Source organism: Pseudomonas sp. GM79 (assembly GCF_000282495.1).
Taxonomy (GTDB): Bacteria; Pseudomonadota; Gammaproteobacteria; order Pseudomonadales; family Pseudomonadaceae; genus Aquipseudomonas.
Genome location: NZ_AKJE01000076.1, coordinates 230687 through 274135, shown reverse-complemented (window position 1 = coordinate 274135; position 43449 = coordinate 230687). Strand labels below are relative to the sequence as shown.

Here is a 43449-nt window from a genome sequence, read left to right as displayed (position 1 = left end):
GGCTTGCTCGCGAAGGCGATGTGTCAGGCAACATCAATGTTGACTGTGCCGCCGTCTTCGCGAGCAAGCCCGCTCCCACATGGATTGCGCTTAACTGACTGGCATTTGCTGATATAGCCGGTTTTTTTATGCTCGCTGAAAACGTCTGGATTACTCGCTCAATAGCGGTAACTGGATGCTGAACGTCGAGCCTTGCCCCACCACGCTACGACAGGAAATCCTCCCGCCATGACGATCCACCACTGCCTTGACCATGGACAAACCCAGTCCCAGGCCCTCACTGTCGTGAGCCGAGGTAAAACGCCGATACTGACTGAACAACTCAGGAAGTTCATCGACAGCAATCCCTCGACCCTGATCGGCGATCTCGCACAGTAGCCAACCCTCGGCACAACTCACCCGCACTGAGATCCGCGAGCCCGCCGGACTGTACTTGATGGCGTTTTCCAACAGGTTGAACAGAGCCCGTGTCAGTAGCGATTGATCGGCCAGGACCAGCGCTTCAGCGTCTTCGTCGAGGTCATGCAGCAACTGAATGTTCTTCAGATGAGCGATGCTCGAGGCCTGGTCGAAGGTATCGAGCAACAACATCGCGAACATGCTCGGCTGAAACTGATAGGCCTCGGACTCGGCTTTTGCCAACTGCACAAAAGCCTCGGTCAGGTTCAGCGCCTTGCGCACTTGTAACTCGATCTGACTGAACACTTGAGTGTCGCCGGACACCTGATGCCGCTGAACATCGAGCAAGGCGAGTATTGCCGAATGGGGAGCCCTGAGGTCATGGGACAAAAAGCGCAGCAACACGGCTCGTTGTTCTTCGGCATCGCGCTCGACGCTCAAGTCAGTGAGGCTTAGTAGCCAGCCAATCACGGAGTCACCCTCGGCCGGCAACAGCGGCGCCAGGTCCAGACGCAGGCTGCGTGCCTGGGTGTCGCGAAACTCCAGCGGCTCCAGGGTCGACAACGCAGATGGCATTCCGTTAGACGGCACCGGGTAACCCAAGTCGCTCAGTTGCTCGAGCATGTCCTCGCCCACCAGGCCATGACAAAACACTTCTCGAGCCTTGCGGTTGGCTAGCAGAATGCGCCCTTGCGGATCGCTGATCAGCGTCGCCACCGGCAGGTATTCAAGTCCATCGGCGATGAAACGTCGGGTGTCGCGGGTCCGGCTCATGGCCTGCTCCAGCGCGACGATTTGCCCTTGCAGCACATCGCCGGCCGGGGCCTGGGTCCGACGACGTTCGGGAAAGACTTTTGGCTCGCCATCCAGGCGCGCCAGTTCCCAGCCGAAATAGGCGAGCACCGCGTTCAGCCTTCGCCAATTCCAGATCAGGTAGCCCAGCATCATCCCTAGCAGGCTCGCCGCCGGTGACCACCACCAGCCAAGCCGCAACAGTACACCCGAGCCCAGCAGAGCGGCCGCCATTGCACCCAAAGTCAGCCATAAGGCGCGACGCGGACGCACCAGCAACAGGCCCAGCAACTCACCGACAATCATCACCGACAGCAACGCCGCCAAGCGCTCATCGAGCACCACGATGTTGCGCTGTTGCAGCAGCCCATTGAGGATATTCGCCTGGATCTCGATGCCCGGTGTGGTGCCGATGCTGGCCGATTGCGGTGTCACGTAGCGGTCGCCCAGGCCTGGAGCGGTCGAGCCGATCAGGATCAAGCGATTGCGCAACAACTCGGGCGGGACTTCGCCGCGCAATACGCTGACGTAGGGCACACTGGGAAAGCCCGCATCGGAATGGATGAAAGGAATCCGTATTTCATGGGCTCGCTGCCAGCCTTGCGCCGATGGCAGGGCCGGGGTACCAGGCATCGGTACATTTCCCTTGTCGGTAAGGGATTCTTCGTACAGCAGCCAAGCCAGTTGCGGGCGTGCTTTTTGCGCCGGGCCTTCGCTTAAATACACGCTGCGCACGATCCCGTCAGCGTCCGCTTCGGCATTGATGTGCCCGACGCCTTTAGCGCAATGGCTCAGCGCAGCCACCGGTTCAATTTCCCCCAAGGGTTGTCCATAACGTGCGACGCCTTCGCGCAGCAACGGCACAAAAACATTCCCGGCCCGACAGGTCGCCTGGGCCAAAAGTTGATCGTTGGCGGGATGGCTATCGGGCTCGCTGAAAATAACGTCGAATAGAACGCCTTTAACATTCGCGGCGCTGAGCCGATCCAGCAGTTGCGCGTGCATGGCCCGCGACCACGGCCATTGGCCAAGCTGCTGCAAGCTATAGTCATCGATCGTGACGATGAGTATTCGCGGGTCTACCGGCAGCGGACTCAGCCGGCGCAGGTTGTCATACAGCAAATTGCTCAGAGCCAGCCCCTGATTCATGGACAGCATCGCCGTCAGCGGCAACAGGATCAGACAGACCCACAGCCACTCGCGCACCATCCGCTGAAACAACCGCTGAGCCTGGGTCGGCTCGCGGTCATCCTTCCTTGGCCGTCTCTTCATCGGTCGTCGGCCAGGGCGCTATTGGACACGCGAGGTCCTGGGGTAATAGAAAATGTCATACACCCCGGTCTCTCCCTCTAACCCCTGAGCGTCATAGGCCGACAGGCGAACATGGTAGAAAAACGCTTTCAGCCCGCTGAATTTGACCTCTGGCGTGTTGGAAAACTGCTCTTGCTTGATGTCCAGAAAGGCTGCGTCGGTAGCCACTTGCGCCCAATAACGCGTGGCCCCTTCGATGGGTTTCATGATCAATTGCCAGACAGGCACATTCCCCGTCTGACCGGCCTGCCCCAACAAACGTGGGGCAGGTAACAAGTCGATTGGCGTCAGCGTGCCTTGTTTCTGAATACGCAAACCCTGGCGGGCCATGACCTGGACCTCGTCTTCAGGGCTCTGAGTCCGTTTGGCAGCCGACCGGGCAGGGCGGGAGCCCGACGTTTCCTCATCACGGTTGACCGCCACGTGTCCGTTCAGAACCTCCAGCAGCGCCTCGCCACCGTCATCGTTGCGCACCCGAAAGTGCGTGCCTCGTACGCCTAGTACACCGACCGGCGTGACGATCTGAAAGCGATCATGGTCGCTGGTACGTTTGATCACATACGACTCAACCTGGCCCTGCTCAAGAATAACCTGAGGGATCGAATGTTCTTCATTGAGATGCAGGGTGATATGGGAACTGGAGGGCAACACCACCCGCGATCCATCACCCAGGGACAGGCTGACAAACGCTGAGGGCGAGGTTTTGACCCCTTCCTGCTCGTCGATCGACATACCTTCCTGCAGTGGCGTCTGCTTGCCTTTGGCATCCAGCTTCCAGGCTTCGCCGGTCAGATGCTCAACAGTCGCCGGCAGCGGTTGACCACGGCATTGTTGGTTTTGATCGATATAAGACAGACGTTTTGCCGAGGCGACAGCTGCTGATGCACTCTGGCCGAACAATCCCGTCAGGCCAGCCATCAGTAAAAGACAGACGCCAGAACGGCGTGGGAGCAATAAGGTCATGGGGTTCATGGATTGGCTTTTTATGCTCTGATGAAAATCACGCCGGATAACGCACACAAGTATTTGACGCACGATACCTGAGCGGACGCTCTGGCAGATAGCCATGGGAGCAAAGGATATTGGAGATGACACATCCCTGTGTCGGAACCGAGCAGGCACTCCGTGTGTTTCCCCTGAGCAGGGTACCGCCGAAAACCGGCAATCGACGGGCCTGCAAAGTGACTTGGCGCTCCCTGCGCCGGAGCACATCCCAATGCCCCTGTGCCGCTCAGCGACAACGAATTTACCGGCATAAATGACCTTCGCAGCAATTCGCCACAATTGTTCAGATTCGATCAATCAGCCTAAACTCCCGTAGGAAGTTTCACTTTGCACTTACGAGATGAAGGAAACACTCGGCATGCGTGTCGCAATACTGGATGACGAGCCCGCTGAACTGCGCCGGGTTGAACAGACACTGCGACAGATCCCCGTAGCGGGAGAGCAGGTGTGGACGTTGCATAGCTTCGAGCGGGGAGAGGACTTGCTACGGCAACTTCGGCGGGAGACCTTCGATCTGCTGATCCTCGACTGGCAACTGCCCGATATCAGCGGCCTGGCGTTGTTGCGCTGGACCCGTGAACACATGGACGTGCCACCGGCCGCGATCATGCTCACCAGTCGCGATACCGAAAGCGATATCGTCCAGGCGTTGAACGCCGGGGCCGACGATTACGTGAGCAAACCGTTTCGTCCCAACGAACTGATGGCTCGAGTCAGCGCGGTGCTTCGTCGGCATGGGCTGCAACGCGCGGCAGCCACCGAAATACTGACCTTCAATGACCTTGAATTCGACGACGCCGAACTCACCGTCACCCGCGCCGCCACCCCCATCAACCTGACCGAACGGGAATACCGACTCGCTCGCTGCCTGTTCGCCAATCTGGGCCGACCTTTGTCCCGCGAATACTTGTATGAGCGCTTTTGGACCCATGAAGAAATAGTCTCCTCCCGCCCGCTGGATACTCATATTTATCGCCTGCGCAACAAGCTGGGCCTGACAGCCAATCGCGGTTGGCAACTGCTGACGATTTACGGGTATGGGTATCGGCTCGAGAGCGTGGCCACTGCTAGCGAATGACGACCTTTCGACGATCAATAAAAAAGGCCAACGCTAAGCGTTGGCCTTTTTTATTTAGCGGTCCTGCCGGATCAGAAGTCCAGGTTGGAAACCGCCAAGGCGTTACTTTCGATGAAGTCACGGCGAGGTTCGACCGCATCACCCATCAGGGTGTTGAAGATCTGGTCCGCGCCAATGGCGTCCTCGATGGTCACTTTGAGCATCCGGCGCTGGCTCGGGTCCATGGTGGTTTCCCACAGCTGATCCGGGTTCATTTCGCCCAGACCTTTGTAGCGCTGGATGGTATGACGCTTGGTGCTTTCAGCCATCAGCCATTCAAGGGCTTCCTTGAACTCGGTGACCGGCTTCTTGCGCTCGCCGCGCTGGATATACGCGCCGTCGTCCAGCAAGGTGCTCAATTGAGCGCCCAACGACACAACAGTCTTGTAATCGTTGCTGCCGAAGAAATCGCGGTTGAAGGTGATGTAGTTCGACAGGCCGTGGGAGATCAGCTCGACCTCTGGCAGCCAGACGTTACGTTCACGGTCTTCACGCAGGCTGGCTTTGTAAACCAGGCCGGATTTCTCGACGGTGCGCAGGCGAACTTCGAACTGAGCCATCCAATCCTGCATCGCTGCGTGATCGGACAGTTGCTCCATGCTCACCGCTGGCAGGTAGATGAAGTGCTCGGTCAGTTCCTGCGGGTACAGGCGCGACAAACGCTTGAGGGTCTTCATCACCAGACGGAAGTCATTCACCAGACGCTCAAGCGCTTCACCGGAGATACCGGGGGCTTCTTCGTTCAGGTGCAGGCTCGCGTCTTCCAGGGCCGACTGCGTCATGTACTCTTCCATGGCGTCGTCGTCTTTGATGTATTGCTCTTGCTTGCCTTTCTTGACCTTGTACAGCGGCGGCTGAGCGATGTAGATGTAACCGCGCTCGATCAACTCCGGCAACTGACGGAAGAAGAAGGTCAGCAACAGGGTACGGATGTGCGAACCGTCGACGTCAGCATCGGTCATGATGATGATGTTGTGATAACGCAGCTTGTCGATGTTGTACTCGTCGCGGCCAATGCCGCAGCCCAACGCGGTGATCAAGGTGCCCACTTCTTGCGAAGAGATCATCTTGTCGAAGCGTGCCTTCTCTACGTTCAGGATCTTGCCCTTGAGCGGCAGGATGGCCTGGGTGCGACGGTTGCGTCCCTGCTTGGCGGAGCCACCAGCAGAGTCACCTTCCACGAGGTACAGTTCGGAAAGGGCAGGGTCTTTTTCCTGGCAGTCAGCCAGTTTGCCCGGCAGGCCGGCGATGTCCAGCGCGCCTTTGCGGCGGGTCATCTCACGGGCCTTGCGCGCTGCTTCACGCGCACGCGCCGCGTCGATCATCTTGCCGACGACCAGCTTGGCTTCGTTCGGGTTCTCCAGCAGGAAGTCAGAGAAGTACTTGCCCATTTCCTGTTCAACCGCGGTCTTCACTTCGGAAGACACCAGCTTGTCTTTGGTCTGGGAGCTGAACTTGGGATCCGGCACTTTTACCGAAATGATCGCTGTCAGGCCTTCGCGGGCATCGTCACCGGTGGTGGCAACTTTGTGCTTCTTCGCCAGACCTTCAGCTTCGATGTAGGTGTTCAGGTTACGCGTCAGTGCGGAACGGAAACCCACCAGGTGAGTACCGCCATCGCGCTGTGGAATGTTGTTGGTGAAGCACAACAGGTTCTCGTTGAAGCTGTCGTTCCACTGCAGGGCGATTTCCACGCCGATGCCGTCTTCACGCTGGATGTTGAAGTGGAACACCTGGTTGACCGCAGTCTTGTTGGTGTTCAGGTATTCAACGAACGCACGCAGACCACCTTCATACTTGAACAACTCTTCCTTGCCGCTGCGCTCATCCTTGAGGACGATGCCGACACCGGAGTTGAGGAAGGACAGTTCGCGAATCCGCTTGGCCAGGATGTCCCAGCTGAAGTGGATGTTCTTGAAGGTTTCAGCCGAAGGCTTGAAGTGGATCTGGGTGCCAGTGGTTTCGCTTTCGCCAACGATTTTCATCGGCTCTTGCGGAACACCGTGGACATAAGTCTGTTCCCAGATTTTTCCGCTGCGGCGAACGGTCAGGATCAGTTCTTTGGACAGTGCGTTCACCACCGACACACCTACACCGTGCAGACCGCCGGATACCTTGTAGGAGTTGTCGTCGAACTTACCGCCGGCGTGCAGCACGGTCATGATGACCTCGGCCGCCGAGACGCCTTCTTCTTTGTGCACGTCTACCGGGATGCCACGACCGTTGTCGCGAACGGTGATGGACTCGTCTGGGTGGATGATAATGCTGATGTCGTCGCAATGGCCGGCCAAAGCTTCGTCGATCGAGTTATCGACCACCTCGAACACCATGTGGTGCAGACCACTGCCATCGTCAGTGTCACCAATGTACATACCGGGACGTTTGCGTACGGCATCCAGGCCTTTCAGCACTTTAATGCTCGTTGAGTCGTACGTATTTTCTTCGCTCAATGCCTTCACTCCCGATGGTCGTGGGTCTGGGTGATACGGCCCTGTTCCACGTGGAACAGAGCGACTGGCGTTTCCGTCTGCCAGCCTTCCCTCAATAATTCGTGATCTACACAGGTGATAAAGACCTGGCAGCGTAAGTCTTCCAGCAAGCGGCAAAGCGCGCGACGGTGATGCTCGTCCAGTTCGGACGGCAGGTCATCCACCAGATAAATACACTGGCCGCGACGGGCCTGGCTAACCAAGTGCCCTTGGGCGATCCGCAATGCACAGACCACCAACTTCTGCTGGCCACGAGACAAGATGTCCGCGGCGTTATGTGCGCCCAATCTAAGACGCAAATCAGCGCGTTGTGGTCCGGCTTGGGTATGACCCATTTGCTGATCCCGTTGAAGGGATCCGGCGAGCACTGCACTCAACTCACGGTCTTTGTCCCAGCCTCGGTAATAGCTGAGCGTTAAGCCCTCAAGCTCAACCAGTTCGCTCAAGGTCTGTTCAAAGACTGGTTTCAAGGCTTTGATGTAAGCGCGGCGGTATTCATCTATTTCAGCGCTGGCCTGGCACAGTTCCCTGTCCCAAACCGCTTGCGAAACGGCGTCAAGTGTACCATGTCGCAGCCAAGAGTTTCTCTGGCGCAAGGCCTTCTGCAAGCGCTGCCACGTGGACATGAATCGGGGTTCCACGTGGAACACACCCCAGTCGAGAAACTGTCGGCGAATCTTCGGCGCACCTTCCAGCAGGCGGAAGCTGTCCGGGTTGATCAACTGTAATGGCAGGATCTCTGCCAGTTGCGCAGCACTTCGCGCGTTCTGCCCATCGATGCGGATCTGGAACTCACCCTGCCGGTCACGAGATATCCCCAACGCGCTGTGTCCACCCTCGGCCAGTTCGACCTGGCCAAACACAGTACACGCCAATTGCTCGTATTGAATGACGGGTAATAGACGGCTGCTACGAAACGAACGGGCAAGCCCCAGCAGATGAATGGCTTCCAGAACACTGGTTTTGCCGCTGCCGTTGGCGCCGTAAAGAATGTTGATTCGGGGGGAAGGGGAGAAGGTCACCGGGTGCAGATTGCGCACCGCGGTGACCGAGACGCGACTTAAGGACATCTAGGTTCTGCTGAGCATGTTTACAGACGCATCGGCATGACAACGTAAGCCGAGTCGTCGTTGTCGGACTCTTGTACCAGCGCACTGCTGTTGGAGTCGGACAGGATCAAGCGAACCTGCTCGGTGGTCATCACGCCCAGTACGTCAAGCAGATAGCTCACGTTGAAGCCGATTTCCAGAGAGCCGCCGTTGTACTCAACGCCCACTTCTTCTTCCGCTTCTTCCTGCTCCGGGTTGTTCGCCTGGATCTTCAGCTGACCATTGGCCAGTTGCAGACGGATGCCACGGTACTTCTCGTTGGACAGAATCGCGGTACGGCTAAACGCTTCACGCAAGGCTTGGCGATCGCCGAGTACCAGCTTGTCGCCGCCTTTAGGCAGAACACGCTCGTAGTCAGGGAATTTACCGTCGACCAGTTTCGAGGTGAAGGTGAACTCGCCGGTGGTGGCGCGGATGTGGTGCTGGCCCAGCACGATGCTGACATTGCCGTCCGGTTCGGTCAGCAGACGCGCCAGTTCCAGAATACCTTTGCGTGGCACGATCACCTGATGACGATCCGGCTGACCGATATCGGCCTGCATCGAACACATGGCCAGACGGTGACCGTCGGTGGCCACGGCGCGGATGATCCCGGCCGAGACTTCCAGCAGCATGCCGTTGAGGTAGTAACGTACGTCCTGCTGCGCCATCGCGAAGCTGGTGCGTTCAATCAGACGACGCAGTTTGCTTTGCTCAAGGCTGCAGGTCAGCGAGCCTGGGCCTTCTTCCACCGTCGGGAAGTCATTGGCCGGCAGGGTCGATAGAGTGAAACGGCTACGGCCGGCCTTCACCACGAGCTTCTGCTCATCGACCTTGATGTCGATCAGCGCATCGTTGGGCAAGCTCTTGCAGATGTCCATCAGCTTGCGCGCAGGCACAGTGATGGAACCCGGGTCCGCAGGTTCTTCGAGTTGTACACGACCGACCAGCTCGACTTCCAGGTCGGTACCGGTCAGCGACAGTTGCTGGCCTTCGACAACCAGCAGCACGTTGGAGAGCACCGGCAAGGTCTGTCGGCGCTCGACGACGCCTGCGACCAGTTGCAGGGGTTTCAACAGGGCTTCGCGTTGAATGGTGAAATGCATGGTCTAGTCCCTTGCCTTAATAAGCTGCGCTGGTGTTCATCAAGTAGTCAGTGTACGCAGCAGGTTCTTATAGTCCTCGCGGATGTCCGCGTCGGATTCCTTAAGCTCGTTGATCTTGCGGCAGGCGTGCAAAACAGTCGTGTGGTCACGGCCGCCAAACACATCGCCGATTTCCGGCAGGCTGTGGTTGGTCAGTTCCTTGGACAACGCCATGGCGACCTGACGCGGACGTGCTACCGAGCGTGAACGACGCTTGGACAGCAAGTCGGAGATCTTGATCTTGTAATACTCGGCGACGGTGCGCTGAATGTTATCCACAGACACCAGTTTGTCTTGCAGCGCCAACAAGTCTTTCAGGGATTCGCGAATCAGCTCGATGGTGATGTCGCGGCCCATGAAGTGTGAATGGGCGATCACGCGTTTGAGCGCGCCTTCCAGTTCACGGACGTTGGAGCGAATACGCTGGGCAATGAAGAACGCCGCGTCGTGTGGCAGATCGACTTTGGCCTGGTCGGCCTTTTTCATCAGGATCGCCACGCGGGTTTCCAGCTCCGGCGGCTCGACGGCAACCGTCAGGCCCCAGCCGAAACGTGACTTCAGGCGCTCTTCAAGGCCTTCGATTTCTTTCGGATAGCGGTCACTGGTAAGAATGACCTGCTGGCCACCTTCAAGCAGGGCGTTGAAGGTGTGGAAAAACTCTTCCTGAGAGCGTTCCTTGCGGGCGAAGAACTGAATGTCATCGATCAGCAACGCATCCACCGAGCGGTAGAAGCGCTTGAACTCGTTGATCGCATTCAGCTGCAAGGCCTTGACCATGTCCGCAACGAAACGCTCGGAATGCAGGTACACAACCTTGGCATTCGGATTCTTCTTTAACAGGTGGTTACCCACCGCGTGCATCAAGTGGGTTTTACCCAAGCCGACGCCGCCATAAAGGAAGAGCGGGTTGTAGCCGTGCTTGGGGTTGTCCGCCACCTGCCAGGCCGCAGCCCGGGCCAGTTGGTTGGACTTGCCTTCGACGAAGTTCTCGAAGGTAAAGGTGCGGTTCAGGTAACTGGTGTGCTTGAGTGCGCCTTCGACCTGCACCGTACGCTGTTCGGAGCGAACCGGGGCTTGTTGCGAGCTGGCACCGGCCATTGGATCGAAGCTGTCGCGGGACGGCTCTTCACTGACCTCGGCTACTTTTTGTGTCGCACGTTTGGTCGAGGCTGCTGCCGGGGCTGGCGCCGGAGCGCTGACAGGCGCTTGAGCGGCCTGAGCCTGGGACGCCGCAGCGGCCAACGGGGCATTGGGTGCCGCACGCGGTGCCGAACTGCGTTTGCTGCCTATTAATAAGGAAAGCGCCGGCGCCAGGCCATTGCCATGCTCATCCAGCAGTTCAAGGACGCGGCCCAGGTACTTTTCATTGACCCAGTCGAGAACAAAACGATTCGGCGCGTAGACACGCAGCTCGTCGCCTTCGGCTTCGACCTGTAGTGGACGGATCCAAGTGTTGAATTGTTGGGCAGGCAGCTCATCGCGCAAAAGCTCAACGCACTGCTGCCAAAGTTCCACTGACACGGATATCCCCTAAGTTGAAAGCCGGTGAGGCAAAAACAAGGGGTCATTGTAGCGACCAGACGTCCACTTATCCACATGCAGGTTGCGCACAGGGCATGATTTATCAATGCGTTAACCCTGGAAAAGAAGACCAACGGTATGTGCATAAGCTCTGTGGATAACCGCCCATGAGGGCACTGGACAAGTGGGGGCGAAACTCGGTGGATAACCTGCCTGTGGATAACCAGCCGTTCCACACACAGCTTATCCGACAGCGCAGCACAGGCTGACCACCGTTTTCCACCGTGGTTGTCATTCTCTGTACATCACGGTTTAGAGGGCCTGAAGGTAGTTATCCACAGATTAACGTGGCCCTAGCTTTTATAAGCTTTACAGAAAAGCTTTAAATAATTCCCTTCTTTATTTCTATATCTAGCGAACGACTGTCGGCGAGCAAATCGTCTGGAGATCTATTTATAAGGAAACGCTGGTTGGAAATTGACCTAGAGGCTTGCTTTCTCTAGAATCCCCGGTCTCTTAAAACGGGGGCCATTCCGGCCCGTTGTGGACGAACCAGGTAACACGACAATGAAACGTACTTTCCAACCAAGCACTATCAAACGCGCTCGTACCCACGGTTTCCGTGCTCGCATGGCTACCAAGAACGGTCGTGCCGTTCTGTCGCGTCGTCGCGCCAAAGGTCGTGCGCGTCTGGCAGTTTGATAAGCCGGCACTGGAGGTGAGTCAGGACTTCAGTCGGGAAAAGCGTCTGCTTACTCCCCGGCATTTCAAGGCAGTCTTTGACTCCCCTACCGGCAAGGTTCCGGGGAAAAATCTCCTGCTCCTTGCGCGCAATAACGATCTTGATCACCCCCGTCTCGGGCTGGTTATCGGGAAAAAGAGCGTAAAGCTCTCCGTCGAGCGCAATCGCCTCAAACGTCTGATGCGCGAATCGTTTCGCCTGAACCAGGATTTACTGGTCGGTTGGGACATTGTTATCGTCGCGCGCAAAGGTTTGGGTGACGTAGAAAGCCCCGAATTGATTCAGCATTTCGACAAACTCTGGAAACGTCTGGCACGCAGCAAGCCGGTACCAGCAGTCAAAACCGAAACTGTAGGGGTAGACAGTACCGATGCGTAAACTGGCACTCGTTCCGATCCAGTTTTATCGCTATGCCATCAGTCCCCTGATGGCCAGTCACTGTCGTTTCTACCCCAGTTGTTCCTGCTACGCGTATGAAGCCATAGAAAATCATGGCCTTCTGCGCGGTGGCTGGCTGACCTTTCGTCGTTTAGGTCGCTGTCATCCGTGGAATCCCGGTGGTTATGACCCGGTTCCATCTATCCCTACCTCCCGTTCTTCTTCGATGGCCGAGTAATCATGGATATCAAACGCACGATCCTGATCGTCGCCCTGGCAATCGTGTCCTACGTTATGGTCCTTAAATGGAACCAGGACTATGGCCAGGCTGCCCTGCCGACTCAGAATGTTGCTTCCAGTACTACCGCACCGGGCCTACCGGATACGGCGACTGGCAATAATGCTTCTGTCAGTGACGACATTCCACGCGCCGCAAGCGATACCAGTGCAACTGCACCTGCTGAAACACCAGTAGCTGCAAGCAAAGACCTCATCCAGATCAAAACGGATGTGCTCAACCTGGCAATCGACCCACAAGGTGGCGATGTTGCCCAGTTGACGTTGCCGCTGTATCCACGTCGCCAGGATCATCCGGAAATTCCATTCCAGCTGTTTGATAACGGCAACGAGCGGACTTATCTGGCTCAGAGTGGCCTGATCGGCACCAACGGTCCGGACGCAAGTCCTGCCGGTCGTCCGGTTTACTCCTCCGAGAAGAAGATTTATCAACTGGCTGACGGTCAAGACCAATTGGTCGCAGACCTGAAGTTCAGCAAGGACGGTGTCAACTACATCAAGCGTTTCACGCTGAAACGTGGCCTGTATGACGTAACCGTTTCCTACCTGATCGACAACCAGAGCGCTCAGCCCTGGTCCGGTGCAATGTTCGCGCAATTGAAGCGTGATGCCAGCTCCGACCCTTCTTCCAGCACCGCCACCGGCACCGCGACTTACCTGGGCGCCGCCCTGTGGACAAGTAACGAGCCGTACAAGAAAGTGTCGATGAGCGACATGGACAAGGCTCAGCTGAAAGAAACTGTCACTGGTGGTTGGGTTGCCTGGTTGCAGCACTACTTCGTGACTGCGTGGATTCCGGTCAAGGGCGAAAACAACATCGTCCAGACCCGTAAAGACAGCAAAGGCAACTACATCATCGGCTACACCGCCCCGGCAATAACTGTCGCACCAGGTGCGAAAGCTGAAACCAGCGCCGTTCTGTACGCCGGTCCGAAAAGCCAGGCTGTGCTGAAAGAGTTGTCCCCAGGTCTGGAACTGACTGTCGACTACGGCATTCTGTGGTTCATTGCCCAGCCAATCTTCTGGCTGCTGCAACATATCCACGCGCTGGTCGGTAACTGGGGCTGGTCGATCATCTTCCTGACCATGCTGATCAAGGGGATCTTCTTCCCGCTGTCGGCTGCTAGCTACAAATCCATGGCGCGCATGCGTGCAGTGGCACCGAAACTGGCCGCGCTGAAGGAGCAACATGGCGACGACCGGCAGAAAATGTCGCAAGCCATGATGGAGCTGTACAAGAAAGAGAAGATCAATCCGCTGGGTGGCTGCTTGCCAATCCTCGTGCAGATGCCGGTTTTCCTTTCGCTGTACTGGGTTCTGCTGGAAAGCGTGGAAATGCGCCAGGCGCCGTTCATGCTGTGGATTACTGACCTGTCGATCAAGGATCCGTTCTTCATTCTGCCGATCATCATGGGTGCAACCATGTTCATCCAGCAGCAGTTGAACCCGACTCCTCCGGATCCGATGCAGGCGAAGGTCATGAAAATGATGCCAATCATCTTCACCTTCTTCTTCCTGTGGTTCCCGGCGGGTCTGGTACTGTACTGGGTAGTGAACAACGTATTGTCGATTGCCCAACAGTGGTACATCACGCGTAAGATCGAAGCGGCTACCAAAAAAGCCGAGGCGTAACTTACTCTGTGGATAACCACTCAAAACGCCCCCTAGTGGGGCGTTTTGCTATCTGTCACTTTTGTCTGGATACCGGTTTATGAGCGTTCCTCGTGAAACCATCGCTGCCGTCGCCACCGCTCAAGGTCGCGGCGGGGTGGGCATCGTCCGTATTTCCGGGCCGCTGGCGAGTCTGGCGGCCAAAGCCATCAGCGGCCGTGAATTGAAACCGCGGTTTGCCCATTACGGCCCGTTCCTCAGTGCAAACGAAGAGGTGCTGGACGAAGGCATCGCGCTTTATTTCCCGGGACCGAACTCGTTCACCGGCGAAGATGTGCTTGAGCTGCAGGGCCACGGCGGGCCGATCGTTCTGGATATGCTGCTCAAACGTTGTCTGGAACTGGGCTGTCGTCTGGCCCGGCCGGGGGAATTCAGCGAGCGCGCCTTCCTCAACGACAAGCTCGATCTGGCTCAGGCCGAAGCCATTGCCGACTTGATCGAGGCAAGTTCTGCACAGGCAGCACGAAACGCCCTGCGTTCGTTGCAGGGTGCGTTTTCCCAGCGTGTGCATAACCTCACTGAGCAACTGATAGGCCTGCGTATTTACGTCGAAGCAGCCATCGACTTCCCCGAAGAAGAAATCGACTTCCTCGCCGACGGTCATGTCCTGAGCATGCTCGACAAAGTGCGCGACGAATTATCCACAGTACTGCGTGAAGCCGGGCAAGGGGCCTTGCTTCGCGACGGTATGACCGTGGTCATCGCCGGCCGGCCGAATGCCGGCAAATCCAGCCTTCTGAATGCCTTGGCCGGACGTGAAGCTGCGATCGTGACCGAGATCGCCGGTACTACCCGGGACATTCTTCGCGAACATATCCACATCGATGGCATGCCGTTGCACGTGGTTGACACTGCCGGCCTGCGCGATACCGATGATCAGGTGGAGAAAATTGGCGTCGAACGGGCATTGAAAGCCATCGGCGAGGCAGATCGGGTATTGCTGGTGGTCGATGCCACAGCTCCCGAGGCCCTTGATCCCTTTGCCTTGTGGCCTGAATTCCTCGAAACCCGCCCGGATCCGGCGAAAGTTACGCTGATCCGCAACAAGGCTGACCTGACGGGGGAAGCGATTGCCCTGGAAGTCAGCAACGATGGCCACGTTACGATCAGCCTCAGTGCGAGGTCTGCCGGTGAAGGCCTGGAGTTGCTGCGTGAGCACCTCAAGGCCTGCATGGGTTACGAGCAGACGTCCGAAAGCAGCTTCAGTGCTCGCAGACGTCACCTGGAGGCACTGCGTCATGCGAGCGCATCCCTCGAGCATGGCCGTGCGCAACTGACATTAGCGGGGGCCGGTGAGTTGCTGGCCGAAGATTTGCGGCAGGCGCAGCAGTCTTTGGGCGAAATCACCGGAGCATTCAGCTCTGATGATCTGCTGGGAAGGATCTTTTCCAGCTTCTGTATCGGTAAATAAGTCCCTTCAGCCGTTCACAGACAGGCCATTCGGGCCTGTCTTTTCTCTCCTTTCCTGAAATTTTTCCCCAGTGCCGAGCAGATTCTTCGCTTGAGCGGATTCCCCTTGCCCGGGATTTGCTCATTCGGCGGCTTTTCTGTGGATTAAGCTCTGTGAATAAGTGCCGCTAAGGGCAGTTGATAACAGGGCCTGAAAACTGAAGATAATCACCTCTGTGGATAACCATCCCTTTAATCCACAGGCTTACACCGGTTATCCAAGGGCCTCCTTGGTACATGACCACAGGGTTTTGAATCTCTGTACACATTGAAAATAAAGGGCTGTACCAATCTATCCACAGAAAGGTGGCTCAGTAGAAATAAACATAAAAACAAAGATTTAATAAATTTCTCTCTTTTTAATTTCTATAACCCCGACTTCTCCACAGCTGGTTAAATTTTGTGCAAAGGGTTCTTTAGGAAGGGCGAAGTCCCTATACTTGCCGACCAGGTCCAAAAACCTGAGCTCAAACTATTTCCGGATTACCTGACTGAAGCAGGCACGAGGTGCGTGGTGGATTTCCCTTCCCGTTTTGAAGTGATCGTCATCGGCGGCGGTCATGCCGGTACCGAGGCAGCACTGGCGTCAGCACGTATGGGGGCAAAAACCCTGTTGCTGACGCATAACGTGGAAACCCTCGGTGCCATGAGTTGCAACCCAGCCATTGGCGGTATCGGCAAAAGCCATCTGGTTAAAGAAATCGATGCCCTGGGTGGCGCGATGGCCATGGCTACCGATAAAGGTGGTATTCAGTTTCGCGTATTGAACAGCCGCAAAGGCCCAGCCGTGCGTGCAACCCGCGCTCAGGCAGATCGGGTTCTGTACAAGGCCGCTGTCCGCGAAGCTTTGGAAAACCAGCCGAACCTGTGGATATTTCAACAAGCTGCTGACGACCTGATCGTCGAGCAGGAACAAGTGCGCGGTGTTGTCACCCAAATGGGTCTGCGTTTCTTCGCAGATTCCGTGGTGTTGACCACCGGTACCTTCCTCGGTGGACTTATCCACATCGGCATGCAGAATTATTCCGGCGGCCGCGCCGGTGATCCGCCGTCGATTGCCCTCGCTCATCGTCTGCGTGAACTGCCATTGCGTGTCGGTCGCCTGAAAACCGGTACACCGCCGCGTATCGACGGTCGCACTGTGGATTTCTCGGTGATGACCGAGCAGGCAGGGGATACGCCGATTCCGGTGATGTCGTTCATGGGCTCCAAAGAGCAACATCCGAAACAGGTCAGTTGCTGGATTACCCACACCAACGCCCGTACCCACGAAATCATTGCTGCGAACCTTGATCGTTCGCCGATGTATTCCGATGCGGGGTTGATCGAAGGCATCGGTCCGCGTTATTGCCCATCGATCGAAGACAAGATCCACCGTTTTGCCGACAAGGAAAGCCACCAGGTCTTCATCGAGCCGGAAGGTTTGACCACCCACGAGCTGTACCCGAACGGGATATCCACTTCCCTGCCGTTCGACGTGCAACTGCAGATCGTGCAATCGATCCGCGGCATGGAAAACGCGCACATCGTTCGCCCGGGCTACGCCATCGAGTACGACTACTTCGACCCGCGTGACCTGAAGTACAGCCTGGAAACCAAAGTGATCGGCGGTCTGTTCTTCGCCGGGCAAATCAACGGCACCACCGGTTACGAAGAAGCCGGCGCCCAAGGTTTGCTGGCCGGAGCCAACGCCGCACTGCGTGCGCAGGGCAAAGACGCCTGGTGCCCGCGTCGCGACGAGGCGTACATCGGCGTTTTGGTCGACGACCTGATTACCCTGGGTACCCAGGAACCGTATCGGATGTTCACATCCCGCGCCGAATACCGTTTGATCCTGCGCGAAGATAACGCCGACCTGCGTTTGACCGAGAAAGGTCGCGAATTGGGTCTGGTGGATGACGTGCGTTGGGCGGCGTTCTGCAAGAAGCGCGAAAGCATCGATCTGGAAGAGCAACGCCTGAAAAGTACCTGGGTTCGCCCGGGCACCGAGCAGGGCGATGCGATTTCCGAGAAGTTCGGTACGCCGCTGACCCACGAATACAATTTGCTCAACCTGCTGAGCCGTCCGGAAATCGACTACGCTGGTCTGATCGCCGTGACCGGTGGGGGGGCAGAAGATCCACAGGTCGCCGAACAGGTCGAAATCAAGACCAAATACGCCGGTTACATCGATCGTCAACAGGATGAAATCGCGCGCCTGCGGGCTAGCGAAGACACCAAACTGCCTGTGGATATCGATTACACGAACATCTCCGGTCTGTCGAAAGAGATCCAGAGCAAGCTCGGCGCGACCCGTCCAGAGACCCTGGGCCAGGCGTCGCGTATTCCGGGCGTGACCCCGGCAGCGATTTCGCTGTTGATGATTCATTTGAAAAAACGCGGCGCGGGCCGTCAGTTGGAGCAAAGCGCTTGAGTTCGTTGGTCACCTCGCAACACGCCGAAGAGTTATCCACAGGTGCTCGCCAGCTCGGTGTCAACCTGACGGACGCCCAGCATGCACAGCTGCTGGGTTATCTGGCCCTGTTGATAAAATGGAACAAGGCCTACAACCTCACGGCCGTGCGTGATCCGGACGAAATGGTTTCACGGCATTTGCTCGACAGCCTGAGCGTTATGTCCTTCATCGAAAACGGCCGTTGGCTGGATGTGGGCAGTGGCGGCGGCATGCCAGGGATTCCCCTGGCGATCCTGTTTCCCGAGTCGCAAGTGACCTGCCTGGACAGCAACGGCAAGAAAACCCGCTTCCTGACCCAGGTCAAACTCGAACTCAAACTGGATAACCTGCAAGTTATCCACAGTCGCGTCGAAGCCTTCCAGCCTGAACTGCCATTCAACGGGATCATTTCCCGTGCGTTCAGCAGCATGGAGAACTTCAGCAACTGGACTCGCCATTTGGGCGACGCCGAAACACGTTGGCTGGCAATGAAGGGCGTTCATCCCGCCGATGAGCTGGTAGCATTGCCGGCAGACTTCCACCTCGATAGCGAACACGCCCTGGCCGTACCCGGTTGCCAAGGCCAACGCCATCTGCTGATACTGCGCCGCACGGCATGATTGGGAACACAAGCAAGAATGGCTAAGGTATTCGCGATAGCGAACCAGAAGGGTGGTGTGGGCAAGACCACCACCTGTATCAACCTCGCAGCTTCCCTGGTCGCTACCAAGCGTCGGGTGCTGTTGATCGATCTCGATCCACAGGGCAACGCCACCATGGGTAGCGGTGTGGATAAACACGGCCTGGAAAACTCGGTCTACGACCTGCTGATCGGCGAATGCGATCTGGCCCAGGCCATGCATTATTCCGAGCACGGTGGTTACCAGTTGCTGCCGGCCAACCGCGACCTGACCGCGGCCGAAGTGGTTCTGCTGGAAATGCAGATGAAGGAAAGCCGCCTACGCAGTGCGTTGGCGCCGATCCGTGAAAACTACGATTACATTTTGATCGACTGCCCGCCGTCGCTGTCGATGTTGACGCTCAATGCGCTGGTTGCCGCCGACGGGGTGATTATCCCCATGCAGTGCGAGTATTTCGCGCTCGAAGGGTTGAGCGACCTTGTGGATAACATCAAGCGCATCGCCGAACTGCTGAACCCTAACCTGAAAGTCGAAGGCCTGTTGCGGACCATGTACGACCCGCGCCTGAGCCTGATGAACGACGTATCGGCGCAGCTCAAGGAACACTTCGGCGATCAGCTCTACGACACCGTCATTCCACGCAACATCCGCCTGGCCGAAGCGCCAAGCTATGGCATGCCGGCGCTGGCGTACGACAAGTCATCGCGGGGCGCGATTGCCTATCTGGCATTGGCGGGCGAGATGGTTCGCCGTCAGCGCAAAAACTCACGCATCGCCGCTGCTCAGGCAACTTAAGGAATCCCCATGGCCGTCAAGAAACGAGGTCTCGGACGTGGACTGGATGCACTGCTGAGTGGTCCGACTGTCAGCTCGCTGGAAGAGCAAGCGGTACAAGCCGACCAGCGTGAGTTGCAGCACCTGCCCCTGGACCTGATCCAGCGTGGCAAGTACCAGCCGCGTCGGGACATGGATCCTCAAGCGCTGGAAGAGCTGGCGCAGTCGATCAGGGCCCAGGGCGTGATGCAGCCGATCGTGGTTCGCCCGATCGGCAGCGGGCGCTTCGAAATCATCGCCGGCGAACGCCGCTGGCGTGCCAGCCAGCAGGCTGGCCAGGAAACCATCCCGGCGATGGTTCGCGATGTGCCGGATGAAACCGCCATCGCCATGGCGCTGATCGAGAACATCCAGCGTGAAGACCTCAATCCGATTGAAGAAGCGGTGGCCTTGCAGCGTTTGCAGCAGGAATTCCAGCTGACTCAGCAACAAGTGGCCGAGGCTGTGGGTAAGTCCCGCGTCACCGTCGCCAATCTGTTGCGCCTGATTTCGCTGCCGGAAGTCATCAAAACCATGCTGTCTCACGGCGACCTGGAAATGGGTCATGCCCGTGCCTTGCTCGGTTTGCCGGAAATTCAACAAGTTGAAGGGGCGCGACATGTTGTCGCACGGGGGCTGACTGTGCGCCAGACTGAAGCACTGGTTCGCCAGTGGTTGAGTGGCAAATCGGAGCCTGTGGAACCAGCAAAACCGGACCCGGATATCGCCCGGCTCGAGCAGCGTCTGGCCGAGCGCCTAGGCTCTGCGGTGCAGATCCGCCACGGAAAGAAGGGTAAGGGGCAGCTAGTGATCGGCTACAACTCTCTTGATGAACTTCAAGGTGTGCTCGCACACATCCGCTGAAACAATTCCTCATGTAGCGTGAAGTCGGAAATCACTACCTGACAGTTGAATAGGGGCAGAACCGCCCCTATACTCTGCGCGCATTTTGTCGGCACAAATTATGCCAAGTTATTGAATTCTGGCAGCCGACCATTGGGGAGCAAAAGAGATGGAAAACCGCACGCCAGACCGCTTGCCGTTCCATCGCCTGGCAGTTTTTCCGGTGTTAATGGCTCAATTTGTCGTTTTGCTGATTGCCGCTTTGGCGCTCTGGCAATGGCATGGAGTCGTTGCCGGGTACTCGGGGCTCTGCGGAGGCCTGATAGCCTTGCTTCCCAATATTTATTTCGCTCACAGGGCATTTCGGTTTTCCGGCGCCCGAGCAGCTCAAGCCATCGTCCGGTCTTTTTATGCCGGCGAGGCGGGCAAACTGATTTTGACGGCAGTGCTGTTTGCATTGACGTTCGCAGGTGTGAAGCCATTGGCGCCGTTAGCAGTATTCGGCGTCTTCGTGCTGACCCAACTGGTTAGCTGGTTCGCTCCCCTGCTAATGAGAACAAGACTTTCGAGACCTTAGGGCGTTTGAGGCAACCATGGCAGAGACAACCGCTTCGGGCTATATCCAGCACCACTTGCAGAACCTGACCTTCGGTCAGCATCCAACTGGCGGGTGGGGTTTTGCCCACACCGCAGCAGAAGCCAAAGAAATGGGCTTCTGGGCTTTCCACGTCGATACTCTCGGCTGGTCGGTCGCGTTGGGTCTGATTTTCGTTCTTCTTTTCCGCATGGCGGCAAAGAAGGCGACTTCCGGTCAACCTGGCGGCCTGCAGAACTTCGTTGAGGTTCTGATCGAGTTCGTTGACGGCAGCGTGAAAGATACCTTTCACGGCCGTAATCCATTGATCGCACCATTGGCGCTGACGATTTTTGTCTGGGTGTTCATGATGAACGCCGTCGATTTGGTACCGGTCGACTGGATTCCGAAGCTGGCTGCCATCATGACCGGCGACCCGCACCTGGTCTTCCGTGCCGTTCCTACCACTGACCCGAACGCGACCCTGGGTATGTCCCTGTCGGTGTTCGCGTTGATCATTTTCTACAGCATCAAGGTCAAGGGCATCGGCGGCTTCATCGGCGAACTGACCCTGCACCCGTTCGGCAGCAAGAACATCTTCGTTCAAGCCCTGCTGATTCCGGTGAACTTCCTGCTGGAGTTCGTGACGCTGGTGGCCAAGCCAATCTCTCTGGCACTGCGTCTGTTCGGCAACATGTACGCCGGCGAGCTGGTCTTCATTCTGATTGCTGTGATGTTCGGCAGCGGTCTGCTCTGGCTTAGCGGCCTGGGCGTAGTTCTGCAGTGGGCGTGGGCTGTGTTCCACATCCTGATCATCACCCTGCAGGCGTTTATCTTCATGATGCTGACCATCGTCTACCTGTCGATGGCGCACGAAGAGAACCATTAAGACCAGTCTCGACTAGTCTGATGTCCCACCCGGTAAAACGGGTGGGTGCCCGAACAGGGCTATGAAACGATTTGTTTTACCGCTTTAAAATCTAAAAAACCTAAACCATACGACGTAAAAGTCGGGAGGAAAGATGGAAACTGTAGTTGGTCTAACCGCTATCGCTGTTGCACTGTTGATCGGCCTGGGCGCACTGGGTACCGCAATTGGTTTCGGCCTGTTGGGCGGCAAGTTCCTGGAAGGCGCAGCGCGTCAGCCAGAAATGGTTCCAATGCTGCAAGTTAAAATGTTCATCGTTGCCGGTCTGCTCGACGCCGTAACCATGATCGGTGTTGGTATCGCTCTGTTCTTCACCTTCGCGAACCCATTCGTTGGTCAACTCGCTGGCTAATCACTCGAACCTTCGAGTTGATTGGTGTGATGTGCAACGAACGAGCGAGGTGTTGGCGTGAACATTAATGCAACCCTGATTGGCCAATCCGTTGCGTTCTTCATTTTTGTACTGTTTTGCATGAAGTTCGTGTGGCCTCCGGTCATCGCGGCTTTGCACGAACGTCAGAAGAAGATCGCGGATGGACTGGACGCTGCCAGCCGAGCAGCTCGCGACCTGGAGTTGGCCCATGAGAAAGTGGGTCAGCAACTGCGCGAAGCGAAAGCTCAGGCAGCTGAAATCATTGAGCAAGCCAAGAAACGCGGTAATCAGATCGTTGACGAGGCTGTTGAAAAAGCCCGTCTCGACGCTGACCGTGTGAAGGTTCAGGCTCAGGCCGAGATCGAGCAGGAACTGAACAGTGTCAAAGACGCGCTGCGTGCCCAACTGGGTGCACTGGCTGTCGGCGGCGCCGAGAAGATCCTGGGTGCCACAATCGATCAAAACGCGCACGCGGAGCTGGTAAACAAACTGGCTGCTGAAATTTAAGCGAGGGCGATCATGGCAGAATTGACCACGTTGGCCCGACCTTACGCTAAGGCAGCCTTCGAGCACGCCCAGGCCCACCAGCAACTGGCCTCTTGGTCAGCCATGCTCGGCCTGGCTGCAGCAGTGTCGCAAGACGACACCATGCAGCGCGTGCTCAAGGCCCCGCGACTGACGAGCGCAAACAAGGCCGCCACGTTTATTGACGTGTGCGGCGACAAGTTTGATGCCAAGGCACAGAACTTCATTAACGTCGTTGCCGAAAACGACCGTCTCCCGCTTTTGCCGGAGATATCCGCTCTGTTCGACCTGTACAAGGCTGAACAAGAGAAGTCGGTAGACGTTGAAGTGACCAGTGCTTTTGCATTGAACCAAGAACAGCAAGACAAACTCGCCAAGGTTCTCAGTGCACGACTCAACCGGGAAGTGCGCCTGCAAGTCGAGGAAGACAAATCCCTGATTGGGGGCATTGTCATCCGCGCCGGCGACCTGGTTATCGATGGCTCGGTTCGCGGCAAACTCGCGAACCTTGCCGAAGCATTGAAATCTTGAGTTTGAAGGGGCAGCAGAGCAATGCAGCAACTCAATCCTTCCGAAATAAGTGAAATTATCAAGGGCCGCATCGACAAGCTCGATGTGACCTCTCAAGCCCGTAACGAAGGCACTGTCGTCAGCGTATCTGACGGTATCGTGCGGATTCACGGTCTGGCCGACGTCATGTACGGCGAGATGATCGAGTTTCCGGGCGGCGTCTTCGGTATGGCTCTCAACCTTGAGCAAGACTCTGTAGGTGCCGTTGTATTGGGCTCCTACCAGTCTCTGGCTGAAGGCATGAGCGCCAAGTGCACCGGCCGCATCCTCGAAGTTCCGGTTGGTAAGGAACTGCTGGGTCGCGTAGTCGACGCACTGGGTAACCCAGTTGACGGCAAAGGTCCGCTGAACAACACCGAGACCGATGCGGTCGAGAAAGTTGCTCCAGGCGTGATCTGGCGTAAGTCGGTAGACCAGCCTGTACAGACTGGCTACAAGGCTGTCGATGCCATGATCCCTGTCGGCCGTGGCCAGCGTGAGCTGATCATCGGTGACCGTCAGATCGGTAAAACCGCTCTGGCGATCGACGCGATCATCAACCAGAAAGACAGCGGCATTTTCTGCGTCTACGTAGCAATCGGTCAGAAGCAATCGACCATCGCCAACGTTGTTCGCAAGCTGGAAGAAAACGGCGCACTGGCTAACACCATCGTCGTGGCGGCGAGCGCTTCGGAATCTGCAGCACTGCAGTTCCTGGCTCCGTACTCCGGTTGCACCATGGGTGAATTCTTCCGCGACCGCGGTGAAGACGCGCTGATCGTTTATGACGATCTGTCCAAGCAAGCAGTGGCTTACCGCCAGATTTCCCTGCTGCTGCGCCGTCCACCAGGCCGTGAAGCTTACCCAGGCGACGTGTTCTATCTCCACTCCCGTCTGCTGGAGCGCGCATCCCGCGTTTCGGAAGAATACGTAGAGAAGTTCACCAACGGCGCAGTGACCGGCAAAACCGGTTCCCTGACCGCACTGCCGATCATCGAAACCCAGGCTGGCGACGTTTCCGCGTTCGTTCCGACCAACGTGATTTCCATCACCGACGGTCAGATCTTCCTGGAATCGGCCATGTTCAACTCCGGGATCCGTCCTGCAGTGAACGCCGGTGTTTCGGTATCCCGTGTGGGTGGTGCCGCTCAGACCAAGATCATCAAGAAGCTGTCCGGTGGTATCCGTACCGCTCTGGCTCAGTACCGTGAACTGGCGGCATTCGCCCAGTTCGCTTCTGACCTGGACGAAGCGACCCGTAAGCAACTTGAGCATGGTCAGCGCGTTACCGAGCTGATGAAGCAGAAGCAATACGCACCAATGTCGATCGCTGACATGGCGCTGTCGCTGTATGCCGCTGAGCGTGGGTTCCTGACTGACGTCGAAATCGCCAAGATCGGCAGCTTTGAACAAGCGCTGATTGCTTTCTTCAACCGCGATCACGCCGAATTGATGGCGAAGATCAACGTGAAGGGTGACTTCAATGACGAAATCGACGCTGGCATGAAAGCCGGTATCGAGAAGTTCAAGGCCACCCAAACCTGGTAAGCCGCAGCGGGAGCCGCAAGGCTCCCGCTTGCTAACCTGATAGGTGTTACATGGCAGGCGCAAAAGAGATTCGCAGTAAGATTGCGAGCATCAAAAGCACGCAAAAGATTACCAGCGCCATGGAAAAAGTGGCGGTCAGTAAAATGCGCAAGGCACAAATGCGCATGGCTGCTAGCCGTCCTTACGCGGAGCGCATCCGCCAGGTTATTGGCCATCTGGCCAACGCCAACCCGGAATATCGCCACCCATTCATGATCGACCGTGAAGTAAAGCGCGTCGGTTACGTTGTGGTGAGCAGTGACCGTGGTCTGTGTGGTGGCTTGAACACCAACCTGTTCAAGGCCCTGGTCAAGGACATGGCGGTAAACCGCGAAAACGGCGTCGAGATTGATCTGTGTGTAGTGGGTAGCAAAGGTGCGGCTTTCTTCCGCAACTTCGGCGGTAACGTCGTTGCAGCTATCAGCCACCTGGGTGAAGAGCCGTCGATCAATGACTTGATCGGCAGCGTCAAGGTGATGCTGGATGCCTACCTGGACGGCCGTATTGACCGCCTGTCCGTGGTATCCAACAAGTTCATCAACACCATGACGCAATCGCCTACCGTGGAGCAGTTGATTCCACTGGTGGCAACCCCGGATCAAGAACTCAAGCACCACTGGGATTATCTGTACGAACCGGACGCCAAAGAGCTGCTTGACGGCTTGATGGTCCGTTACGTGGAGTCGCAGGTCTACCAGGCGGTGGTCGAGAACAACGCGGCTGAACAAGCTGCGCGGATGATCGCGATGAAGAACGCTACCGACAACGCCGGTGATTTGATCAGCGATTTGCAGCTGGTCTACAACAAGGCGCGTCAGGCTGCGATCACCCAAGAGATCTCGGAAATCGTCGGCGGCGCTGCCGCGGTTTAACGGTTCAAATATTCAGAGGATCCAGCTATGAGTAGCGGACGTATCGTTCAAATCATCGGCGCCGTTATCGACGTGGAATTTCCACGCGACAGCGTACCGAGCATCTACAACGCGCTGAAAGTAGTGAGCGCGGCCGAAACCACCCTGGAAGTTCAGCAACAGCTGGGCGACGGCGTGGTTCGTACCATTGCGATGGGTTCCACCGAGGGCTTGAAGCGCGGTCTGGAAGTCACTGACTCTGGCACAGCTATCTCCGTACCAGTCGGTAAAGCGACCCTGGGCCGGATCATGGACGTTCTGGGTAACCCGATCGACGAAGCTGGCCCGATCGACACCGAAGAGCGCTGGGGCATTCACCGTCCTGCGCCAACCTTCGCTGAACAAGCGGGCGGCAACGACCTGCTGGAAACCGGCATCAAGGTTATCGACCTGGTTTGCCCGTTCGCCAAGGGTGGTAAAGTCGGTCTGTTCGGTGGTGCCGGTGTAGGCAAAACCGTAAACATGATGGAACTGATCCGTAACATCGCCATCGAGCACAGCGGTTATTCCGTGTTCGCCGGTGTGGGTGAGCGTACTCGTGAGGGTAACGACTTCTACCACGAGATGAAGGATTCCAACGTTCTGGACAAAGTGGCACTGGTTTACGGTCAGATGAACGAGCCGCCGGGTAACCGTCTGCGCGTAGCATTGACCGGCCTGACCATGGCCGAGAAGTTCCGTGACGAAGGTAACGACGTTCTGCTGTTCGTCGACAACATCTATCGTTACACCCTGGCCGGTACTGAAGTATCCGCACTGCTGGGCCGTATGCCTTCCGCAGTAGGTTACCAGCCGACCCTGGCCGAAGAGATGGGTACTCTGCAAGAGCGTATCACTTCGACCAAAAACGGTTCGATCACCTCGATCCAGGCGGTATACGTACCGGCGGATGACTTGACTGACCCGTCGCCAGCGACCACCTTCGCCCACTTGGACGCCACCGTCGTTCTGTCCCGTGACATCGCATCCCTGGGTATCTACCCGGCGGTCGATCCACTCGACTCGACTTCGCGCCAGCTGGACCCGAACGTAATCGGCCAGGACCACTACGACACCGCTCGCGGCGTACAGTATGTTCTGCAGCGTTACAAAGAACTGAAGGACATCATTGCGATCCTGGGTATGGACGAGCTGTCGGAAGCCGACAAGCAGTTGGTAAACCGTGCTCGTAAGATCCAGCGTTTCTTGTCGCAGCCGTTCTTCGTGGCTGAAGTCTTCACCGGTGCATCGGGTAAATACGTTTCCCTGAAAGACACCATTGCTGGCTTCAAAGGCATCCTCAACGGTGACTACGACCACCTGCCAGAACAAGCGTTCTACATGGTCGGCGGCATCGAAGAAGCGATCGAGAAAGCCAAGAAACTGTAATCCCGGCGCCCGGCAACGGGCGCTAATTTAGGTTGAGGCAATCAGATGGCTATGACAGTCCATTGCGATATCGTCAGCGCGGAAGGGGAAATCTTTTCCGGCCTGGTCGAGATGGTGGTTGCGCACGGTGCACTGGGTGATCTTGGTATCGCCCTGGGTCACGCGCCGCTGATCACCAATCTCAAGCCGGGTCCGATCCGCCTGATCAAGCAGGGCGGGGAAGAGGAGGTGTATTACATCTCCGGTGGTTTCCTCGAGGTTCAGCCGAACATGGTCAAGGTTCTTGCCGACACCGTGCAACGTGCTGCCGACCTGGATGAAGCCTCCGCTCGGGAAGCAGTTCAGGCTGCCGAGAAGGCCCTGCATGACAAAGGCGCAGAGTTCGATTACGGAGCTGCTGCCGCACGTCTGGCCGAGGCTGCAGCTCAGCTGCGCACCGTCCAGCAGATCCGCAAGAAGTTCGGCCACTAATAGGCCATCGACTTATTGCGCGATTGATTAAAAAGGGTAGCCTCGGCTACCCTTTTTTCTTTTCCGACTTTCATCACCCGGTCGCAGCCGCTGACCCCCCAGGATTAGTAGTCTGTCATGTCTCTTGAAATCGTTATCCTCGCTGCCGGCCAAGGCACGCGCATGCGTTCGGCCTTGCCTAAAGTCCTGCATCCTGTTGCCGGTAACTCAATGCTTGGCCATGTTATCCACACGGCCCGGCAACTAGATCCACAACGCATCCATGTGGTGATCGGACATGGTGCCGAAGCGGTGCGCGAGCGTCTGGCGGCCGATGACCTGAATTTCGTCCTGCAGGATCAACAGCTGGGTACCGGACATGCGGTGGCCCAGGCTGTGCCGTTCATCGAGTCCGATACCGTGCTGATTCTTTACGGCGACGTACCCTTGATCGAAGTCGAAACCCTGCAACGGTTGCTCAAGCTGGCTGCACCGCAGCAACTGGGCCTGTTGACTGTCGAGCTGGATGACCCGACGGGTTACGGCCGCATCGTCCGCAATGCCGCCGGCAAGGTTACCGCCATCGTCGAGCAGAAAGACGCCAACGACGCCGAACGCGCCATTACTGAAGGTAATACAGGCATCCTGGCAGTTCCTTTTGAGCGCTTGGGCGACTGGATGAGCCGGCTGTCCAACAATAATGCCCAAGGCGAGTACTACCTGACCGACGTGATCGCCATGGCGGTCAGTGATGGTCTGGTAGTGGCTACCGAACACCCCCATGACGCTATGGAAGTGCAGGGCGCCAACGATCGCAAGCAACTGGCCGAGCTTGAGCGTCACTATCAGCTGCGCGCCGCTCGTCGTTTGATGGCTCAGGGCGTGACCCTGCGCGACCCGGCACGTTTCGATGTACGTGGTGAGGTCACCGTCGGTCGGGATGTACTGATCGACATCAACGTCATCCTCGAAGGCAAAGTGGTCATCGAGGACGACGTGGTGATCGGCCCGAACTGCGTGATCAAGGACAGCACCCTGCGCAAAGGCGTAGTGATCAAGGCCAACAGCCATATCGAAGGCGCAATACTCGGTGAAGGCAGCGATGCCGGCCCGTTCGCTCGTTTGCGTCCGGGTACGGTGCTGGAAGCTCGCGCGCATGTGGGTAACTTCGTTGAACTGAAGAACGCCCATATGGGCGAGGGCGCCAAGGCCGGTCACTTGACGTATCTGGGCGACGCCGAGATCGGTGCGCGCACTAACATCGGCGCAGGCACCATTACCTGCAACTACGATGGGGCGAACAAGTGGAAAACCGTGTTGGGCGAAGATGTATTCATCGGTTCCAACAATTCGTTGGTGGCGCCTGTGGATATCTCAGCGGGTGCAACCACGGCGGCGGGTTCGACCATTACCCAGAATGTGGATAAAGCTCAGTTGGCCGTGGGCCGGGCTCGGCAGAAGAACATCGATGGCTGGAAGCGGCCGGAGAAGCTCAAGAAGAGCTGAGTTATCCACAACAAGATCAAAAGATCGCAGCCTTCGGCAGCTCCTACAAGGAATTCGTGTTCATTCTGTAGGAGCTGCCGAAGGCTGCGATCTTTTTTATGGGTTATCTACACATCTTTTTTCTGGCGCTGGCTTGACGAAGTTTCGCTAATGGGTTTTGATTGCTTACGTTATCTTTCGAATCGAAACTTACCAGCCATGTCGAAGCGCAACACCCCCCAACGCCGCCACAACATCCTCGCCTTGCTCAATGAGCAGGGGGAAGTCAGTGTGGATGAGTTGGCCAAGCGCTTCGAAACTTCGGAAGTTACGATTCGCAAGGACTTGGCCGCGCTTGAAAGCAACGGTCTGTTGCTGCGTCGTTATGGCGGGGCGGTCACCATGCCTCAGGAACTGGTCGCCGATCTCGGCCAACCGGTTTCCAAATACAAGCAGGCGATTGCCCGCGCCGCCGTCACGCGGATCCGCGAGCATGCGCGAATCATCATCGACAGCGGCAGCACCACCGCCGCAATGATCCCGGAACTCGGCCAGCAACCGGGTCTGGTGGTGATGACCAACTCCCTGTATGTCGCCAACGCTTTGAGCGAACTCGAGCACGAGCCGGTGCTGTTGATGACCGGCGGGACCTGGGACCCGCATTCCGAGTCCTTCCAGGGTCAGGTGGCCGAGCAAGTACTACGCTCATATGACTTTGATCAGCTATTTATCGGTGCCGATGGCATCGATCTGGTACGCGGGACCACCACCTTCAATGAATTGCTGGGCTTGAGCCGTGTCATGGCCGAGGTTGCCCGCGAAGTGATCGTGATGGTCGAGGCCGACAAGATCGGCCGAAAAATTCCCAATCTGGAGCTGCCATGGAGCAGCGTCCATACCCTCATTACCGATGATCGTCTGCCACTTGCGGCACGCGATCAGATTCAGGCCCGCGGCATTAATTTGATTTGCGCCGCCGTCAGTCAGGAGAACTAGCATGTGTGGAATTGTCGGTGCAGTCGCAGAACGTAACGTTACCGCCATCCTGCTCGAAGGCCTCAAGCGTCTGGAATACCGTGGTTATGACAGCGCCGGTGTGGCGGTGTACACCAACGATGAAAAACTCTTGCGCACGCGTCGTCCGGGCAAGGTCAGCGAACTGGAACAGGCGCTGATCGAAGAGCCTCTGGTCGGCCGTCTGGGCATTGCCCACACCCGCTGGGCGACCCACGGCGCGCCGTGCGAACGCAACGCGCACCCGCATTTTTCGGGCGATCTGGCGGTGGTGCACAACGGCATCATCGAGAACCATGAAGCCCTGCGCGAGCAACTCAAGGCTTTGGGCCACGTGTTCACGTCGGACACTGACACTGAAGTCATCGCGCATTTGCTGCACGAAAAACTCAAGCTGCAACCCGACCTGACAGTCGCCCTGAAAGCGACCGTGCAAGAGCTGCATGGTGCATACGGTCTGGCAGTGATCAGTGCCCGGCAACCGGATCGCCTGGTGGCGGCCCGCAGTGGCAGCCCATTGGTGATCGGTCTGGGTATGGGGGAGAATTTCCTGGCTTCGGACCAATTGGCGCTACGTCAGGTCACTGACCGTTTCATGTACCTGGAAGAAGGCGATATCGCCGAAATTCGCCGCGACAGCGTGCAGATCTGGGATATCACCGGCGCACTCGTCGAGCGCGAAAGCGTTCAGTACCGTGACGGGGCCGAAGCGGCTGACAAGGGCGAATTCCGCCATTACATGCTCAAGGAAATTCACGAGCAACCGGCAGTGGTGCAGCGCACCCTCGAAGGTCGCCTGAGCCAGAACCAGGTGCTGGTCGAGGCATTCGGTCCCCAAGCGGCCGAGCTGTTCGCCAAGGTACGCAATGTACAGATCGTCGCCTGCGGCACCAGCTATCACGCTGGCATGGTTGCCCGTTACTGGCTCGAAGAACTGGCTGGCATCCCATGCCAGGTCGAAGTCGCCAGCGAATTCCGCTATCGCAAGGTAGTGGTGCAGCCCGACACCCTGTTCGTGAGCATCTCCCAGTCAGGTGAAACCGCCGACACCTTGGCCGCGCTGCGCAATGCCAAGGAGCTCGGTTTCCTCGCCAGCCTGGCAATCTGCAACGTCGGCATCAGCTCCCTGGTGCGTGAATCGGACCTGACGCTGCTGACTCAGGCCGGTCGCGAAATCGGCGTGGCCTCGACCAAAGCCTTCACCACTCAACTGGTTGGCCTGCTGTTGCTGACCCTGTCTCTGGGTCAGGTTCGCGGTACGTTGGCCGAAGGTGTCGAAGCCACACTGGTCGAGGAACTGCGTCGCCTGCCGACCCGTTTGGGCGAAGCCCTGGCCATGGACAGCACCGTGGAGAAAATCGCCGAGCTGTTCGCCGAGAAGAACCACACACTGTTCCTCGGTCGCGGCGCGCAATTCCCGGTGGCGATGGAAGGGGCCCTCAAGCTCAAGGAAATCTCTTACATCCACGCAGAAGCCTACCCGGCGGGCGAACTGAAACATGGCCCGTTGGCACTTGTGGATAACGACATGCCCGTCGTCACTGTAGCGCCGAACAACGAACTGCTGGAGAAGTTGAAATCCAACCTCCAGGAAGTCCGCGCCCGTGGCGGTGAACTGATCGTCTTCGCCGACGAACAGGCTGGCATGACCAATGGCGAAGGCACTCATGTCGTCCATATGCCGCACATCCATGACATCTTGTCGCCGATCCTCTACACCATTCCGCTGCAGCTGCTTTCGTACTATGTGGCCGTATTGAAAGGCACTGACGTTGACCAGCCGCGTAACCTGGCGAAGTCGGTGACGGTGGAATAAGTTATCCACAAGCCATGAAATGAAAAGACCGCAGCTTTGGCTGCGGTCTTTTTTTGTTTGAAAAGGTCAGCTATCTCAAGTCCACCAATACCGCACAAGATGAAAGAAGATCGGCGCCGCAAAACACACTGAATCCAGTCGATCCAGCATCCCGCCGTGGCCTTCGATCATGTGTCCCCAATCCTTCACGCCCCGATCACGCTTGATCGCCGACATCACGATGCCGCCGGCAAACCCCAGCAGGTTGATCAGCAGCGCAATCAAGAACGACTGCCACGGGCTGAATGGTGTGGTCCACCACAAGGCTGCGCCAATCAGCGAGGACAACAGAACGCCGCCGACAAAGCCTTCAACGGTTTTCGACGGCGACAGAGTGGGCGCGATTTTGTGTTTGCCGAACAACTTGCCGCAAACGTACTGCAGCACGTCCGACAGCTGCACCACGATTACCAGATACGCGATCAGCAGCAGGTTTCGACCTTCATAACCGACGATGTCCAGTGTCAGCAGGGCGGGGACGAACGACACGCAGAACACCGCGATCATCAAGCCCCATTGCACTTTCGACGCTCGCTCGAGGAAGTGCGTGCTGTCGCCGCCGAGAGACGCAAGGATCGGCAGCAGCAAAAACACGTACACCGGAATAAAGATCGAGAACAGTCCGTACCAATCGGAATAGATCAGCAGATATTGCAGCGGCAATGCCAGGTAAAACGCTGCCACCAGCGCCGGGTAGTCGCTGCGTCGGGTGGGCATGAGGGTGAGGAATTCGCGTAGCGCATAGAACGATACCGCGTAAAACAGCAGGATCACCGCGCCGGTGCCCAGCCAAAAAGCGATGCCGATCACCACCACCATCACCCACCAGGCGTTGATGCGGGCGTTGAGGTTCTCGATGACTGCATTGGGCGTGCCCTGGGTGCGCAGTTTGAGGATCAGGCCAATCAGTGAAGCCAGCACCAGGATCATGCCGATCCCGCCGAACAGCATCAGGGTTTGTCTATCCATGTCAGGAATGCTCCGGGGCGAGGGCCAGCAGTGCGTCGCGGCAGCGTGAAAGGAACTGTTCTTTGCTCTCGCCTTCGGTCAGTTGCAGGGGCGCGCCGAAACTGGTGGTACACAACAGCGGCAGTGGCAGCACTCGGCCCTTGGGCATGACCCGGTTGAGGTTGGCGATCCACACCGGAATCACCTGGGCCTGTGGGTAACGTTTTGCCAAGTGATACAGGCCGCTTTTGAATGGCAGCAAACCCTCTTCCAGATTGCGCGTGCCTTCGGGAAAGATGATCAACGAATCACCGTTCTCCAGGGCGTCGAGCATGGGCTGCAACGGGTTATCCACAGGGTCCTTGCGCTCGCGATCGATCAGCACGCCGTTGAACACCCGGCTGATGATGTAACGGCGTAAGGCGCTCTTGTTCCAGTAGTCGCTGCCGGCCACCGGTCGCGTAAGTTTGCGCAGGGTGGAAGGGAGCGAGGCCCAGAGCAGCACGAAATCGCCGTGGCTGCTGTGGTTGGCAAAATAAATGCGCTGCACGGGTTCCGGCGCGCAACCCATCCACAGGCTGCGGGCGCCAGTAACGGTTCGGGCCATGGAGGTGATGAGGGTGGCGACCACAGGTTCGAACATGAACGATTTCCTTATCCAGCGAAGGGCAGCCAAGGGCTGGCCAGGATGACCACCAAGGGTGGCAGCACTTGGACGGCCAGCAGGACAGCCTGTTTGCGCAGCAGTTTAAGCCCCCCGCGCTGACGTTCGGTCCAGGGCCGGCCGGCACGGTTGGCCGCTTGCAGGCCGAGGTTTTGCAGGGCCTGATCGAGGGCTTGAGTGCGGTCTGACAAAGCGTCAGCGTCGCGGGCCATCAGGGTAAACAGGTCAGCGTCGAAGGCCACCCGCAGCGCCCAGTATTTTTGCCATAGCCCGAGGATGATCAGCCAGGCGCTGAGGATCAAGAACGGCGCAGTCGGGGTGATCAGCAACAGTTGCAGCAGGCCGAACAACAGACCCAGCAAGGTCAGCCCTGTGGATAACTGATCGAGGGTGCGGCCCCGGCGCAGCAGGCTGGCGACCACGTTCAGTTCCATATCAACCGGCATAGGCGTTCTCCAGGGCTTGGCGATGGGCCGGATGGAGCACCACTTGCGGGCGTGCGGCCTGGATCATCGCCACGGCGGCATCGACAGTGGCCGCTCGACCGCTGTGCAGCAACCAGGCCGCGATAGCGGTGGCGCTGCGTGAATAGCCCAAAGCGCAGCAGACCAGCAATGGACCTTGCTGGCGCAGGTGTTCAATGGCCTGGGCGGCGGCGAGACATTGCTCAGCGCTGGGCGCGGTCAGGTCGAGTATCGGAACGCTTTGATAGGCGCGGCCTCTCGGGTTGAGCGGCAGCTCAGCGCATAGATCGACCACAGCTTTGAACGGCGCCAATTGCTCAGCGTCGGGAAGCCTGCCGAGCCAAACGTTATCCACAACCTCATTGGGCTGTGGATGTTTGCGGGTCCAAAGTCGTGAGTTGATCCACGCCGCTGCCACGTAGGGCGCAAATAACCAACGGGCGGCCGGGCTAAGGCGGCCGTCGGCGCGTTTCTGAAACCCGGCGGCGTCCAGCAGCATGTAGTTGAGCGCCACCAACAGCAATGCCACGGCGGGCCATATCAGCCACAGCCATCCGCCGCCCAGGCCAAAGGCTGGAAGGGCGAATATCGCCGCGCCTACGCCATAACGCAGGGCCAGGCGCCAGCGTTTCGGGTCCTCGGCCAACCGCAGGCTACTCAAGGGGCTGGGCCGATCCAGTGGCCACAACCACACGCACAGCCAGCCGGCGAGGGCGCCTGTGGGTAAGTCGATAAAGTGATGTTGATAAGTGGTCAGCACCGAAATCCCGATCAATGCGAACCAACCGTGCACCAGCCAGCGCCACAGCCCTTGAGAGTGCCGTTGGTACATCACCCACAAAATCACCAGCAGGGCGATGTGCAGCGATGGCGCCTGATTGAACGGCTTGTCGAACCCGGCCAGCACCGCGAACAGCCAGCCGAACACTCCATCCAGTTCAGGCCGTTCGAAGGTGAAGCGCAGCGGCCATAACAGGAAACAACTGATAGAGATCACTTGAGCACTCAGCAGGCGCAAGGCGTGGCGCTTGAGCTCATGGCGACTATCGGGTAGCAGCAGCGAAAAACCGTACAGCAGATCTATCGTCCAGTAGGGGACGATGGTCCAGGCCCAGAAGGGCATGGCGCTTTCCCAATCGAAAACGAAGGTGGCGACATCGCTGCGCTGGGCCGTGACCCATGTGGCAAAGCCGTAGCTGGCGAAAAACAGCGGTGCCAGCACCAGCAACCAGAGCACGGCGGGTTTCAGCAAACCCGGCTCTCTCGGGGCAGCGCCCATCATTGCACCCGTTGCGCGAGGGACACGGTGAAGATCCCCCATTCATCCACTCGCTGGGTGATTTTGCGAAAACCCGCTGCTTCCACCAGTTGATCCATTTCCGCCTGGCTGCGCCGACGCATCACCCACGCCTGGCCTTGACGGTGGCTGGTGAGGGCGCGGGCGATCAGTTCCAGCTGCGGGTGCCAGGGTTGACCGGTGTAGACCAGATAGCCACCGGGCTCCACGGCCTCGGCCAGGCCCGCCAGAGAGCCGCCGACCAGTGCATTGTCGGCAAACAGTTCATACAACCCGGACACCACCGCCAGTGTCGGCTTTGGCTCCAGTGCCGCCAGGTCGGCGCGGTCGAACGCGTCGCCTTTCACGAACTGCGCGATGTCCCCAAGGCCCTTATCGCGAATCAGCGCACCACCGTCACGTACATTGATGTCGCTGTAATCGCGCAACAGTATCGATTCCGGTAGCGGGCTGACGCCTTGCAAGGCTTCGAGAATGTAGCGGCCGTGACCGGCGGCGATGTCGACGATGCGCACCGGTCGGCCTTCTTCGCGCAGCTTGGCCATGGTCAGGCGCAGCAACTCTTCGACGTTGAGTTTGCGCTGGCGAATGCCGCGCCAGCCGATGGAATTCAGGTAGTTCTGATCAATCATCCGCCCAAGCCCGCCCTTGCCGGTGGGCTGGTTGCGGTACACGTAGTCCAGGGTGCTGCCGGAGTCGAAACCGGTGTCGAAGCCCAGTTTCACTCCATCTGACAGTCGGCTGCCCAAGCGCATGCTGGCGCGGGTCATGCGCCAGTACAGGTCACGCAACGAGTTGTGCGGCAGCGGAGCGGCGAGGGATTCGGATTCGGCGCAGGTCAGGCCGATCTTGTCGGCATCGAGCAGCGAGGCCCGGTCCAGCGGGTATTCAAAGTTTTGCAGGATAAAGCGTTTGGCACTGGCTACGGCCACGGCGCGATCACGTTCCCCAAGCGTGTCGTGGAAGAAGCCCGGGAGGATGTGTTTTTCCTTTTTCAGGCTGCCCAGACGTTCGAAAAACTGTTCCTGGGGTTTGCGGTGGACCACAAAATCCGAGCCGGAAATCAGCAGCTGGGTCGGCACTTGAATCGCCTGCGCATCGGCCACCACACGGTCAGCGGCTTCATACAAGCCGAGCAGCACATTCACCGAAATCGCCTTGGTGATCAGCGGATCGCTGTCGTAGGAGGCGACGCGCTCCGGGTCGTGACTGAGAAACTTGGCTTTTACGTAGCTGTTGACGAAAAAGTTGCCGCGAAACTTGCGCATCAGTGCCAGGCCCGGACGGGCGAAAGGGACGTAGAGCTTGACCTTGAATGCGGGTGACGCGAGCACCAACGAACGGATGCGCGGTGCATAGTCGTGGACCCAGGTCGAGGCAATCACCGCGCCGACGCTCTGGGCGATCACGGCCATGTTCTCTTCGTCGATCTGATGGGTCGCGTTCAGGTGATCGCAAAAGGTCTGCACGTCCCGCACGCTGGTGGCGAAACTCGGGCTGTCGCCGCGAGCGCCCGGCGACTGACCATGGCCGCGCGCGTCCCAGGCAAAGAAGTCGAACGCTGGCAGGTCCAGTTCATCCACCAGGTGAGCGATACGCCCCGAGTGTTCATGGCCGCGATGAAACAGCAGCACTGCCTTGCGCGGTTCGCCCGAATTATCCGCCGTGGCCGGCCAATGGCGGTAGAACAGTTCAACGCCGTCGTGGGTAGTGAAGGTCTTATTCTGAGTTTCACGCATTGCACTTTCCTTATGCTTGGGGAGCCTTACGCTGAGGGCCTTATGCCGAGGGAGCGTTTTCCTGCACTTCTTTCAGGCCCAGACGGACCCGGTTGACCAAGGTGTAAGCCAGCAGGACGGCGACCACCGCAAACACAACGTTAATCCACAACGCGTTGATCCAGCCGATGGCAATGCCGGTGGCCAAGACGCCCAGTACAAACGCGCGATCGCTCTTGCCCATCGGGCCGTCATAACGCCGCGATGCGCCGACCATCGGCCCGAGGACGCCACTGTACTCGCTGAACAATGCCAGCAGCGTGACCAACAGCACAATCAACACACTCACGTCGGGAATCAGGGCGAAAGGCAGGATCAGCGCGCTGTCGGCAACGATATCGCACAGTTCATTAAGGTAGGCGCCGAGGCGCGACTGCTGGCCGAATTCCCGGGCCAGCATGCCGTCGATGGCGTTCAGCGCCATCCGCAGGATCATCCACACGGGAATCAGCAGAAATACCCACAGGTGATTGGCGAAACAGGCAATCGCGACGCCCGTCACGACCGAAATGACGCCGGCCAGCACGGTGATTTGATTGGCGGTGGTGCCGTTATCGAACAATCGCTGCACCAGCGGTCGCAACAGATTCTGGAAGGCAGGTTTAAGTTGGTAGATGGAGGGCATCTGGATACGGTCTCAGCAATTGAAAGCGTGAACGTTCAGGTTTATACGTCACAATAATCAGAATGCCAGTAAAACTGCACGGCTCATCCTCTTCCAGCGATATCCAGGTCCAATCGGGAACTGTCGGCCTCGCGTTTTTCAGTGCTCAGGAGTTAATCCATGGACCGCTTCCAGGAAATGCAAGTCTTCGCCACCGTCGCCCAGGAACAAGGCTTCTCGGCGGCGGCGCGGCGTTTGGGGATGTCGGCGGCCAGTGTCACCCGCGCCGTGGCGGCACTGGAGAAGCGCATTGGCACCCAATTGCTGACACGTACCACCCGCAGCGTGCATTTGAGCGAGGCGGGTCAGCGTTATCTGGAGGATTGTCGGAGAATTCTCACCGAGGTGCAGGAAGCAGAGGATTCGGCGGCCGGGAGCCACGCCCAACCCCGTGGGCAACTGACGATCACGGCGCCGGTGTTGTTCGGTGATTTGTTCGTTACGCCGGTCATGGTCGGTTACTTGTCTCAATTTCCTGAAGTCAGCATCAACGCTCTACTGGTCGACCGGGTGGTGAGCATGGTCGAGGAGGGCATCGATGTGGCTGTGCGCATCGGTGAGTTGCCTGACAGCAATCAACATGCAATTCGCGTGGGCGAAGTGCGGCGGGTGATCTGCGCGTCCCCTGGATTCCTGACCGACCATGGTCGGCCCCGCCATCCTGCAGATTTGAGCACAGCCCCGATCATCGCCACCTCGTCTATCGGTCAGCACAGAAGCTGGCCGTTCATTGATGCGGGAGAGCCGATCAGCATTCGTCTGGAACCGCGTCTTGTGGTCACCGCCAATCAGGCGGCTATCACGGCTGCCGCCATGGGGCTGGGACTGACTCGAGTGCTGTCGTATCAAGTGGCGAGCAAAGTCGCGGCCGGTGAGCTGGAAATTGTTCTGGCTGACTTCGAACTGCCGCCATTGCCCATTCATGTGGTCTACCAGGGTGGGCGCAAGGCCCCGGTGCGGGTCCGTAGTTTTGTGGACTTCGCGGTGAACGTCCTGCGCGAACACCCAGCCCTGCTTGGCTGAAGGGTTATTGCACTGGCTGAAATAATGGATTGCGTTTGCTGGTTATTCTGTTGTTTTGGTTGCGGATGGAAGATAGCCCCCTATCGGCGCTGATCTTTCCTGGACGGCGCCACCACCCAGCGGAGTCGACCATGCAAGCAATCAAACTCTACAACTTTCCCCGCTCTGGCCACGCTCACCGTGTAGAGCTGATGCTGTCTTTGTTGCAACTGCCGACCGAGCTGATCTTCGTCGATTTGGCCAAGGGCGCCCACAAGCAAGCGGATTTTCTGGCGCTCAACCCGTTTGGGCAAGTGCCGGTGATTGATGATCAAGGCGTGGTGCTGGCTGATTCCAATGCGATCCTGGTCTACCTTGCGCTGAAATACGGCAACGGTCGCTGGCTGCCAACCGACCCGGTCGGTGCGGCCAAGGTTCAGCGCTGGTTGTCGGTCGCCGCCGGGCCGATTGCCTTCGGCCCGGGCAGGGCAAGGCTGATCACCGTATTTGGTGCGCCTTACAACGCGCAAGAGGTGATCGCTTACGCCCACAGCTGGCTCAAAGTAATCGATCAGGAACTGGGCGCAACGGCCTATCTGGCCGGTGGCGAGCCGACCATCGCCGACATCGCCGCGTACAGCTACATCGCCCATGCTCCGGAAGGCAATGTGTCGCTGGATGACTACCCCAACATTCGGGCCTGGCTGGCACGGGTTGAAGTCTTGCCAGGGTTTGTCGGCATGCCACGCACCGTGGCCGGTTTGCAAAAAACTGCCTGATGTTCACAGCCCGCCTCAGTCGGGCTGTTCTTGTTGCGCGATGAGCGCAGGGGAGAAGCCGTTATGGAACGTTCACCTTGGCACGCAGGCGAGACACAGTTGCAGGCTCACGTGGGTGTCGCCGAGCGAATGGAGGAGTTAGGTCGTAGGGTGATTCGCAGCGAGATGCCGGATCAGCACCGCACCTTCTATCAGCAACTGCCGTTCATGCTGTACGGCGCGGTGGATGCTGACGGCAACGCTTGGGCCAGCATTCTGGAAGGGGCGCCAGGTTTTGCCCATTCTCCAGAGCCTGCGCTGTTGCAGTTTGGCAGCCTGCCTGGCCACGACGACCCTGCGCAATTGCAAGAGGGAGCGGCGATCGGTCTGCTCGGTATTGAGCTGCACACCCGACGTCGCAACCGTCTCAATGGCCGAGTTGGCGCTGTGACAACGAGCGGCTTCGAGGTGACGGTGCAGCAATCTTTCGGTAATTGCCCGAAATACATTCAATTGCGCCAATTTCGCTCGGTGCCCTTGGCGGATCCGGCGACCCGTGTCGCGCAGCACCTCAACGGGCTGGATGACGCGGCCAAAGCCATGATTGCCGGCGCCGATACCTTCTTTGTCGCCAGTTATGTGGACGTCGATGGCCAACGCTCGGTGGACGTTTCTCACCGGGGTGGGCAGGCCGGTTTCGTCCAGGTAGAGGGCAATCGCCTGACTATCCCGGACTTCGCCGGCAATCTGTTCTTCAATACGTTGGGCAATCTGCTGATCAATCCTCGAGCCGGTTTGCTGTTCATCGATTTCGATTCCGGTGACTTGCTGCACCTCAGCGGTCGCACGCAAATCATCCTCGAAGGCCCGCAAGTCGAAGCCTTTCAAGGGGCCGAGCGGTTGTGGACATTCGAGGTGGAGCACGTGGTGCGACGGCCCGCGGCACTGGCCTTGCGCTGGCGCTTTGACGGCGTGTCACCCACCAGTTTGCTGACCGGGACCTGGGCGCAGGCGAATGCATCCGCAAAACCCGGTTGATCAGCGGTCAGGTGAGTTATCCACAGCCGCCGGCGGCAGGACTGGATAACGGACAGATGCTGATTTTTTGCGCGATTCCGGCTCAGGGTTTGCAGCGTTGGTGTTGGATCTGTAATTGAACCAGACAACAGAGAAAATCCCCTGTGGGAGCGGGCTTGATCGCGAAAGTGGTGTGTCAGACAACTTCCATGTTGAATGTTAAACAGCCTTCGCGAGCAAGCCCGCTCCCACATTTGATCTCGGCTGGCCTGAAAACAATTGCGAATATCCTACAGATTTGGCTGTTCTGAAGGACGATTCCGACACGTTCTAGCGGTTGTCGTGTCAGAAGTCGGAGGGATAGGCTTTGGGGGTCGCTGCAAATTCAGTGATCGGGTTTGGTCGCCCAGGTTTAGAATGGCGCACTTTTATGCTTGCTTCATGGCGAGCTGTGCGTGGGAGGGCTTAGGCCCTGCCGGGTTTCCATTCCCTGGTCGACCAACCCGCGTACGGTTCGCCACCTTTCTGCTTGGTCGCAGTGTTGGCGAACTCCAGTCCTCGAATGGAGTTTCACCATGTTCAAAGCAACACCAAATCCCCCTGAAACCGACGACGTTTCCCCCTACGAATCCCTCGATTCCAAAAAACTCAACGAAGCCGCTAACCGCGCGCTCGATCACTACCTCAACCCCTCAGCCCTCAAATCCCCCATGGCCCGCAAACCGAGCACGATGTACATGGTTGCGCCGGATATCAAAGACGAAGACCTGTTGGCCCACACCTGTGAATCGTTGGCCCAGGCCAGTGTGATGGCGAGTGATTTTGCGGGGTATCTGGAAGGGCCACATCGGTATACGGCGATGGCGATTCAACAGATCGTCATGCTGGCAGAACTGGCGGTGAACCGGATGCTGGATAACGTTGCCGTACCAAAACCTGCGCCACACAGCTGATTTAATGTGGGAGCGGGCTTGCTCGCGAAAGCGGAGTGTCAGACAACACAAGTGTTGAATGATAAATCGCTTTCGCGAGCAAGCCCGCTCCCACATGAGTTAGGCGTAGGACAGGGATTTTTCTTCCAGTAGTTCTTCGTATAACGTCGTCCACTTGCGACCCATTTCTTCCGCCGTGAACAACTGCCGATAACGCGCCTCTGCCTTCACGCCCATTTCGGCTGCAAGCGTCGGGTTTTCCCAGAGTGTGCGCATGGCTTCACGGAACGCTTGTGGATGACTCGGCGGCACCACCAGCCCGGTTTCGTTGTGGATGTTGATGTAGCTGGTGCCGGTGCCGATTTCGCTGGAGATCATCGGTTTGCCGTACATCGCGCCTTCGAGCAGCGAGATGCCGAACGCTTCGGAGCGCAGGTGCGAAGGAAATACGATCGCGTAACTCAGTTGCAGGAGCGCGACTTTGTCTTCGTCGCCAAGACGCCCCAGAAAGTGAATATTGCGCAAACCCAACGCTGCGGCCTGGGCGTGCAGTTCGGCTTCCAGCGGCCCGGCGCCAACAATCACCACCGGGTAATCCACGTCTTTCAAGGCGTCGAGCAGAATGTGCAGGCCTTTGTAATAGCGCATCACGCCCACAAACAGGAAAAACTTATCCCCAAGCTTTTGCCGCCAATGGTTCATGCGTTCGTTATCGGCCTGTGGATAACCTGCCTTGTTCAGGCCATAGGGAATGACGCGGGTCTTGTCCTGAAACTGCTGCAACACATCACTGGTGTGCAGATAGTTAGGGGAGGCGGCGACGATCCGGTCGGCGCTGGCAAGGAAGCGGTTCATCAGTGGCCGGTAAAGTTTGAGCAGGTGCTTCTGACGAATGATGTCCGAGTGGTAGGTCACTACGCTGGGTTTGTTCATGGCGCTGAAGAAATGCACCAGGTCCATGAACGGCCACGGGAAGTGGTAATTGACCACGTCCGCTTCAGCGGCCATTTCGCGAAATTGCTTGAAGACGCTGTAAGAAAAGCCTGTGGAAGCGAACTGAATGTCGAGTTTGGCCCGATGGACTTCGTGCTGACCGAGTTGCACCACCGGCGGTGTCGGATCGGCACTGAGGGTCAACACCTGACTTTCAATGCCATGCTGGGCGCCGCTTTCACATAACTGGAAGATGACTTGTTCGATCCCGCCGACCGAGTCAGGCAGGTACGTCTTGAAAAAATGAAGAACTCGCATTCAACCTCCCATGGCCTGGCGGTAGGCGCGGGCAGTGATCTTCGCGCAGCGCTCCCAGGAAAATAGCCTTGCCTGCTGCAATCCGGCTTTTCGGCATGCCTGCCAATGTGTTTGATCGTCGATCAGACGGCGCATGGCATCGCGCAAGCCGTCTGGATCGTCAGGTTCAATATAGTTGCCCGCAACGCCTGCGACTTCGGGCATGGCCGAACGTCGGGTCAGGATGACCGGCGTGCCGCTGGCCATGGCCTCCAGCACCGGTAGACCAAAGCCTTCATAGCGCGACGGGAAAATCAGCGCCCGGGCGCCTGCCAACAGCTGCGCGACCTGCTCGTCGGGCAGATAACCGAGCAAACACACATGACCATTGGCCAATGCCTGGCGCAGCTCATCGTTGAAGTGTTCGCGCTGCCAGCCGGCCATGCCCACGATCAACAACGGAAAGCGCTGACGCAATGCTTCCGGAAGTTGGGCGTGGGCGCGCAGGGCCAGCGTCAGGTTCTTGCGTGGCTCCAGGGTGCCTACGCAGAGAAAATAATCCCGCATCTCGACCCCGTGGGCCTTGAGCAACGTATCGATGGCCTCGGGTTCGCGTGGGTGGAAACGTGCCGCCACGCCCAGCGGGGCAACTACAAAACGCTCGGCCGGCAGTGCGAAACAGGCTTGAGCCTCGTCGGCAATGTACTGCGAGTCGGTGAGAATCAGCTGCGCCTGTTGCACGCCATCGGCCAGTCGCCGCTCGATTTCTCGCAGGCGTGCCGGGGGTTGTGTCTCGGGATAGTGCAGGTGTGTCAGGTCATGCAGGGTGATGACCGTCGGGCCGTCGAACGACAACGGCCACAGACTGGGTTCGTGATAAAGGTCGATCGCCTGCGCACGGCCTTGATCAAAGCGTTTCTGCGCCAGCCAGCGTCGAGCCT

The 43449-nt window shown here is 57.9% G+C and carries 39 protein-coding genes and 1 pseudogene (1 of these 40 running past the window's edge); 26 read left to right on the top strand and 14 right to left on the bottom strand.

Annotated elements, in window-relative coordinates:
• Nucleotides 1-150: 150 nt before the first annotated feature.
• Both PMI36_RS09200 and PMI36_RS09205 read right to left on the bottom strand, forming a co-directional pair.
• Nucleotides 151-2463 carry a CHASE2 domain-containing protein gene (locus PMI36_RS09200; protein ID WP_008073654.1) on the bottom strand — a complete coding sequence of 771 codons (2313 nt, stop codon included), beginning with the start codon at nt 2461-2463 and terminating at the stop codon, nt 151-153.
• 18 nt (nt 2464-2481) lie between these two features.
• Entirely contained in the window at nt 2482-3474 is a 993-nt protein-coding gene (locus PMI36_RS09205; protein WP_008073651.1) for a FecR family protein, read from the bottom strand.
• A 391-nt stretch (nt 3475-3865) separates the two neighbouring features.
• Here PMI36_RS09205 and PMI36_RS09210 point away from each other — a divergent pair, with 391 nt between their 5' ends.
• Complete coding sequence (locus PMI36_RS09210; RefSeq protein WP_008073649.1) at nt 3866-4585, top strand: response regulator transcription factor; 720 nt, start codon at nt 3866-3868, stop codon at nt 4583-4585.
• Nucleotides 4586-4656: 71 nt separating this feature from the next.
• Here PMI36_RS09210 and gyrB read toward each other — a convergent pair whose 3' ends face one another.
• From gyrB to dnaA, 4 genes are read right to left on the bottom strand one after another with little or no spacing between them, the layout of a single operon-like run.
• A complete protein-coding gene (gene gyrB / locus PMI36_RS09215; protein WP_007902994.1) occupies nt 4657-7074 on the bottom strand; it encodes a DNA topoisomerase (ATP-hydrolyzing) subunit B in 2418 nt (805 codons plus the stop codon).
• 5 nt (nt 7075-7079) lie between these two features.
• Nucleotides 7080-8183: a DNA replication/repair protein RecF gene (recF, locus tag PMI36_RS09220; RefSeq protein ID WP_008007898.1), complete on the bottom strand. Its 1104-nt coding sequence runs from the start codon at nt 8181-8183 to the stop codon at nt 7080-7082.
• A gap of 20 nt (nt 8184-8203) precedes the next feature.
• Complete coding sequence (gene dnaN, locus PMI36_RS09225; protein ID WP_007903001.1) at nt 8204-9307, bottom strand: DNA polymerase III subunit beta; 1104 nt, start codon at nt 9305-9307, stop codon at nt 8204-8206.
• Nucleotides 9308-9346: 39 nt separating this feature from the next.
• Nucleotides 9347-10867, bottom strand: coding sequence for a chromosomal replication initiator protein DnaA (dnaA, locus tag PMI36_RS09230; RefSeq protein ID WP_008007897.1), 1521 nt, complete (start codon nt 10865-10867; stop codon nt 9347-9349).
• A gap of 567 nt (nt 10868-11434) precedes the next feature.
• On the opposite strand from dnaA, the gene rpmH reads away from it, so the two are divergent.
• The 21 genes from rpmH to glmS all read left to right on the top strand — a co-directional run bounded on the left by rpmH (nt 11435) and on the right by glmS (nt 31715).
• Nucleotides 11435-11569 (top strand): 50S ribosomal protein L34, encoded by a 135-nt coding sequence (gene rpmH / locus PMI36_RS30830; RefSeq protein ID WP_003213577.1) that lies wholly within the window; start codon nt 11435-11437, stop codon nt 11567-11569.
• Between the two features lie 16 nt (nt 11570-11585).
• Nucleotides 11586-11987: a ribonuclease P protein component gene (gene rnpA, locus PMI36_RS09235; protein WP_032830545.1), complete on the top strand. Its 402-nt coding sequence runs from the start codon at nt 11586-11588 to the stop codon at nt 11985-11987.
• Nucleotides 11980-12225: a membrane protein insertion efficiency factor YidD gene (gene yidD / locus PMI36_RS30825; RefSeq protein WP_052966011.1), complete on the top strand. Its 246-nt coding sequence runs from the start codon at nt 11980-11982 to the stop codon at nt 12223-12225. The genes rnpA and yidD overlap by 8 nt, the downstream gene beginning before the upstream one ends.
• A 2-nt stretch (nt 12226-12227) precedes the next feature.
• Nucleotides 12228-13916, top strand: coding sequence for a membrane protein insertase YidC (gene yidC / locus PMI36_RS09240; RefSeq protein ID WP_008073646.1), 1689 nt, complete (start codon nt 12228-12230; stop codon nt 13914-13916).
• 79 nt (nt 13917-13995) lie between these two features.
• Nucleotides 13996-15366 carry a tRNA uridine-5-carboxymethylaminomethyl(34) synthesis GTPase MnmE gene (gene mnmE / locus PMI36_RS09245; protein ID WP_008073644.1) on the top strand — a complete coding sequence of 457 codons (1371 nt, stop codon included), beginning with the start codon at nt 13996-13998 and terminating at the stop codon, nt 15364-15366.
• 552 nt (nt 15367-15918) lie between these two features.
• Nucleotides 15919-17817, top strand: a complete 1899-nt coding sequence (gene mnmG, locus PMI36_RS09250) for a tRNA uridine-5-carboxymethylaminomethyl(34) synthesis enzyme MnmG (protein WP_007903012.1) — start codon at nt 15919-15921, stop codon at nt 17815-17817.
• Nucleotides 17814-18458: a 16S rRNA (guanine(527)-N(7))-methyltransferase RsmG gene (gene rsmG / locus PMI36_RS09255; RefSeq protein ID WP_007903014.1), complete on the top strand. Its 645-nt coding sequence runs from the start codon at nt 17814-17816 to the stop codon at nt 18456-18458. The genes mnmG and rsmG overlap by 4 nt, the downstream gene beginning before the upstream one ends.
• An 18-nt stretch (nt 18459-18476) precedes the next feature.
• A complete protein-coding gene (locus tag PMI36_RS09260; RefSeq protein ID WP_008007890.1) occupies nt 18477-19274 on the top strand; it encodes a ParA family protein in 798 nt (265 codons plus the stop codon).
• A 9-nt stretch (nt 19275-19283) separates the two neighbouring features.
• Complete coding sequence (locus PMI36_RS09265; protein WP_008073642.1) at nt 19284-20156, top strand: ParB/RepB/Spo0J family partition protein; 873 nt, start codon at nt 19284-19286, stop codon at nt 20154-20156.
• Nucleotides 20157-20304: 148 nt separating this feature from the next.
• Nucleotides 20305-20712, top strand: coding sequence for a F0F1 ATP synthase subunit I (locus tag PMI36_RS09270; protein ID WP_007903021.1), 408 nt, complete (start codon nt 20305-20307; stop codon nt 20710-20712).
• A gap of 16 nt (nt 20713-20728) precedes the next feature.
• Nucleotides 20729-21598, top strand: a complete 870-nt coding sequence (gene atpB / locus PMI36_RS09275) for a F0F1 ATP synthase subunit A (protein ID WP_008073640.1) — start codon at nt 20729-20731, stop codon at nt 21596-21598.
• 133 nt (nt 21599-21731) lie between these two features.
• Entirely contained in the window at nt 21732-21989 is a 258-nt protein-coding gene (gene atpE / locus PMI36_RS09280; protein WP_002555987.1) for a F0F1 ATP synthase subunit C, read from the top strand.
• Nucleotides 21990-22046: 57 nt separating this feature from the next.
• On the top strand, nt 22047-22517 hold the full coding sequence (locus PMI36_RS09285; protein ID WP_008073637.1) for a F0F1 ATP synthase subunit B: 471 nt from the start codon (nt 22047-22049) through the stop codon (nt 22515-22517).
• 12 nt (nt 22518-22529) lie between these two features.
• Nucleotides 22530-23066, top strand: a complete 537-nt coding sequence (locus PMI36_RS09290) for a F0F1 ATP synthase subunit delta (protein ID WP_007903030.1) — start codon at nt 22530-22532, stop codon at nt 23064-23066.
• A 21-nt stretch (nt 23067-23087) separates the two neighbouring features.
• The gene (gene atpA / locus PMI36_RS09295) at nt 23088-24632 is read left to right on the top strand and encodes a F0F1 ATP synthase subunit alpha (RefSeq protein WP_007903032.1); all 1545 of its coding nucleotides are present in this window, start codon (nt 23088-23090) and stop codon (nt 24630-24632) included.
• A 50-nt stretch (nt 24633-24682) separates the two neighbouring features.
• Nucleotides 24683-25543 (top strand): F0F1 ATP synthase subunit gamma, encoded by an 861-nt coding sequence (gene atpG, locus PMI36_RS09300; protein ID WP_007903034.1) that lies wholly within the window; start codon nt 24683-24685, stop codon nt 25541-25543.
• A gap of 27 nt (nt 25544-25570) precedes the next feature.
• Nucleotides 25571-26950 (top strand): F0F1 ATP synthase subunit beta, encoded by a 1380-nt coding sequence (gene atpD / locus PMI36_RS09305; protein WP_007903035.1) that lies wholly within the window; start codon nt 25571-25573, stop codon nt 26948-26950.
• Between the two features lie 45 nt (nt 26951-26995).
• On the top strand, nt 26996-27421 hold the full coding sequence (locus PMI36_RS09310) for a F0F1 ATP synthase subunit epsilon (protein ID WP_007903037.1): 426 nt from the start codon (nt 26996-26998) through the stop codon (nt 27419-27421).
• Between the two features lie 117 nt (nt 27422-27538).
• Nucleotides 27539-28906 carry a bifunctional UDP-N-acetylglucosamine diphosphorylase/glucosamine-1-phosphate N-acetyltransferase GlmU gene (gene glmU, locus PMI36_RS09315; protein ID WP_008073635.1) on the top strand — a complete coding sequence of 456 codons (1368 nt, stop codon included), beginning with the start codon at nt 27539-27541 and terminating at the stop codon, nt 28904-28906.
• Between the two features lie 198 nt (nt 28907-29104).
• Nucleotides 29105-29881 (top strand): DeoR/GlpR family DNA-binding transcription regulator, encoded by a 777-nt coding sequence (locus tag PMI36_RS09320; protein WP_007903040.1) that lies wholly within the window; start codon nt 29105-29107, stop codon nt 29879-29881.
• 1 nt (nt 29882) lies between these two features.
• Nucleotides 29883-31715 carry a glutamine--fructose-6-phosphate transaminase (isomerizing) gene (gene glmS / locus PMI36_RS09325; protein WP_008073634.1) on the top strand — a complete coding sequence of 611 codons (1833 nt, stop codon included), beginning with the start codon at nt 29883-29885 and terminating at the stop codon, nt 31713-31715.
• Nucleotides 31716-31790: 75 nt separating this feature from the next.
• On the opposite strand, the gene PMI36_RS09330 is transcribed toward glmS, so the two are convergent.
• From PMI36_RS09330 to PMI36_RS09355, 6 genes are read right to left on the bottom strand one after another with little or no spacing between them, the layout of a single operon-like run.
• Nucleotides 31791-32723, bottom strand: coding sequence for a phosphatidate cytidylyltransferase (locus PMI36_RS09330; protein ID WP_008073633.1), 933 nt, complete (start codon nt 32721-32723; stop codon nt 31791-31793).
• A 1-nt stretch (nt 32724) separates the two neighbouring features.
• Entirely contained in the window at nt 32725-33345 is a 621-nt protein-coding gene (locus PMI36_RS09335) for a lysophospholipid acyltransferase family protein (RefSeq protein ID WP_008073632.1), read from the bottom strand.
• A gap of 11 nt (nt 33346-33356) precedes the next feature.
• Nucleotides 33357-33812: a hypothetical protein gene (locus tag PMI36_RS09340; RefSeq protein ID WP_008073631.1), complete on the bottom strand. Its 456-nt coding sequence runs from the start codon at nt 33810-33812 to the stop codon at nt 33357-33359.
• The gene (locus PMI36_RS09345; RefSeq protein ID WP_008073630.1) at nt 33802-35112 is read right to left on the bottom strand and encodes a phosphatase PAP2/dual specificity phosphatase family protein; all 1311 of its coding nucleotides are present in this window, start codon (nt 35110-35112) and stop codon (nt 33802-33804) included. The genes PMI36_RS09340 and PMI36_RS09345 overlap by 11 nt, the downstream gene beginning before the upstream one ends.
• The gene (locus PMI36_RS09350; RefSeq protein ID WP_008073629.1) at nt 35109-36866 is read right to left on the bottom strand and encodes a bifunctional alpha/beta hydrolase/class I SAM-dependent methyltransferase; all 1758 of its coding nucleotides are present in this window, start codon (nt 36864-36866) and stop codon (nt 35109-35111) included. The genes PMI36_RS09345 and PMI36_RS09350 overlap by 4 nt, the downstream gene beginning before the upstream one ends.
• A 40-nt stretch (nt 36867-36906) precedes the next feature.
• Nucleotides 36907-37530, bottom strand: coding sequence for a CDP-alcohol phosphatidyltransferase family protein (locus tag PMI36_RS09355; RefSeq protein ID WP_008073628.1), 624 nt, complete (start codon nt 37528-37530; stop codon nt 36907-36909).
• A gap of 159 nt (nt 37531-37689) precedes the next feature.
• Here PMI36_RS09355 and PMI36_RS09360 point away from each other — a divergent pair, with 159 nt between their 5' ends.
• The 4 genes and pseudogenes from PMI36_RS09360 (at nt 37690) to PMI36_RS09375 (ending at nt 41299) form a co-directional block, all read left to right on the top strand.
• On the top strand, nt 37690-38592 hold the full coding sequence (locus tag PMI36_RS09360; RefSeq protein WP_008073627.1) for a LysR family transcriptional regulator: 903 nt from the start codon (nt 37690-37692) through the stop codon (nt 38590-38592).
• Nucleotides 38593-38723: 131 nt separating this feature from the next.
• On the top strand, nt 38724-39350 hold the full coding sequence (locus PMI36_RS09365; RefSeq protein ID WP_008073626.1) for a glutathione S-transferase family protein: 627 nt from the start codon (nt 38724-38726) through the stop codon (nt 39348-39350).
• A gap of 63 nt (nt 39351-39413) precedes the next feature.
• Nucleotides 39414-40349: pseudogene (locus PMI36_RS09370) on the top strand (pyridoxamine 5'-phosphate oxidase family protein); the annotation flags it as partial.
• A 572-nt stretch (nt 40350-40921) separates the two neighbouring features.
• A complete protein-coding gene (locus PMI36_RS09375; RefSeq protein WP_008073624.1) occupies nt 40922-41299 on the top strand; it encodes a DUF6124 family protein in 378 nt (125 codons plus the stop codon).
• 99 nt (nt 41300-41398) lie between these two features.
• Here the strand turns inward: PMI36_RS09375 and PMI36_RS09380 are convergent, their stop codons facing one another.
• Entirely contained in the window at nt 41399-42529 is a 1131-nt protein-coding gene (locus PMI36_RS09380; protein ID WP_008073623.1) for a glycosyltransferase family 4 protein, read from the bottom strand.
• Nucleotides 42530-43449: the 3' portion of a glycosyltransferase family 4 protein gene (locus PMI36_RS09385; RefSeq protein WP_008073622.1), read on the bottom strand. It continues 211 nt past the right edge of the window; 920 of the gene's 1131 nt are visible here — the last part of the coding sequence; the start codon falls outside the window, past its right edge; the stop codon is at nt 42530-42532.

Excerpts from the sequence above, each read along its gene's own strand:
- PMI36_RS09380 (WP_008073623.1), bottom strand. The coding sequence starts at position 42,529 with ATGCGAGTTCTTCATTTTTTCAAGACGTACCTGCCTGACTCGGTCGGC.
- PMI36_RS09205 (WP_008073651.1), bottom strand. The coding sequence starts at position 3,474 with ATGAACCCCATGACCTTATTGCTCCCACGCCGTTCTGGCGTCTGTCTT.
- yidD (WP_052966011.1), top strand. The coding sequence starts at position 11,980 with ATGCGTAAACTGGCACTCGTTCCGATCCAGTTTTATCGCTATGCCATC.
- PMI36_RS09375 (WP_008073624.1), top strand. The coding sequence starts at position 40,922 with ATGTTCAAAGCAACACCAAATCCCCCTGAAACCGACGACGTTTCCCCC.
- glmU (WP_008073635.1), top strand. The coding sequence starts at position 27,539 with ATGTCTCTTGAAATCGTTATCCTCGCTGCCGGCCAAGGCACGCGCATG.
- PMI36_RS09360 (WP_008073627.1), top strand. The coding sequence starts at position 37,690 with ATGGACCGCTTCCAGGAAATGCAAGTCTTCGCCACCGTCGCCCAGGAA.
- PMI36_RS09200 (WP_008073654.1), bottom strand. The coding sequence starts at position 2,463 with ATGAAGAGACGGCCAAGGAAGGATGACCGCGAGCCGACCCAGGCTCAG.
- atpG (WP_007903034.1), top strand. The coding sequence starts at position 24,683 with ATGGCAGGCGCAAAAGAGATTCGCAGTAAGATTGCGAGCATCAAAAGC.
- glmS (WP_008073634.1), top strand. The coding sequence starts at position 29,883 with ATGTGTGGAATTGTCGGTGCAGTCGCAGAACGTAACGTTACCGCCATC.
- PMI36_RS09330 (WP_008073633.1), bottom strand. The coding sequence starts at position 32,723 with ATGGATAGACAAACCCTGATGCTGTTCGGCGGGATCGGCATGATCCTG.
- dnaN (WP_007903001.1), bottom strand. The coding sequence starts at position 9,307 with ATGCATTTCACCATTCAACGCGAAGCCCTGTTGAAACCCCTGCAACTG.
- recF (WP_008007898.1), bottom strand. The coding sequence starts at position 8,183 with ATGTCCTTAAGTCGCGTCTCGGTCACCGCGGTGCGCAATCTGCACCCG.
- PMI36_RS09290 (WP_007903030.1), top strand. The coding sequence starts at position 22,530 with ATGGCAGAATTGACCACGTTGGCCCGACCTTACGCTAAGGCAGCCTTC.
- PMI36_RS09270 (WP_007903021.1), top strand. The coding sequence starts at position 20,305 with ATGGAAAACCGCACGCCAGACCGCTTGCCGTTCCATCGCCTGGCAGTT.
- PMI36_RS09310 (WP_007903037.1), top strand. The coding sequence starts at position 26,996 with ATGGCTATGACAGTCCATTGCGATATCGTCAGCGCGGAAGGGGAAATC.
- atpB (WP_008073640.1), top strand. The coding sequence starts at position 20,729 with ATGGCAGAGACAACCGCTTCGGGCTATATCCAGCACCACTTGCAGAAC.
- PMI36_RS09320 (WP_007903040.1), top strand. The coding sequence starts at position 29,105 with ATGTCGAAGCGCAACACCCCCCAACGCCGCCACAACATCCTCGCCTTG.
- atpE (WP_002555987.1), top strand. The coding sequence starts at position 21,732 with ATGGAAACTGTAGTTGGTCTAACCGCTATCGCTGTTGCACTGTTGATC.
- PMI36_RS09210 (WP_008073649.1), top strand. The coding sequence starts at position 3,866 with ATGCGTGTCGCAATACTGGATGACGAGCCCGCTGAACTGCGCCGGGTT.
- PMI36_RS09365 (WP_008073626.1), top strand. The coding sequence starts at position 38,724 with ATGCAAGCAATCAAACTCTACAACTTTCCCCGCTCTGGCCACGCTCAC.
- mnmE (WP_008073644.1), top strand. The coding sequence starts at position 13,996 with ATGAGCGTTCCTCGTGAAACCATCGCTGCCGTCGCCACCGCTCAAGGT.
- PMI36_RS09355 (WP_008073628.1), bottom strand. The coding sequence starts at position 37,530 with ATGCCCTCCATCTACCAACTTAAACCTGCCTTCCAGAATCTGTTGCGA.
- PMI36_RS09265 (WP_008073642.1), top strand. The coding sequence starts at position 19,284 with ATGGCCGTCAAGAAACGAGGTCTCGGACGTGGACTGGATGCACTGCTG.
- atpD (WP_007903035.1), top strand. The coding sequence starts at position 25,571 with ATGAGTAGCGGACGTATCGTTCAAATCATCGGCGCCGTTATCGACGTG.
- yidC (WP_008073646.1), top strand. The coding sequence starts at position 12,228 with ATGGATATCAAACGCACGATCCTGATCGTCGCCCTGGCAATCGTGTCC.
- PMI36_RS09345 (WP_008073630.1), bottom strand. The coding sequence starts at position 35,112 with ATGATGGGCGCTGCCCCGAGAGAGCCGGGTTTGCTGAAACCCGCCGTG.
- PMI36_RS09335 (WP_008073632.1), bottom strand. The coding sequence starts at position 33,345 with ATGTTCGAACCTGTGGTCGCCACCCTCATCACCTCCATGGCCCGAACC.
- PMI36_RS09350 (WP_008073629.1), bottom strand. The coding sequence starts at position 36,866 with ATGCGTGAAACTCAGAATAAGACCTTCACTACCCACGACGGCGTTGAA.
- rpmH (WP_003213577.1), top strand. The coding sequence starts at position 11,435 with ATGAAACGTACTTTCCAACCAAGCACTATCAAACGCGCTCGTACCCAC.
- PMI36_RS09260 (WP_008007890.1), top strand. The coding sequence starts at position 18,477 with ATGGCTAAGGTATTCGCGATAGCGAACCAGAAGGGTGGTGTGGGCAAG.
- atpA (WP_007903032.1), top strand. The coding sequence starts at position 23,088 with ATGCAGCAACTCAATCCTTCCGAAATAAGTGAAATTATCAAGGGCCGC.
- PMI36_RS09340 (WP_008073631.1), bottom strand. The coding sequence starts at position 33,812 with ATGCCGGTTGATATGGAACTGAACGTGGTCGCCAGCCTGCTGCGCCGG.